Origin of the sequence: Pseudomonas sp. Irchel s3f10 (assembly GCF_900187515.1) — a bacterium.
Classification (GTDB): Bacteria; Pseudomonadota; Gammaproteobacteria; order Pseudomonadales; family Pseudomonadaceae; genus Aquipseudomonas; species Aquipseudomonas tensinigenes.
In genome coordinates this window covers 114,559-171,289 of the sequence record NZ_FYDZ01000010.1, presented here as the reverse complement: position 1 = coordinate 171,289, position 56,731 = coordinate 114,559, and the positions used below count along the sequence as shown (strand labels likewise).

At 58.9% G+C, this 56,731-nt stretch carries 54 protein-coding genes, 1 tRNA gene and 1 pseudogene (2 of these 56 running past the window's edge); 33 read left to right on the top strand and 23 right to left on the bottom strand.

What is annotated here, in order from left to right:
• Together CKW17_RS20895 and CKW17_RS20890 are read left to right on the top strand one after the other, a co-directional pair.
• On the top strand, positions 1-267 hold the 3' end of the coding sequence (locus tag CKW17_RS20895; RefSeq protein ID WP_095121340.1) for a neuraminidase-like domain-containing protein. Its footprint begins 3,843 nt before the window's first position; only the last 267 of its 4,110 coding nucleotides appear in the window; its start codon lies off the left edge, out of view; its stop codon occupies positions 265-267.
• Positions 260-4,324: a hypothetical protein gene (locus CKW17_RS20890; RefSeq protein ID WP_176470103.1), complete on the top strand. Its 4,065-nt coding sequence runs from the start codon at positions 260-262 to the stop codon at positions 4,322-4,324. The genes CKW17_RS20895 and CKW17_RS20890 overlap by 8 nt, the downstream gene beginning before the upstream one ends.
• Before the next feature lie 7 nt (positions 4,325-4,331).
• Here CKW17_RS20890 and CKW17_RS20885 read toward each other — a convergent pair whose 3' ends face one another.
• Genes CKW17_RS20885 through CKW17_RS20860 form a run of 6 tightly spaced genes read right to left on the bottom strand, consistent with a single transcriptional unit; the run spans position 4,332 to position 11,051 of the window.
• Positions 4,332-5,663, bottom strand: coding sequence for a DUF58 domain-containing protein (locus CKW17_RS20885; RefSeq protein ID WP_095121339.1), 1,332 nt, complete (start codon positions 5,661-5,663; stop codon positions 4,332-4,334).
• Positions 5,660-6,661 (bottom strand): MoxR family ATPase, encoded by a 1,002-nt coding sequence (locus CKW17_RS20880; protein WP_016983118.1) that lies wholly within the window; start codon positions 6,659-6,661, stop codon positions 5,660-5,662. The genes CKW17_RS20885 and CKW17_RS20880 overlap by 4 nt, the downstream gene beginning before the upstream one ends.
• Positions 6,658-7,821 (bottom strand): DUF4350 domain-containing protein, encoded by a 1,164-nt coding sequence (locus tag CKW17_RS20875; RefSeq protein WP_095121338.1) that lies wholly within the window; start codon positions 7,819-7,821, stop codon positions 6,658-6,660. The genes CKW17_RS20880 and CKW17_RS20875 overlap by 4 nt, the downstream gene beginning before the upstream one ends.
• Entirely contained in the window at positions 7,818-9,365 is a 1,548-nt protein-coding gene (locus CKW17_RS20870; protein ID WP_095121336.1) for a DUF4129 domain-containing protein, read from the bottom strand. The genes CKW17_RS20875 and CKW17_RS20870 overlap by 4 nt, the downstream gene beginning before the upstream one ends.
• Entirely contained in the window at positions 9,352-10,329 is a 978-nt protein-coding gene (locus CKW17_RS20865) for a stage II sporulation protein M (RefSeq protein ID WP_095121395.1), read from the bottom strand. Before CKW17_RS20865 ends, CKW17_RS20870 begins: the two co-directional genes overlap by 14 nt.
• Complete coding sequence (locus CKW17_RS20860) at positions 10,326-11,051, bottom strand: RDD family protein (RefSeq protein ID WP_095121334.1); 726 nt, start codon at positions 11,049-11,051, stop codon at positions 10,326-10,328. The genes CKW17_RS20865 and CKW17_RS20860 overlap by 4 nt, the downstream gene beginning before the upstream one ends.
• Before the next feature lie 181 nt (positions 11,052-11,232).
• On the opposite strand from CKW17_RS20860, the gene sbcB reads away from it, so the two are divergent.
• Complete coding sequence (gene sbcB / locus CKW17_RS20855; RefSeq protein ID WP_095121333.1) at positions 11,233-12,663, top strand: exodeoxyribonuclease I; 1,431 nt, start codon at positions 11,233-11,235, stop codon at positions 12,661-12,663.
• Between the two features lie 100 nt (positions 12,664-12,763).
• On the opposite strand, the gene mvaT is transcribed toward sbcB, so the two are convergent.
• The gene (gene mvaT, locus CKW17_RS20850) at positions 12,764-13,141 is read right to left on the bottom strand and encodes a histone-like nucleoid-structuring protein MvaT (protein WP_016983124.1); all 378 of its coding nucleotides are present in this window, start codon (positions 13,139-13,141) and stop codon (positions 12,764-12,766) included.
• Positions 13,142-13,478: 337 nt separating this feature from the next.
• On the opposite strand from mvaT, the gene purU reads away from it, so the two are divergent.
• Both purU and CKW17_RS30420 read left to right on the top strand, forming a co-directional pair.
• Positions 13,479-14,327, top strand: coding sequence for a formyltetrahydrofolate deformylase (purU, locus tag CKW17_RS20845; RefSeq protein ID WP_007912774.1), 849 nt, complete (start codon positions 13,479-13,481; stop codon positions 14,325-14,327).
• 85 nt (positions 14,328-14,412) lie between these two features.
• The gene (locus CKW17_RS30420; protein WP_176470102.1) at positions 14,413-14,589 is read left to right on the top strand and encodes a hypothetical protein; all 177 of its coding nucleotides are present in this window, start codon (positions 14,413-14,415) and stop codon (positions 14,587-14,589) included.
• A gap of 72 nt (positions 14,590-14,661) precedes the next feature.
• Here the strand turns inward: CKW17_RS30420 and CKW17_RS20840 are convergent, their stop codons facing one another.
• The 5 genes and pseudogenes from CKW17_RS20840 to CKW17_RS30860 form a co-directional block, all read right to left on the bottom strand.
• Positions 14,662-15,657 (bottom strand): lysylphosphatidylglycerol synthase transmembrane domain-containing protein, encoded by a 996-nt coding sequence (locus CKW17_RS20840; RefSeq protein WP_095121331.1) that lies wholly within the window; start codon positions 15,655-15,657, stop codon positions 14,662-14,664.
• Positions 15,654-16,430, bottom strand: a complete 777-nt coding sequence (locus tag CKW17_RS20835; protein ID WP_095121330.1) for a DUF2334 domain-containing protein — start codon at positions 16,428-16,430, stop codon at positions 15,654-15,656. The genes CKW17_RS20840 and CKW17_RS20835 overlap by 4 nt, the downstream gene beginning before the upstream one ends.
• Entirely contained in the window at positions 16,423-17,535 is a 1,113-nt protein-coding gene (locus CKW17_RS20830) for a glycosyltransferase family 1 protein (protein ID WP_095121393.1), read from the bottom strand. The genes CKW17_RS20835 and CKW17_RS20830 overlap by 8 nt, the downstream gene beginning before the upstream one ends.
• 269 nt (positions 17,536-17,804) lie before the next feature.
• On the bottom strand, positions 17,805-18,569 hold the full coding sequence (locus CKW17_RS30865; protein ID WP_371850964.1) for a methyl-accepting chemotaxis protein: 765 nt from the start codon (positions 18,567-18,569) through the stop codon (positions 17,805-17,807).
• Between the two features lie 93 nt (positions 18,570-18,662).
• Positions 18,663-19,694 (bottom strand): annotated as a pseudogene (locus CKW17_RS30860) (cache domain-containing protein); the annotation flags it as partial.
• A 189-nt stretch (positions 19,695-19,883) separates the two neighbouring features.
• Here CKW17_RS30860 and CKW17_RS20820 point away from each other — a divergent pair.
• A complete protein-coding gene (locus CKW17_RS20820) occupies positions 19,884-21,371 on the top strand; it encodes a helicase HerA-like domain-containing protein (protein WP_095121392.1) in 1,488 nt (495 codons plus the stop codon).
• A gap of 90 nt (positions 21,372-21,461) precedes the next feature.
• On the opposite strand, the gene CKW17_RS20815 is transcribed toward CKW17_RS20820, so the two are convergent.
• Positions 21,462-21,917, bottom strand: coding sequence for a DUF721 domain-containing protein (locus tag CKW17_RS20815; protein WP_038366691.1), 456 nt, complete (start codon positions 21,915-21,917; stop codon positions 21,462-21,464).
• A 308-nt stretch (positions 21,918-22,225) separates the two neighbouring features.
• Here CKW17_RS20815 and secA point away from each other — a divergent pair, with 308 nt between their 5' ends.
• The 4 genes from secA (at position 22,226) to CKW17_RS20795 (ending at position 28,039) form a co-directional block, all read left to right on the top strand.
• The gene (secA, locus tag CKW17_RS20810) at positions 22,226-24,961 is read left to right on the top strand and encodes a preprotein translocase subunit SecA (protein ID WP_095121328.1); all 2,736 of its coding nucleotides are present in this window, start codon (positions 22,226-22,228) and stop codon (positions 24,959-24,961) included.
• Positions 24,962-25,083: 122 nt separating this feature from the next.
• Positions 25,084-26,301 carry a bifunctional glutamate N-acetyltransferase/amino-acid acetyltransferase ArgJ gene (argJ, locus tag CKW17_RS20805; protein WP_038366685.1) on the top strand — a complete coding sequence of 406 codons (1,218 nt, stop codon included), beginning with the start codon at positions 25,084-25,086 and terminating at the stop codon, positions 26,299-26,301.
• Positions 26,302-26,462: 161 nt separating this feature from the next.
• Positions 26,463-27,095: a glutathione S-transferase family protein gene (locus CKW17_RS20800; RefSeq protein ID WP_095121327.1), complete on the top strand. Its 633-nt coding sequence runs from the start codon at positions 26,463-26,465 to the stop codon at positions 27,093-27,095.
• Positions 27,092-28,039, top strand: coding sequence for a Nudix family hydrolase (locus CKW17_RS20795; protein ID WP_095121325.1), 948 nt, complete (start codon positions 27,092-27,094; stop codon positions 28,037-28,039). The genes CKW17_RS20800 and CKW17_RS20795 overlap by 4 nt, the downstream gene beginning before the upstream one ends.
• A gap of 113 nt (positions 28,040-28,152) precedes the next feature.
• Here the strand turns inward: CKW17_RS20795 and CKW17_RS20790 are convergent, their stop codons facing one another.
• From CKW17_RS20790 to CKW17_RS20780, 3 genes are read right to left on the bottom strand one after another with little or no spacing between them, the layout of a single operon-like run.
• Complete coding sequence (locus tag CKW17_RS20790; protein ID WP_095121324.1) at positions 28,153-28,737, bottom strand: cob(I)yrinic acid a,c-diamide adenosyltransferase; 585 nt, start codon at positions 28,735-28,737, stop codon at positions 28,153-28,155.
• A 3-nt stretch (positions 28,738-28,740) separates the two neighbouring features.
• Positions 28,741-30,777 (bottom strand): HAMP domain-containing sensor histidine kinase, encoded by a 2,037-nt coding sequence (locus tag CKW17_RS20785; protein ID WP_095121391.1) that lies wholly within the window; start codon positions 30,775-30,777, stop codon positions 28,741-28,743.
• Between the two features lie 45 nt (positions 30,778-30,822).
• A complete protein-coding gene (locus tag CKW17_RS20780) occupies positions 30,823-31,740 on the bottom strand; it encodes a putative 2-dehydropantoate 2-reductase (protein WP_095121322.1) in 918 nt (305 codons plus the stop codon).
• Between the two features lie 140 nt (positions 31,741-31,880).
• On the opposite strand from CKW17_RS20780, the gene CKW17_RS20775 reads away from it, so the two are divergent.
• Entirely contained in the window at positions 31,881-32,366 is a 486-nt protein-coding gene (locus CKW17_RS20775; protein ID WP_007912755.1) for a YajQ family cyclic di-GMP-binding protein, read from the top strand.
• Between the two features lie 181 nt (positions 32,367-32,547).
• Positions 32,548-33,390 (top strand): mechanosensitive ion channel family protein, encoded by an 843-nt coding sequence (locus CKW17_RS20770; RefSeq protein WP_095121321.1) that lies wholly within the window; start codon positions 32,548-32,550, stop codon positions 33,388-33,390.
• A gap of 118 nt (positions 33,391-33,508) precedes the next feature.
• On the opposite strand, the gene CKW17_RS20765 is transcribed toward CKW17_RS20770, so the two are convergent.
• A complete protein-coding gene (locus CKW17_RS20765; protein ID WP_095121320.1) occupies positions 33,509-34,873 on the bottom strand; it encodes an OprD family porin in 1,365 nt (454 codons plus the stop codon).
• An 895-nt stretch (positions 34,874-35,768) separates the two neighbouring features.
• On the opposite strand from CKW17_RS20765, the gene CKW17_RS20760 reads away from it, so the two are divergent.
• Together CKW17_RS20760 and CKW17_RS20755 are read left to right on the top strand one after the other, a co-directional pair.
• Positions 35,769-36,194, top strand: coding sequence for an HIT domain-containing protein (locus tag CKW17_RS20760; protein WP_095121318.1), 426 nt, complete (start codon positions 35,769-35,771; stop codon positions 36,192-36,194).
• 3 nt (positions 36,195-36,197) lie between these two features.
• The gene (locus CKW17_RS20755) at positions 36,198-36,404 is read left to right on the top strand and encodes a SlyX family protein (RefSeq protein WP_038366649.1); all 207 of its coding nucleotides are present in this window, start codon (positions 36,198-36,200) and stop codon (positions 36,402-36,404) included.
• Between the two features lie 71 nt (positions 36,405-36,475).
• On the opposite strand, the gene CKW17_RS30670 is transcribed toward CKW17_RS20755, so the two are convergent.
• Positions 36,476-37,078 (bottom strand): cold-shock protein, encoded by a 603-nt coding sequence (locus CKW17_RS30670; RefSeq protein ID WP_008080216.1) that lies wholly within the window; start codon positions 37,076-37,078, stop codon positions 36,476-36,478.
• A 312-nt stretch (positions 37,079-37,390) separates the two neighbouring features.
• Here CKW17_RS30670 and CKW17_RS20745 point away from each other — a divergent pair, with 312 nt between their 5' ends.
• From CKW17_RS20745 to nadA, 19 genes are all read left to right on the top strand, one after another.
• Positions 37,391-37,861 (top strand): Dps family protein, encoded by a 471-nt coding sequence (locus tag CKW17_RS20745; RefSeq protein WP_095121317.1) that lies wholly within the window; start codon positions 37,391-37,393, stop codon positions 37,859-37,861.
• Positions 37,862-38,044: 183 nt separating this feature from the next.
• The gene (locus CKW17_RS20740) at positions 38,045-38,365 is read left to right on the top strand and encodes a ribbon-helix-helix domain-containing protein (protein WP_026000504.1); all 321 of its coding nucleotides are present in this window, start codon (positions 38,045-38,047) and stop codon (positions 38,363-38,365) included.
• Positions 38,366-38,506: 141 nt separating this feature from the next.
• Positions 38,507-38,728, top strand: coding sequence for an FmdB family zinc ribbon protein (locus tag CKW17_RS20735; protein ID WP_007912741.1), 222 nt, complete (start codon positions 38,507-38,509; stop codon positions 38,726-38,728).
• Between the two features lie 101 nt (positions 38,729-38,829).
• Positions 38,830-40,605, top strand: coding sequence for an aspartate--tRNA ligase (aspS, locus tag CKW17_RS20730; protein WP_095121315.1), 1,776 nt, complete (start codon positions 38,830-38,832; stop codon positions 40,603-40,605).
• Between the two features lie 128 nt (positions 40,606-40,733).
• Positions 40,734-41,480: a YebC/PmpR family DNA-binding transcriptional regulator gene (locus CKW17_RS20725; RefSeq protein ID WP_007912738.1), complete on the top strand. Its 747-nt coding sequence runs from the start codon at positions 40,734-40,736 to the stop codon at positions 41,478-41,480.
• Positions 41,481-41,636: 156 nt separating this feature from the next.
• Positions 41,637-42,164 (top strand): crossover junction endodeoxyribonuclease RuvC, encoded by a 528-nt coding sequence (gene ruvC / locus CKW17_RS20720; RefSeq protein WP_007962095.1) that lies wholly within the window; start codon positions 41,637-41,639, stop codon positions 42,162-42,164.
• A 116-nt stretch (positions 42,165-42,280) separates the two neighbouring features.
• The gene (gene ruvA / locus CKW17_RS20715) at positions 42,281-42,889 is read left to right on the top strand and encodes a Holliday junction branch migration protein RuvA (RefSeq protein ID WP_003227522.1); all 609 of its coding nucleotides are present in this window, start codon (positions 42,281-42,283) and stop codon (positions 42,887-42,889) included.
• The gene (ruvB, locus tag CKW17_RS20710) at positions 42,890-43,951 is read left to right on the top strand and encodes a Holliday junction branch migration DNA helicase RuvB (protein WP_007912736.1); all 1,062 of its coding nucleotides are present in this window, start codon (positions 42,890-42,892) and stop codon (positions 43,949-43,951) included. It abuts the gene before it with no gap.
• Between the two features lie 127 nt (positions 43,952-44,078).
• Positions 44,079-44,546, top strand: a complete 468-nt coding sequence (gene ybgC, locus CKW17_RS20705; protein WP_077574280.1) for a tol-pal system-associated acyl-CoA thioesterase — start codon at positions 44,079-44,081, stop codon at positions 44,544-44,546.
• On the top strand, positions 44,536-45,231 hold the full coding sequence (tolQ, locus tag CKW17_RS20700) for a protein TolQ (RefSeq protein WP_008080223.1): 696 nt from the start codon (positions 44,536-44,538) through the stop codon (positions 45,229-45,231). Before ybgC ends, tolQ begins: the two co-directional genes overlap by 11 nt.
• A 23-nt stretch (positions 45,232-45,254) precedes the next feature.
• Positions 45,255-45,707: a protein TolR gene (tolR, locus tag CKW17_RS20695; protein ID WP_161806672.1), complete on the top strand. Its 453-nt coding sequence runs from the start codon at positions 45,255-45,257 to the stop codon at positions 45,705-45,707.
• Positions 45,707-46,789: a cell envelope integrity protein TolA gene (gene tolA, locus CKW17_RS20690; protein ID WP_016983827.1), complete on the top strand. Its 1,083-nt coding sequence runs from the start codon at positions 45,707-45,709 to the stop codon at positions 46,787-46,789. Before tolR ends, tolA begins: the two co-directional genes overlap by 1 nt.
• A gap of 17 nt (positions 46,790-46,806) precedes the next feature.
• Complete coding sequence (gene tolB / locus CKW17_RS20685) at positions 46,807-48,087, top strand: Tol-Pal system beta propeller repeat protein TolB (RefSeq protein ID WP_016983828.1); 1,281 nt, start codon at positions 46,807-46,809, stop codon at positions 48,085-48,087.
• 52 nt (positions 48,088-48,139) lie between these two features.
• Positions 48,140-48,637: a peptidoglycan-associated lipoprotein Pal gene (gene pal, locus CKW17_RS20680; RefSeq protein ID WP_003178634.1), complete on the top strand. Its 498-nt coding sequence runs from the start codon at positions 48,140-48,142 to the stop codon at positions 48,635-48,637.
• Positions 48,638-48,643: 6 nt separating this feature from the next.
• Positions 48,644-49,477, top strand: a complete 834-nt coding sequence (gene ybgF, locus CKW17_RS20675) for a tol-pal system protein YbgF (protein WP_007912724.1) — start codon at positions 48,644-48,646, stop codon at positions 49,475-49,477.
• Positions 49,478-49,643: 166 nt separating this feature from the next.
• The gene (gene queE / locus CKW17_RS20670) at positions 49,644-50,291 is read left to right on the top strand and encodes a 7-carboxy-7-deazaguanine synthase QueE (protein ID WP_007912722.1); all 648 of its coding nucleotides are present in this window, start codon (positions 49,644-49,646) and stop codon (positions 50,289-50,291) included.
• A gap of 1 nt (position 50,292) precedes the next feature.
• A complete protein-coding gene (gene queC, locus CKW17_RS20665) occupies positions 50,293-50,985 on the top strand; it encodes a 7-cyano-7-deazaguanine synthase QueC (protein ID WP_095121314.1) in 693 nt (230 codons plus the stop codon).
• Between the two features lie 62 nt (positions 50,986-51,047).
• Positions 51,048-51,123 (top strand) — tRNA-Lys (locus CKW17_RS20660).
• 271 nt (positions 51,124-51,394) lie between these two features.
• Positions 51,395-52,453, top strand: coding sequence for a quinolinate synthase NadA (gene nadA, locus CKW17_RS20655; protein ID WP_064119112.1), 1,059 nt, complete (start codon positions 51,395-51,397; stop codon positions 52,451-52,453).
• A gap of 136 nt (positions 52,454-52,589) precedes the next feature.
• Here the strand turns inward: nadA and CKW17_RS20650 are convergent, their stop codons facing one another.
• From CKW17_RS20650 to gcvP, 5 genes are all read right to left on the bottom strand, one after another.
• Positions 52,590-53,078, bottom strand: coding sequence for an RDD family protein (locus CKW17_RS20650; protein WP_095121313.1), 489 nt, complete (start codon positions 53,076-53,078; stop codon positions 52,590-52,592).
• A 96-nt stretch (positions 53,079-53,174) separates the two neighbouring features.
• Positions 53,175-53,387 (bottom strand): cold-shock protein, encoded by a 213-nt coding sequence (locus CKW17_RS20645; RefSeq protein WP_003227496.1) that lies wholly within the window; start codon positions 53,385-53,387, stop codon positions 53,175-53,177.
• 403 nt (positions 53,388-53,790) lie between these two features.
• The gene (gcvT, locus tag CKW17_RS20640) at positions 53,791-54,915 is read right to left on the bottom strand and encodes a glycine cleavage system aminomethyltransferase GcvT (RefSeq protein ID WP_095121311.1); all 1,125 of its coding nucleotides are present in this window, start codon (positions 54,913-54,915) and stop codon (positions 53,791-53,793) included.
• A gap of 135 nt (positions 54,916-55,050) precedes the next feature.
• Positions 55,051-56,427: an L-serine ammonia-lyase gene (locus CKW17_RS20635; protein ID WP_095121310.1), complete on the bottom strand. Its 1,377-nt coding sequence runs from the start codon at positions 56,425-56,427 to the stop codon at positions 55,051-55,053.
• Between the two features lie 180 nt (positions 56,428-56,607).
• On the bottom strand, positions 56,608-56,731 hold the 3' portion of the coding sequence (gene gcvP, locus CKW17_RS20630) for an aminomethyl-transferring glycine dehydrogenase (protein WP_095121308.1). Its footprint extends 2,729 nt past the window's final position; the window shows 124 of its 2,853 coding nt (coding positions 2,730-2,853); the start codon falls outside the window, past its right edge — the gene reads right to left on this strand; its stop codon occupies positions 56,608-56,610.

The window sequence follows — 56,731 nt, the reverse complement described above, 5'->3', positions numbered from 1 at the left end:
GGTCTGACGAACATGAAGCCCGATGAAGGACTGCTCCGTCCGTTTGAATGCACTGGCGTGATCTCCGGCTGGAGATTGAGTGTCCCGTGGTCGGGTAAACGGCTGCAGGCCGCCATGCTTGCGTCGTTGACCGACCTCATTGTGCGTATCCATTACAGCGCCAAGGCCGGAGAGCCGACCTTCGTCCAGAAAGTCGTAGACCTGGTCACCCAGGCTGAAAACGCCAGGCTGAACAAACAGGCCAAAGGAGCGAGCGATCATGCATGAGCCAGTCATCCAAGCGAATCAAAGTCTGGTGCTCAACGGTGATTTCACTCAAGAGCTCGACCACTGGACTTACAAAGGGTCAGTCGGCTTAACGAGTGAAATGTATGAAGGCGCGTTTATCAGTTTCCTGGTGGCGGGGGTCGGTGGCTCGGTTACACAGCAGGTATCAGTGCCTAAAAAGCCCGATACCGGCGCCAGTTACGAACTGACATTTTTGTGCGAGTTTCGCCCGGGGCCTGACTGGTCGGGCCAGCTCGGAACGTTGCGCATCCTCAAGGGCAACACGGAGTTGATGAGCATCGAACTCAAGCGCGAGACGCTACGCAGCCTTGAGGACGATAACGCTCCTCTGGCGGCGGCACAGCCGTTGGATTTCAATCCGATTGCCTATCGCGAATTGCTGGATCACCTGGCGTTCGACAGCGGCGACACCTTGACCTTCGAAGTCAGCGGTGTGCCGAGCAACCCTTCAGATAATCGCTCGGTTGTGCGTATCACACGCATCGACCTTCAACTGAAACTGGAGCCCTTGAAGCTTGAGGCGCTAAGTCTGGACGAGGAAACCCTGACGCCAGGCCAGATGTTGTATCTGTGCCTGGGGGCATCCCATGGCGGCGCATCGGACGACCCTCTTTTCATGCCACACAAGCTGTCTTTTACCCCTGTAGCCGGCAGCGCCTGGCTGGATACCCAGATCGCATTGACCAGCCACGGCAACCCGATGGAAGCGGTCAAGGCTGATCCTGAATGGGGTGTCGATCAGGCGCTGCTGTCGCCATGGTCGCTCGACTGCCCGGCGATCGGCGAAGAGAAAAGCTACGATTTTTCGATAAACCTGGTTAACCAGTACAGCGCCGAACCTTATGAGCTTGACGTTTCGCTGGGGCATCACCGCCTGGCCTTTCGCGAGGTACAGGAAGCGGCTTACTACCCGGTGCTTGAATATGCGCAGAGTGTCCGGCTCGGCGTGCAAGTCGTTTCGTTCTACACCGGCCAGGCACTGGATGGCCGGACAGTGACCTGGACGGCGTCCGGGCAAGGTGTACTGGGGGCCGGGATCACTGACGAGCAAGGCTGGGTTTACTTTGATTTTGCACCGAGTACTGCGGGTGATGTGGTGATCAAGGCAGCGGTCGAAAGCCCTTATTACGCCAGTGGCGAAGTGACCCACGAATTTGCGGTCAAGGTGTTGGCGACGGATCCGTGGAAGGAGTTGCGATCCGTCGTCGAGGAGATAGAAACGCAGTGGGACGTGACCGGTTATCCCAACCGGGGCGCCGCGCACCCTGTCATCGTGCGCCTGCTCGCCGACAGCCCGTTGCAGGGCACTGATCTGTCGCTGCACTGGAGCGGCGTCGGGCACGAGCAATTGGGGATCACGGTCAGGCCGCCGCTCGAGGAGCCGGTTCCGTTCGATGGGCGCGACAGCCTCTGGACGCTGACCAGCGAGGACCGGCTCGACGGTCGCTTTGATCTGTCATTGGTCTGCTCAAAGCTGTTGTTGCCATCTGTAGCCAAACCGATGTCGCTGGCGCGCAACCGGATCAAGGTGGGGGAGGTGCGTGAGGCCAACAAATATCCGATCGTCGACGAGGCCGAGAGCGTGCTGCTGCGGGTGCAAGCGGTGCATGAAGTGGCCAGAGGCGATGGTGATCCGGTCAGCAATGCGTTGGTCGAATGGGTGATTCCCGACGGTGACCCGGTCCACAGTGCCACTGGGTCGGGCGGCTGGGCCAGTTTGCTGTATACGCCGAAAACTGCCGGGGAACAGACCATCACGGCCCGGCTCAAGGCGCACCCGGAAGCGATGTCGGTCGAGCACCCCTTCACCGTCACGGCCGTTGCCACCAACCCCTGGAAAAGTCAGGTGAAAATCTGGCTCGACGATGCTGAGGTTCAACGCAATACACTTGGCGTGCTTTGCCGACGTGGACAGACTCATACCCTCAGAGTCGAACCGGTTACCGGCAGTGATTGGCTCGGGCGCAACATCAGTCTGCACTGGCGCGGCGTTGATCCTGATATCGGATTGCGGCCCGCAGACCTGGAAACGCCCAAGCCATTGACGTTGCCAGGGCCGCAATGGCAACTGGTCTCCGACAGCAGCACCAGCCTTAGCAGCCTGTTTGAGCTGGAACTGCGCCTTGAAGGCGAGACAAACGTTCGCGAGTTGGCAGGACGGCTGATGTCTGCGGATCTGACGGAGGAAGTGGCGCTGCTGCTCGATCAGGTGCCATCGGCGCTGGATGATCGCAGCTTGTATCCGTGCCTGGGGGCCGTTCACCGCTTCAACGTTTTACCTCAGGCACTGAGCCCGTTGGTGGGGCTTGAGGCATCCCTGATCTGGTCGGGCACACCGGCCGAATCACTGGGCGCGACCGTCGCCCCGCCGCTGGAGCATACGCAGACACTGAACGACGGCGGCGCGATCTGGACGCTGGACTTCACCGGCAGTGAGACGCACGGCGAGTTTGCTCTGACCCTGGCCCTGCCTCAGTTGAGTTTCGAGGCGATCGCCAAGCCGATGACACTGGCTCACAACAAAGTCAGACTCGAGGCATGGCGCGAGTCGGCGGTGGATCCGGTCATTGGCCAGGCGCCGGCGTGGATGTGGGTGCAGGTGTACTCGCATTACACCAACCGCCCCGTGGATCAGGCACCGGTGAGCTGGATCATCGATGGCAATCCTCGCGATATCCAAACCTCGACCGATGGCTGGAGCGGCTTTGACTTCAGGCCGCAGGTCGCCGGGGAAGAGTCGGTAACCGCAGCGGTACTCAGTCGTTATGACGACTACGTAGATCGTCGTCCAATGACAGTCAGATCGCTGGCCAGTGATCCCTGGGAGGGGCTGATGGTCAGTTTCGACAAGCAGTCGGAACAGCCAATGGGTCAACAAACGTTCTTTCCGCGACGCAAGGGTCAACATGAACTACACGTGCGAGCGCTGGACGGCAGTGACTTGCTGGGTCAGTACCTGACACTGGGCATGACGGAGTCCGGGCCAGCGGCACTCGGCATTCGTTTTGAAGAACCGAGGCTCGGAGAACCCAGGTATTTCAGCGAAGCCGGATTGACCTACCAATTCAGGGTAGGCGATCTCAAGGATGGAAGCTTTGGTCTGGGCTTCTCGTCCTCTGGGCTGGCGCGCCTGTCACCGGTGAACGCGTTTTCGGTGGGGCAAGGCTCGCGAACGGTTAAAATCGCCGAGCGCCAGCGGATCAACAAAACGCTGCTGTGGAAGGAGGCTGTGTTAGAGCAGATCACCGTCATCTCGGTGGTCAGCGGCAAGCCGATGGTGGGCATGACCGTGACGTGGCGCAGCCCTGATCTCGGCGTAGTGACCTCGACTACCAATTTTTATGGGGTGGCGAAAATCGATTTTGTGCCGACGACGTCCGGTGCGTTTGAGCTGACCGCGACGGTGGGAGATGAGCAGAATTCGGATTCGGTTTCGATGGGGTTTTTCCTTCACGAGCCTCGGCAGATCAGCGCGTTGGTCATTGATAAGCCTGGCTATCCCGGCCAGCAAATGACTGCGCAGGCGTCGGTGGTTTCGGCAAATACCGGGGAGCCTCTGGCGGATGTCGAGGTGATGTGGAAATACGACAATACATCGATACCGGCAACACCTACGGATGCCGATGGCAAGGCAACGTGTCGTTTTACCTTCGGAACATCAGGCGGTGCTTTATGGGCGTCGGTAAAGGGCGGTCTGGCTGGCTGGGATGTGAAAACGCTGCAGTTGACCGCCCAAGAGCCTCCAGCGGCAGTCGAGTCCGTTGTCGCTTCGCCAAATCCGGTTCCCTTGCAGACCTATGTAACCATGACTGCGTTGGTCGTGAGTAAGGGGTCTCGAGAGCCGTTGCCTAACAGAACCATCCAAGTCTCAAATAATGGAGGTCCCTTCTTCCAAACCACTACCGATCACAAGGGGCGATATCAGAGTCATTGGAGGGCGATGTCCATGACGGATAACATTTCTCTCGCCGTCAGGCTCAACAACGCTGATGGCTCCTCGGACAGTGACGCCGTATATGTCCCGGTCGTGAGTTGATCACAGTTTAAAGTGCGGCACTTCGTTTCCAGCTGAGATACCGCGTCACCAGTTCGGCCCCCAACTCCGCTGGCCGAACATCCACCACCGGAACGCCATGAGCACTCAACTGCTCATGGAGTTCTGTTCGTTCATTCAAGTAACTCACCGTCCCGCAGTAGGCCAGAGCCTCAGGTAGCGTTTGCACCGGCGTATGGCGCAGGGTATCGAGCGTCTCCTCACGCAAACTCGCTACCAGTACTCGGTGTTGCGTGCTCAAACGTTTGACGGCGCCGAGCAGTTCTTCATCGTCTTCATCGCGCAGGTTGGTGACCAGTATCACCAGCGCCCGACGCTTTTGCCGGGCCAGCAACTGACTGGCGGCGGCCTGGTAATCGGCGGGGCGCTGGGTGGTGTCGAGGTCGTAGACACTGTTGAGCAGCGCGTTCAGTTGGCCGGCGCCTTTGACGGGTGCGAGATGGCGAGGTTGATCGCAGGCAAAGGTCATCAAGCCCACGGCGTCGCCCTGGCGCAGCGCGATGTAGCTGAGCAGCAGGCAGGCATTGAGTGCGTGATCGAAGTGCGACAGTTCATCGTCCTGGCTGCGCATGCGCCGGCCGCAGTCGAGCAGAAAGAGGATCTGCTGATCGCGCTCGTCCTGATACTCGCGGGCAATCGGTGTGCGTTGACGGGCGGTGGCTTTCCAGTCGATCTGGCGCAGGCTGTCGCCTTCACGGAATTCGCGCAACTGATGGAATTCCAGACCCTGACCGCGCCGTTGGCGCTGACGCACACCGAGCTGGCTGAGCCAGTTGTCCACGGCCAGCAGTTCACCGCCGTAGAGTCGGGCGAAGTCGGGGTAGACGCGGGTCTGGTCGCTGACATCGAGCAGGCGTTTGCCTGTCCATAATCCCAAGGGACTGGGCAGGCTGACTTCGCAGTGAGCGAAGCTGAAATGGCCGCGTTGGAGCGGGCGCAATCGATAACCGAGCAGGTTGCGCCGGCCGGGTTGCAATTCAATCGACAGCGGCAGGTTTTCGAAACTCAGCCCTGCTGGCGGGTGATCGAACAGTTCAATGTGCGTCGGTTCGCTGAAGTCATGTTCGACTTCCAGGCGCACTTCTCCCCAGCGCCCGAGCGCAAGGCTGCCCGGCATTTGCCGTGTGATGTGCGGTGTTGGCAGGCGTTGCAGGCGCAGGGCATCGAGCACCGCCAGGGCCAATAGCGCCAGCAGCAACCCCCAGTTGATCGATATCAGGCTGGCAGGGATGTCGACTTCCAGCGCCCGCAATGTACCCAGAACGATGCCGATCGCCAGCAGCAAGGCCAGCCAGATCAACAGCAGGCGTGAGGGTTTCACAGACGCGGCGCCGCAATCTGGTCGAGCAGTTGCTGCAGCACCTGATCGACCTGCAGCCCTTCAATGTCCAGCTCCGGGGCAATGCGTACGCGATGGCGCAGCACAGCCAGTGCGCAGCCTTTGATGTCATCCGGGATCACGAACTCACCGCCACGCAACAACGCGCGGGCACGGGCGCAACGCACCAGTGCGATCGAGGCGCGGGGCCCAGCGCCGAGAATCAGCCCCGGCCAGGTGCGCGTGCTACGGGCCAGACGCACGGCGTAGTCGAGCACCTGATCGTCCAGCGGCAAGTCACTGGCGATGCGTTGCAGGGCTTGCACATCCTTGGCTTGCAACACCGTGCGCAGCGGTTGCACATCGAGCATGTCGGCGCGGGTTGAACGGCTGACCTGGCGCACCATGTTCAACTCCTGATCCGCGTCCGGGTAGTCCATGCGTACCTTGAGCATGAAGCGGTCGAGCTCGGCTTCCGGCAGGGGATAGGTGCCTTCCTGTTCGATCGGGTTCTGCGTGGCCAGCACCATGAACGGTTGCGCGATGGGCAGGGCGCGGCCTTCGAGTGTGACCTGCCGTTCCTGCATCGCTTCGAGCAGTGCCGCCTGGGTTTTCGCCGGGGCGCGGTTGATCTCGTCGGCCAGCAACAGGTTGGTGAACAGCGGACCCTTGCGCAGCTTGAACTGCTCGGTTTGCAGGTCGTACACGGCGTGGCCGGTGACGTCGCTGGGCATTAGATCCGGGGTGAATTGAATCCGCGCAAACTCGCCGCCGAAACAACGGGCCAACGCGCGCACCAGCAGGGTTTTGCCTAACCCCGGCACACCTTCAAGCAATACGTGGCCACCGGCGATGAGCGCCGTGAGCACGTCGTCGATCACCTGGTTCTGGCCGATCAAGGCTTTCTGCAATTCGCCGCGCACCGCTTGCGCCAATTGGCTGGCACGCTGGCGTTGCTGGGCGGCGTGGCTGGCGCTGCCGGGCTCGATCTGTTCGGTCATAGCGTGTTCCTCAAGGTTTGCAGGTGGGCGACCTGGCGGCAGAAATCGGCGCTGGAGATCCGCCGGTTCGGCACCGGGCTCAGGGCCTGGCTGATAGCGCGGGTGGGTTGCCGGGTCAGGCGCGACAATGCCAGCCATTGTTCGGCAACGTTCAATTGATCAAAGCCGGGATGGCGGCGACGGGCGCGGCGCAACACATCCTGTTGCAGTGCTTGCAGCAGTGCCTGTTGGCCGTTGTGGCGCAGCAGGAAATCGGCACTGGCGCGCAGGTGCTCCTGCAACTGCCGGCGTCCGCTCGGAGCGGGTCGCTGAAGCGGGCCGTGGCGTACCGCGACGTGCCAGAGCCACAGGCCGATCAACGCGAGCAGGGCGACGATGGCTTGCGGGAAGTAGCGCCAGAGCAAGGTCAGCAGGCCATCGTGCTCGGTGTTGTAGATCAACGTGACGTCGGTATCGGCACTCAGGTACCAGAGCAGCCAGGCGTTGTCGTATTGGCTGATGATGTTGTTCTTCCACAACTCGGCATCGGTGACCACGGTGATCGAGCCAAGGCTGTAGGGCAGTTGCATCATGTGCGTGGCCTTGGCGCTGTTGGCCCAGGCTTGCGCAAGATTCTTCGGGTCGTCGAGGTGGAAGTCGGTGTCGAAGCCGGCGTAGGCCGGTGCGTCTTCGTCTTCCAGATAGAGTTTGGTCAATTGCGGGAAGCGGTCTGGCGCCACGTCGGCGGGCAGGTCTTTCAGATCCTTGCTCAGGGATTGATGCAGTTGCACCCGATCAAGCAACAGGTCATTGCTTTGTTTGCTCTGCTCATCCCACAGCGATTCGGCGACGAACACCAGCCGTCCGCCGGCCCGCGTCCAGTTCAACACTTGCTCAACCTGACGCGGAGTCATGCGCGAGCGGTCGTTGAACAACAGCAACGTATGACGGCGAGGGTCGATTTGCGGCAGTACCGCGAGGCTTTCGGCATGGCTGACCATGAGGCCGCGCTCGCGCAAAAACAGCTCGGCCGCCAGATAAGGATTGGCTTGCGCGGCGGGCGAGGGGCCGTGATCGACTTCTTCCTGATAAGGCTTGGCCTTGAGATAGAGGAACACGCTCAGCGTCCCGATTAACAGGGCGATCAACGCCGCGACCCACCACAGTGTCCGGCGACTCAACGGGCGGCTCCGGGGCCGAACAAGGCGCGCCAGCCATCGCACAATTCCTGCTGCATGGACGCCGGTGGTACTCGATGCCCGTAGGCCATGTTCTGCCAGTGATTAGTCAGGTTGCGGCTGAAGGCGAGCAGTTCGGGGCGTTGCAATTGCTCCACGTGCGCGAGCACCTGGAGTTCGGTGTCGGCGGGTTTCAGGCTCAGATCGAAGTCGTGAAGCAGATGGCTGAGCAGCCCTCGATAGAGCAGGCCCAACGCTGCGCGGGGTTGGCTTTGCCACAGTTGTTCGGCATGGGCGGCGATGTCGTCAGGCAAGGTGTCGCGGTTCAAATCCAGACCGAAGGCTTGCTGCGGAAACGCTCGTTTCGGTTTGGAAGGCAGTCTGGGGCGGCGGCTGACAAAGGCCTGGAGAAACTCGCGATAGCGCCAGACCAGCCAGCCCAGCGCAGCAATGAGCGTGCCCCACAACAGCACTTCAATGACCTTCGCCAGCACATTCAAGTGTTGTCCGTCGAGCCAGCCCAGCAGGGTTTTCAGCCACTGCGGCGCGTCACCCGGTTTTTGCGCTTCGGCAGGTTTCGCCGGATCTTCGCCAAAGCGATAGCGGGTGACGACTTCCTTGTTCTTGAACAGCGGCTGTTCAAGCAATGCCTTGATACTGTCCCGTGAGGCCTGGCTAGTGAGTGGTTGATTCAACAAGCGCGGTGCCTGCGGACTGTCATCAGGCTCGGCCGCCCAGGTCGACGGCATATTCGGCAGCACCAGACAGACCGCCAGCAGCAATCCCAACACAGCGTTGTTCAGCCGATGACGCAAGCGGCGGAACACCAGTTCGATGTCCCACGCTTCCAGTTGTGTGCGTCGGTTCAGATAAAGGCTGAAACCGCAGGCGACGTAGATCGGCTCCCACACCACCAGCACCAGCGCGTAGAAAGCATTGGTCAGATGTTCCAGCCAGCGCCAGTCTTGATCCGCCGCGAGAATCAGTGACTGCCAGCTCCAATCCGTTTCGACCTGTTGCGGCAGCAACATGTAGAACAGCACCATCAGGCCAATCCACAACGCGGTTTCCAGATGCACGCCGATGATCGTCAGCCATTGCGCAGCGCCGGCGTTGCGTTGCAGCAGCACGTGCAGGCGTTGTTGCCGGGCACTGCCGTCGAGACCTTCGAGTTGCACCACCGGCAGCAGAAAGCTGCGGCTGAAACTCAGGCGGCGCCAGGTCAGGCTGGCCAGCAGTTGCGGTTTGAGCAGGCGCGGCCATTCGCGCAGGGCTTGCTTGAGTGTCGGCGTTTCGCCAAACAGCGCTTGCGACAGGATGTACAGCGGCAGGCGTTCGTACGCCGGTTTCAACCACCAGAAGATAAACACCGCCAGCGACGGCGAATCCCACAGCAGCAGGCTGAGCAGGGCGAACAACGGCAGAGTGACGATCGCCCAACTGGTCATCAGCAGACGCCGGTGTTGCTGGCTCATCAGCACGCCGAGGTCCATGGCCTCCCAGGTCGTGCGCGGGCGGATCACCACGGTGGCGTCACTCAGGCGCATGACGGGTCCTTCCAGCGAACGACAGATAGAGCGCGACCAACGCCCAAAGCCCGGCGCCGACCAGATATTTGGTCAGCGGCGTGACAGTGGTTTTCGACGACCAATAGGCTTCGATAAACGCAGCAATCAGCAGGAACAACATCACGCCGCAGACCAGCAACACGCTTTTGCGCGCCGCCCGTTGCAGCGCTTCACCGCGCGTCAGCCGTCCGGGTGCGATCAACGCCCAGCCGAGTTCCAGGCCAGCCGCGCCGGCGAGGGCAATGGCGGTGAGTTCAAAGGCACCGTGGGCGATGACAAATGACCAGAAGGTCTGACCGAAACCGATCTCGCTCAGATGCCCGGCCACCGCGCCGATGACCATGCCGTTGTAGAGAAGAAAGAACGCACTGCCCACACCCAGCAACAAACCGCTGGCGAAAGTCTGGAAGGCAATGCCGATGTTGTGCATCACGTAGTAACCGAACATCACCCAGTCTTCGCTGGCCGCGCGCTCGGCGGGGCGCCCGAGATGGCCGGCGACCGGGTCATACATGCCTTGCATCTCGCGCACCTGATCGGCGGGGATCAGGTTGTAGATCAGTTCGGGAAACACGTACACCAACACGCCGACGCCGATCAGACTGGCGAAGAACAGCAGGCTGGCGACCAGTACAAACGGCCATTCGGCGCGTACCAGTCTGGGAAAGTCGGCGAGGATGAAACTCAGCACATTAGCGCCGAGCCGGCTGCGGTGGCGGTACAGCTGTTGATGCCCGCGTAACACTTGTTGTTGCAATGAGTCGATGAGAAAACTGCTGTAGCCGCGCTCCTGAGCCAGCGCGAGATGCTGACAAAGCCTGCGATAGGCCTTGGGGAAACCGGCGACTTGTGAGGTGTCCTTGCCATGTTCAAGGCGTTCGAGGGCCAGCGCAAAACGCTCCCATTCGGCCTTGTGGCGACTTTCGAAAAGGCTTTGCTTCATGTCGGGCCCAACAAGCCGCGAGCGATGCCGTTGAGTTCAGCGACAGCTTTGGGCGCGGAAATATGCAGAGGCTGGGCGAGCAGCGCCGCCAGTTCATTGACCCGCGCTGACGATAATTCCCCTTGGCGCTCGGCAAAACCCAGCACGGCGCGTTGTTCCGCGAGTGTCAGGGGGACGGGCGAACGCCGTGGTTCGGCTTCAGGCAGTTGCGGGCGAGTCAGCGGGCGTTCGCTGTAGACCACCAACGTACCGGCAGCGATGTCGCCGAGGCGTTTGAAGGTCGGGTGGTGCAGGCAACTGAGGGTGCCAAGGAAGTAGCCGAAGGGCAGCAGATCGACAAAGCGCAGCAGGTTGCGCAGCAGCGAGGCCGACCAGCCAATCGGAGTGCCGTCATCGTGCACCACGCGCAGCCCCATCCATTGTTTACCCGGCGAGCGGCCCTGACGCAGCACTTCGAACAGCACCATGTACCACCAACTGATCGCAAACATCAGCAGTGAACCCAGGCCCATGCCGAGCTTGCCGAGAAACGCCAGGGCGATGAACAGCACGCCCATGATCAGGCCGCGAATACCCAGATCGATCGCGAAGGCCACGGCCCGCACCATCAACCCGGCGGGGCGCAACGGCAGATCGATGCCTTCCGGCGTTTCGACCTGATACCGCGTATCCAGCGGCGGGGCCAGCGGTGCTTTCCTTGGCGGTGCTGTAGGCTCGAGCATGGGCTACCTGATGTTCGCCTGTTCGGGGTGCAAGTGAGGTCGATGCTAGCAGCCTCACGGGGGGAAACGACATAACTATGTATTGCACCGCGTGTGGCTCGCAGTGATTGAATGACGCGAGGCTGGCCGCGAGCGCGGTTGAACGCCTAGACTTCGCCGATCTTCAGTTCAGGAACCGCCCGTGACTTCAATCTTCTGGTACGACTACGAAACCACTGGCATCAATCCCCGCTGCGACCGTCCGTTGCAGGTCGCCGGGATTCGCACCGATCATGACCTCAACGAGATCGATGAGCCGGTCAACCTCTACTGCCAGCCCAGCGAAGACATCCTGCCGCACCCGGCGGCGTGCGCCATCACGGGCATCACCCCGGGCCAGCTCGCCGAAAACGGTTTGAGCGAAGCGGATTTCATGACCCGTGTTCATGCGCAACTGGCTGCTCCCGGCACCTGCGGGGCGGGTTACAACACCTTGCGTTTCGACGACGAGATGACGCGCTACAGTTTGTATCGCAATTTCTTCGATCCTTACGCCCGCGAGTGGCAGGGCGGTAACAGTCGCTGGGATCTGATCGACGTGGTGCGCGCCGCCTACGCGCTGCGTCCCGACGGGCTGGTCTGGCCGACGGACGACGACGGGCGGGTGACGCTCAAGCTCGAACGCCTGACCGCCGCCAACCATATTGATCACGGTCATGCCCACGAAGCCCTGTCGGACGTGCGCGCGACCATCGCCCTGGCGCGGTTGATCCGTCAGAAGCAGCCAAAACTGTATGACTGGCTGTTCCAATTGCGCAGCAAGCAAAAGGTCATGGATCAGATTCGCTTGTTGCAGCCGCTGGTGCATGTTTCCGGGCGCTTCTCGGCGGCGCGCAGTTATGTTGGCGTGGTGCTGCCGCTGGCCTGGCACCCGAAAAACCGCAACGCGTTGATCGTCTGCGACCTGCACCTCGATCCGCAGGGCTTGCTCGATCTGGATGCGCAAACCCTGCGCCAGCGCTTGTACACCCGCCGTGGCGATTTGCCTGAGGGCGAGTTGCCGGTGCCGCTCAAGCTGATTCATGTCAACCGATGCCCGGTGGTGGCTCCGCTGTCGGTACTGCGTGCGCAGGATCAGCAAAGGCTGGGTCTGGACATGGCGCTTTATCAGGAACGCGCGCTGCGACTAACTGACGCACAACAAGTTTGGAAAGATAAAGTTGCTGCGATTTATGTCAGCGAAGATTTCACCCCGAGCGAGGATCCGGAACAACAGTTGTACGACGGTTTTATCGGTGACCGCGACCGGCGTCTATGTGAGCAAGTGAGGAGCGCTGACCCTTCGCAATTAGCGCAAGAGCAATGGCCTTTCGATGATGAACGTTTGCCTGAATTACTCTTTCGATATCGAGCACGTAACTTTCCCGAGACCTTGAGTTTTGAAGAGCAGGAACGCTGGCGGATATTTTGTCAGCAGCGTTTGTCCACACCTGAATGGGGTGCGCCGAATACCTTGCAATCTTTTACAGAGGCCGCAGAGCAATGGTCGCTTAGTGCGACACCGATGCAGAGAGCCGTACTCGATGAATGGCAGAATTATGTCCAGGCATTACGCAAACGTTTGAATCTTTGAAATCGAACATGATCGGCGCTAATTTTCGCGGATAAAAAAAACGCCAGCATTCGCTGGCGTTTCTTTTCGTGGCAGATTGGTCTGCGACGGGTACTGCGGCTTAGCCCAGCAGGGTAGCCCAGCCTTCAACCACATCACCGCCCCACTTGGCTTTCCACTCTTTCAGAGTTTTGTGGTTGCCACCTTTGGTTTCGATGACTTCGCCGTTGTGCGGGTTTTTGTATTGTTTAACTTTGCGCGCACGCTTGGTGCCGGTAGTTTTTACTGCGCCACCGCGTGGTGCTTTGGTTTTCGATTCTGGATCCAGCAGCGCGATGATGTCACGCAGGGATTTGGAATATTCACCCATCAGGGTGCGCAGTTTGCCTTCGAATTCCAGCTCGGCTTGCAGTTTGTCGTCTTCGGACAGGTTCTTCAAACGGGCTTGCAGCTCTTTGATAGCTTCTTCGGTGGCGCGATATTCGTTGATCAAGGACATGATTACTACCTTAGTAGAGTGCTGAATGGCAGGGGACAGTGCCGCAATAATAGTCAGGCTGTTTCATCAAGTAAACATTTAACCGGACTTTTTATTTAAATTAGTTACGAAAGAAACCGGCAATTTGAATGTTCAGTTAAATAGTGTGATGCAGTCATCACAGATATTCACAGTCAAAGGATCAAACAGGGCTCGCGCAGCGCCACGAGGGTGACGTTTGTCGCCGTCAGAAATCCGAGTGTCGAAGCAGTGCGCGCTTGGGCGCTCATCAGTACTGCAGTTTTGCCGCGCAATCGCTAGAATGGCCGCCTTTGCGAAGTTCTGGAGTTCCCCCCTCATGCGCACTTTTCGGCTGGTGATATCTTGCCCGGACCGCGTTGGCATCGTTGCCAAAGTCAGTAATTTTCTGGCAGCCCACAACGGCTGGATCACCGAAGCGAGCCACCACTCGGACAATCAGGTCGGCTGGTTCTTCATGCGTCACGAAATTCGTGCCGATTCGCTGCCTTTCGGAATTGAAGTTCTGCGCGAGAAGTTCGCGCCGATCGCCGAAGAGTTCTCGATGGACTGGCGCATCACCGACACCGAGCAGAAAAAACGTGTTGTGCTGATGGCCAGCCGCGAATCCCACTGCCTTGCTGACTTGTTGCACCGCTGGCACAGCGATGAGCTGGACTGTGAAATCTCCTGCGTGATTTCCAACCACGACGACCTGCGCAGCATGGTCGAGTGGCATGGCATTCCTTACTACCATGTCCCGGTCAATCCGCAGGACAAGCAACCGGCCTTCGACGAAGTGTCGCGTCTGGTCAAACAGCACGATGCCGAAGTGGTGGTGCTGGCGCGTTATATGCAGATTCTGCCGCCAGACATGTGCCGTGAATATGCGCACAAGGTCATCAACATTCACCACAGCTTCCTGCCGTCGTTCGTCGGCGCCAAGCCGTATCACCAGGCGTCGCTGCGTGGTGTGAAGCTGATCGGCGCGACTTGCCACTACGTGACCGAAGAGCTGGACGCCGGTCCGATCATCGAGCAGGACGTGGTCCGTGTCAGCCACAGTGACAGCATTGAAGACATGGTGCGTTTCGGCCGTGATGTCGAGAAGATGGTGCTGGCTCGTGGCCTGCGTTATCACCTCGAAGATCGCGTGCTGGTGCACGGTAACAAGACTGTGGTGTTCTGATCGAACTCACGCAGGCTTGAAAAACCAAGGGTCTGGGCGTTCAATCGCCCAGACCCTTGTTCATTTCAGCCCCGAGGAAACCTTCATGAGTGATCCACTGGACAAAGCCACTTCCAAAGCACCGGCGACTTTGGGTGAGGGTTGTTTGAGTCGATTTGATCCCGAGGACATGAGCCCGGAGGATGGCACCGAGTTTCCCGGCGCTGCCGAGTTGTGGGAACAACTCAAACCGGAGTCTGATGATGAAACAGTGGATGCCTGAAAAGATCGCAGCCTTCGGCAGCTCCTACATTGAAACCCTATCCCTGTAGGAGCTGCCGAAGGCTGCGATCTTTTAAGCTTGACGCACTTTCATGAGTTTCCTTAGCAAAGGCCGGCCCAGCATCAACAAAAACACCGGCCCTCCGATCAGCAGATAAAAGTAATACGTCACCACCCGCCAGATCAGAATCGCCGCCGCTGCGGTGGATTTCCCCACCATCGGCGCCAACAGCGCTGCCGACGTCAACTCTGCCGCCCCAGCACCGCCTGGCAACAGACTGAACTGGCCAGCGCCCAGCGAGAGCATCTGCACCAGAAAACTCCAGGCCCACTGCAAGTCCGCGCCCAACCCGCGTAGCGCCAGATACAGCACGCTGTAGCGCAGCAACCAATGCACACAGGTCAGAGCGAATACTTTGATCAATGTTTGCCAGGGCAACTTCAACGTATCGGTAAACGCCGCGAGAAAGTGCAGTAACTTGCGCGCCCAGCGACGACGGGTACCGGCCTTGACGTTCATCCTTGCCAACAGGCGACCGCTCAGGCGAATCAAGGTGCGGTGATAGCGCGCGACCAGCACACAACTGAACAATCCCCCGAACAGCGAAATCGCACTGACGGTCAGTAACCACTCGAGGCGATCACTGAGGTGCTGGAACAGCGCATAAATCAGAATCCCGCTGAGGGCGCAGAGAAAGAACAGCAAATCGCTGAGCTGATCCATGGCAAACACCGCGCTGCCCCGCGCCGGACGCACGCCTGATCGGGCCAGCAGGGCCATGATCGTCAGCGGTCCGCCACTGCCGCCGGGTGTCGCGCAATAGGCGAACTCGGCGGCCATCACTACTCCAAGGCTTTGCAGCGGCGTGACGCGCTCGCGCTGATCACCGAGCAACAGGCGCAGGCGCAAGGTATTGATGCCCCAGCAGAGCAGGATCATGCCGAACATGATCAGCAGCCAGTGCAACGGGAAACTCTGCAGTCGCGCCCAGGTTTCGCCGCCACCCAGCACAACCGGAATCAGCACCGCCGCGAGCAGGCCGATCAGCAAGAGAATGCCGCGACTCATGCGACACGTCCCCATTGACCGCGCTGTTGGTCGAGCCAGTGGATTTTGCTCATCGGTACGCGTCCTTCACTCAGTAGTCGTTCGAGGGTGTGCAGCCAGTAATCACGGGAATAACCGTGGTGCATGTCCACGGGATGCAAGCCTAGACGAATCACCGGCGCCTGACGCCAACGCAGTTGACGCTGCTCGTTGACAATCTTCGATAAGCCCCTTCGCCAGGCGCTGCGGGCGCTCCAGACCAGACCAGGCGCATCGAGGGGGGTGAAATCCGGCAAACGATAAAGATGCTGCGGATCACTGGTGTAGCGCAGCGGTAACTCGCGCAGGGCCTGGCGGGTGCCGTCGCTCATCAACCACGCCGGGGCAACGAAACCGTGCAGCGGCCAGTCGCGGTGCTGGAAGATTTCGATGCCGGCGCGCAGACGGGCGAGGGCGGTTTCACGGGTTAAACGATAGAACTCGCCTTCATGGGTGTAAACGCGGCGCATGAACCAGTCGCGCGGTGTCGTCGGGCCGGGCTCCTGGTCATCGTGGAAATAACCATGCAACGCCAACTCATCGCCACGGGCAACGCGCGTATCGAGCATTTGGCAAAATGCCGGGTGATCGTCGAGGGCATTGTGCCGGTGGAAGTCGGGTACGACCAGCCACGTCATCGGCACGTTGCCCAATGCGTCGACGGCCTCGACAAACGGTTGGTAGTCCGCCCACGTCGACGGTGCCACATCGTGCAGCACCAGCAAGACGGCGGGATTATTCACCGATTCAGGCATTGGCCACCCGTGGCAGCGTATGTCCGAGAACCGCGTGATAGTGGCCCAACAGACTGTCGACCACCGTGTCCCAGGCGTAGTGAGTTTCGACATGCTGGCGGGCCTGAGCGCCGAGCCTGGTACAGCCGCGACTGAACAGTTCGCGCACGGCATTGGCCATCGCCTGCGGGTTGTTCGGTGCACAAAGCAGGCCGCAGGATTCAGTGACAATCTCTTCGAATGCCCCGGCCGCCACCGCCACCACGGGAATGCCGCAGGCCATGGCTTCGAGGATCACCAGGCCGAAGGTTTCCTGATCGCCGGCATGCAGCAAGGCATCCGCACTGGCCATCAACTGCGCGACGCGTGGCGCGGGGCAGAATTCGTTGATCACGCTGACGTTGTCCGGCACGGCCGTGGGCATCGACGAACCGACCAGCAACAAGTGATAACGCGGGCCGAGGCGTTGCATGCATTTGAGCAGCACCGGCAGGTTTTTCTCTTTCGAACCGCGCCCGGCGAAAATCAACAGGCGAGTGTCCTCGGCGATGCCCAGCTCCGCACGCAGATTGCTGTCTCCTGCATCCGGATGAAAGGTCTGCAGATCCACACCCAGCGGCTGTACGAAAACATTACGTACGCCGAGGCCGGTAAGCTTGTCAGCCATGACCTGACTGGGTGCGAGCACTCGGTCGAAGTTGCCGTAAAGTTTGGTGACGTACGCCTCGATATTCGGCGTGACCCAATGGCCCATGCGATTGCTGATCAGCAGCGGCAGATCCGAGTGATAGAAGCCGATCACCGGCACATCGAGTTGCCGTCGCGCATCCAGCGCGGCCCATGCGGTCAGGTAAGGGTCACCGACTTCGATCAGATCAGGCTGCAAATCCTGCAGGACATTTCGCCAAGGGGCGAGGCGAAGGGGGAAGCGATAACCCTTGCCGAACGGCAGGGCGGGGGCGGGAACCGTATAAACACCGTCGTGTTCGCTGAAATGCGCACCGGGGATCAACAGGCTGTGGCGAGTGCCGGGTTTGACGCTCAACCGGCGGTGTTTGGCATCCAGATAAGTACGCACGCCACCGCTGGCCGGGGCGTAGAACATGGTGATGTCGGCGATATGCACGGTGATCAACCCTCCGCTGCGTGGTTCTCCCTTGGTTGACCTTTATCAAGAATAGATGTTCGGTCGGGATTGCGCGGTAGAGCTGAAGAGCACCCTCACCCTAACCCTCTCCCGGAGGGAGAGGGGACTGACCGAGGAGGATGTTGGAGGTACGCCGACTTGAGAGACCTGAGTCGAACTCGAATTTTGAACAGCATGAAGATCGGCTCCCTTTCCCCCTCGCCCCCCTGGGGGAGAGGGCTGGGGTGAGGGGGGGAAGCTCTTGATCTTCAGATCCGGAAGCTGCCAACCAACTGCTTCAGACGCGAAGCCTGCTGCTCCAGGTCCGAACACGCCCGCAACGTCGCCTGCAAGTTCTCCACGCCTTCCTGGTTCAGCGTGTTGATCTCGGTGATATCGACATTGATCGACTCAACTACCGCGGTCTGCTCCTCGGTCGCGGTCGCCACCGACTGGTTCATCCCGTCGATCTCGCCAATGCGCTGAGTCACGCTGTTCAAGCGCTCCCCGGCCAGGTTGGCAATCTCGACACTGTCCTGACTGTGGCGCTGGCTATCGCTCATGGTGCTCACCGATTCACGGGCGCCGACCTGCAGCTCCTCGATCATGGTCTGCACTTGTTGCGCCGATTCCTGGGTGCGATGCGCCAGATTGCGCACTTCATCGGCCACCACAGCAAAACCACGACCGGCCTCACCGGCACGCGCCGCTTCAATCGCCGCGTTAAGCGCGAGCAGGTTGGTTTGCTGGGAAATGCTGGTGATCACTTCAAGAATCTGGCCGATGTTCACGGTTTTGCTGTTCAGCGATTCGATGTTACTGCTCGACGCGCTGAGCATGTTCGATAGTTGATTCATCGCCTTGATGCTGCGATCCACCACTTGCTGGCCGTCTTCAGCCAGACCGCGTGCATCACTGGCCTGATTCGAGGCCTGGGCGGCATTGCGGGCGATTTCCTGCGCCGCAGCACCAAGCTGATTGATCGCTGCAGCGACACTGCTGGTGCGCGAGGCTTGCTGGTCGGAGTTGTACATCGACGAGTTCGACGCAGCGACCACGCGCAGGGCGACTTCGTTGACTTGTCCGGTCGCCGAAGACACTTCGCGGATCGAACCGTGAATACGCTCGACGAACCGGTTGAACGCGGTACCGAGGATGCCGAATTCATCGTTATTGACGATGGTCAGGCGTTTGGTCAGGTCGCCTTCACCATCGGCAATGTCTTCCATGGCGCGGGTCATTACATGCAGCGGCTGGATCAGCAGGCGGATCAGCATGCCGAGCAGGGCAATGATGATCGCCACGGCAATCACGGTCGCGATTACTGCCGAGGTGCGGAATTCGCTGAGCATCGCGAACGCCTGATCCTTGTCCACCGACAGACCGATGTACCAGTTCACCGACGGCAGGCCTTTGATCGGCGCGAAGGTGACGATGCGCGTCTTGCCGTCGACGGTGACTTCACTGAAGTCGCTGCTGATGCGCGGGGTGTCCTGCGGATAGGCTTCTTTCAGTGATTTCATCACCAAGGCCTTGTCCGGGTGCACGAGGATCTTGCCATCGGCGCTGACCAGGAACACATAACCCATGCCGTCGAAATCCCGGGCGGCGAGGGTGTCGACCAGCGATTGCAGACTCAGGTCACCGCCAACCACACCGACGCTCTGACCGGCCTTTTTCGAGGCGGTGGCGATGGAAATGATCAACTGGCCGGTGGCGGCGTCGATGTACGGTTCGGTCAGGGTCGAGGTGCTGCTGCTTTCGGCACCTTTATACCAAGGGCGCACGCGTGGATCGAAACCGTCCGGCATCTTCGCATCCGGGCGGATGGTGAAGTGGCCAGTGGCATCGCCCAGATAGGAAGCCATGAACGTCGACGTCAGGGCTTTCTGTTCCAGCAAGCTGGCGACGTTGGCAGGTTCGGGGTAGATGGCAATGTTCTGGGCGGCGTTTTCGATCAGCAGAATGCGACCGCTGAGCCAGGTCTGGATATTGCCGGCAGTGACCTCGCCCATTTCGTTGAGGTAGTTGTTCAGGTCATCGCGGATCGCATTGCGCTGTAGCCAGTCGTTGTACAGCGTAAACGAGGCAAAGGCGGCGATAACGATGAGGGCGGCGGCAAGCAAAATTTTATGGCTGAAGCGCAGATTTTTGTTCATGGCTTGGGGTTCCGCTAAGGTCTTAATGTCCAGGGCGTGCTTTTATAGAAGCGCGCAAAATGGGCAAGGGTGAAAACAAGCTGATATTTCCGTCTCTCCTTAGGGAAATGTCCGGCCTGACTTGTGGTCGGGTCTCTCACTCTTCTTTATCGGCCATGCAGAATCAAAGATTAACCATTGGGTGACAAAATGCCTGACTCCTCGCAACTCGTAATCGGCGCCGACCTCGCAGGCCAACAGATTGCTCAGGCCATGCGCCTGGCGAACCGCCACGGACTGGTCGCCGGCGCCACCGGTACCGGTAAAACCGTCACCTTGCAACGTTTGGCCGAGGCGTTCAGCGACGCCGGGGTCGCGGTGTTTGCCGCTGACATCAAGGGCGATCTGTGTGGCCTCGGTGCCGCCGGCAACCCGCAAGGCAAGGTCGCCGAGCGTATCGCCGGGATGGCGTGGCTAAACCACAAGCCGCAGGCGTATCCGGTGACCTTGTGGGATATCCACGGTGAGTCCGGTCATCCGTTGCGCACCACGTTGAGCGAAATGGGCCCGCTGCTGATTGGCAGCCTGCTGGAGCTGACCGACAGTCAGCAGTCGGCGCTCTACGCAGCCTTTAAGGTTGCCGATCGCGAGGGCCTGTTGCTGCTGGATCTGAAAGACCTGAAAGCGCTGCTCAATCACCTCAAGGACAATCCGCAGCTGTTGGGCGATGACGCCGCGCTGATGACTACTGGCTCCAGTCAGGCACTGTTGCGCCGCTTGGCGATCCTTGAGCAGCAGGGCGCTGAAGCCTTGTTCGGCGAACCGGCACTGCAACTCGAAGACATTCTGCAACCGACCGCCGATGGCCGTGGGCGTATTCACTTGCTCGACGCCAGCCGTCTGGTGCACGAGGCGCCGAAGGTCTACGCAACGTTCCTGTTGTGGCTGCTGGCTGAGCTGTTCGAGCAGTTGCCGGAGCGCGGCGATGCCGACAAACCGCTGCTGGCGCTGTTTTTCGATGAAGCGCATTTGCTCTTTGGCGATACGCCCAAGGCCTTGCAGGAACGGCTGGAGCAAGTGGTGCGTTTGATCCGTTCCAAAGGCGTTGGCGTGTACTTCGTCACGCAGTCGCCGGCGGACTTGCCGGATGACGTGCTGGCGCAACTCGGCTTACGCATTCAGCACGGTTTGCGCGCCTTTACCGCCAAAGAGCAGAAATCCCTGCGCGCGGTGGCTGACGGCTTCCGGCCGAATCCGGCGTTTGACAGTTTGTCAGTGTTGACTGAACTGGGGATTGGCGAGGCCTTGGTCGGTACGCTGACTGAAAAAGGCACGCCGGAAATGGTCCAGCGCGTACTCGTGGCGCCACCGCAATCGCGAATCGGGCCGTTGACTGAAACCGAACGCACGGTGCTGATTGCCGGCTCGCCGTTCAAGGGGCGCTATGACAAGCCGATTGATCGGGAGTCGGCGTATGAAATTCTGATGGGGCGCAAAGGGCTGGCGCCGGAGGCCGAAGTGCCAGCGGGTAAGCCAGCAGATGAAGAGCCTAGCCTGGCCGACAGGGCAGGGGAGTTCCTCGGTACGGCGGCAGGGCAGGCGTTGAAGTCGGCGATGCGCCAAGCTGCCAATAACCTCGGTAAGCAATTGGTTCGCGGCTTGATGGGCTCTTTGCTCGGAGGCAGCAAACGCCGCTAAAAGCAAAGATCGCAGCCTGCGGCAGCTCCTACAGGAGAATTGCGTTTCATCTGTAGGAGCTGCCGCAGGCTGCGATCTTTTGTTTTTTCTTCAGGTTTTGGCCTTGGCGTGCGCCGCCAGTCGCTCCAACGCCGCGCGCAAACCTGGATCAGTGATCCCGTCCGCCGTGGCCTGAATCGTCGCCGCCGCATCCGTCGACAAATCCATGGTGTGCCCGGCCGCTCCGCGTTGAACGGTCGGCGGCTGCACCTTGAACAGAATCCGCGTCAGACTGGCGAACTCGTCGAACATCTGCAATTGCCGCTGCAGGCGTTTTTGCTGGTAGCGCAGGCGTGTGGCCCAGTGGCCATCAGTGACAATCAACAGCAAACTGCCCTCACGCCACGAGGCGACATGGCAATGTTCACGGGCTGCAGGTTGCAGTTGGCTTTCGAGCAGGCGCTGCAGATGACCCAGTCGTTGGGCATGGCCGAGGATGGCTTTGAGCGGCTTGGCTTCGCGCAGGAGAACGGCGGGTGCTCTGGCCGTAAGAGGGCGAAATGCCATGATCGAACACCTGAAGTAACAGAAACGCCATGGTAGCAGAAAGGTCGAAATCACTCGCCCATTGCTTTTGCCCTCGCTTTACCCATTAAATCAACGACTAACTTCTACCTTGTATGACTTGAAGTTGAGCAAAACGCCCCTATTTTAAGTGAGCCCCGTCAAAGCGCAGTGCCAGCATCGTGGAACATCGCCACTTTCCTCACTTCCGTTTCCGGGTAGAATGCTCGTTCGCATGCGGCCATGAGGGCTGCACGGGCGACGCTCACGGGGCCGCCCTCCATCCCTTTAGTGTGGAAGATCCTGCCGATATGTTTGCGCCTTTGTTAAAGAAACTTTTTGGAAGCAAGAACGAGCGTGAAGTCAAACGCATGCTCAAGACGGTGCAGCTCGTCAATGCCTTCGAAGAGCAAATGGTGGCCCTTTCGGACGATCAATTGCGCGCCAAGACCGAAGAGTTCAAGGCCCGCATCGCCAAAGGGGAAACCCTCGACAAGCTGTTGCCAGAAGCCTTTGCGGTCGCCCGCGAAGCCGGCAAGCGCATCATGGGTATGCGCCACTTCGACGTACAGCTCGTCGGTGGCATGACCTTGCACGAAGGCAAGATCGCCGAAATGCGCACCGGTGAGGGTAAAACCCTCGTAGCGACCCTGGGTGTTTACCTCAACGCACTGTCCGGCAAGGGCGTGCACGTTGTGACGGTGAACGACTACCTGGCGCGTCGTGACGCCAACTGGATGCGCCCGCTGTATGAATTCCTCGGCCTGACCGTCGGCGTCGTGACGCCGTTCCAGCCGCCGGAAGAGAAACGTCTGGCCTACGCCGCCGACATCACCTACGGCACCAACAACGAATTCGGTTTCGACTACCTGCGCGACAATATGGCGTTCAGCATGGAAGAAAAATTCCAGCGCGAACTCAACTTTGCCGTGATCGACGAAGTCGACTCCATCCTCATCGATGAAGCGCGTACCCCGCTGATCATTTCCGGTCAGGCCGAGGACAGCTCCAAGCTGTACATGGAGATCAATAAACTGATCCCGCAGCTGGAACTGCACGTTGAAGAAGTCGAAGGCGAAGTCACCAAGGCTGGCCACTACACCGTTGACGAGAAGACCCGTCAGGTCGAACTCAACGAAGCCGGTCACCAGTTCATCGAAGACATGCTCACCCGTGTCGGCCTGCTGGCTGAAGGCGAGAGCCTGTACTCGGCGCATAACCTGGGCCTGCTGACCCACGTGTATGCCGGTCTGCGTGCGCACAAGCTGTTCAATCGCAACATCGAATACATCGTGCAGGATGGCCAGGTCGTACTGGTCGACGAACACACCGGCCGTACCATGCCCGGTCGTCGTCTGTCCGAAGGCCTGCACCAGGCCATCGAAGCCAAGGAAGGCCTGAACATCCAGGCCGAGAGCCAGACCCTGGCCTCGACCACTTTCCAGAACTACTTCCGTCTGTACACCAAGCTGTCCGGCATGACCGGTACCGCCGACACCGAAGCGTTCGAATTCCACCAGATCTATGGTCTGGAAGTGATGGTCATTCCGCCGAACAAACCGTTGGCGCGTAAAGACTTCAACGACCTGGTGTTCCTGACTGCCGAAGAGAAATACGCGGCGATCGTTACGGACATCAAGGAAAGCATGGCGGCCGGTCGTCCGGTGCTGGTGGGTACTGCCACCATCGAAACCTCCGAGCACATGTCCGCACTGCTCGTGAAGGAAGGCATCGAACACAAGGTTCTCAACGCCAAGTTCCACGAAAAAGAAGCCGAGATCATCGCGCAGGCCGGTCGTCCGGGTGCCCTGACCATCGCCACCAACATGGCCGGTCGTGGTACCGACATCCTGTTGGGCGGTAACTGGGAAGTTGAAGTCGCATCGCTGGAAAACCCGACCCCTGAGCAAATTGCCCAGATCAAGGCCGACTGGCAGAAGCGTCACCAGCAAGTGCTCGAATCGGGCGGCTTGCAAGTGATCGCGTCCGAGCGTCACGAATCCCGTCGTATCGACAACCAGCTGCGTGGCCGTGCCGGTCGTCAGGGTGATGCCGGTTCGAGCCGCTTCTACCTGTCGCTGGAAGACAGCCTGATGCGTATCTTCGCTTCTGATCGAGTGAAGAACTTCATGAAAGCCCTGGGCATGCAGCCGGGCGAAGCGATCGAGCACCGCATGGTGACCAACGCGATCGAGAAGGCGCAGCGCAAGGTTGAAGGCCGCAACTTCGACATTCGCAAGCAACTGCTCGAGTTCGACGACGTCAACAACGAACAGCGTAAAGTGATCTATCACATGCGTAACACGTTGCTGGCCGCTGACAACATCGGCGAAACCATCGCCGACTTCCGTCAGGACGTGCTCAACGCCACCGTCAGCGCGCACATTCCGCCGCAATCGCTGCCAGAGCAGTGGGACGTGGCCGGTCTGGAAGCCTCGCTGCAGAGCGACTTCGGTGTGGCGTTGCCGATCCAGCAATGGCTCGATGAAGACGATCACCTGTACGAAGAAACCCTGCGCGAGAAGCTCATGACCGAGCTGATGGCGGCGTACAACGAGAAAGAAGATCAGGCCGGTGCCGAGGCACTGCGCTCCTTCGAGAAGCAAATCGTTCTGCGCGTACTGGACGATCTGTGGAAAGACCATCTGTCGACCATGGATCACCTGCGTCACGGCATCCACCTGCGTGGCTACGCCCAGAAGAACCCGAAGCAGGAATACAAGCGCGAGTCGTTCACGCTGTTCTCCGAGCTGCTCGATTCGATCAAGCGCGACTCGATCCGTGTGCTGTCGCACGTTCAGGTGCGCCGCGAAGACCCGGAAGCCGAAGAGCAACGTCTGCGTCAGGAAGCCGAAGCACTGGCCGCCCGCATGCAGTTCGAACACGCTGAAGCGCCAGGTCTGGAGCAACCGGAATTGCTCGGTGAAGAGGTCGATGTGGCCCTCGCCGCCGCCCCGGTTCGCAACGAGCAGAAGCTGGGCCGCAACGAACTGTGCTACTGCGGTTCGGGCAAGAAATTCAAGCATTGCCACGGGCAGATCCAGTAAAACCCGTTTCAATCGCTGAAATACCCGCGCCGCGACCGGCTCCTGCCGTCGCGGCGTTTTGCCATTTAAACCACCGCCGCATCGATTGGCGGTGCTGACATCATTGAGTAAGGAGCGCATTCATGGCTGTTGGTCTTGGTCCTTTGCCAACGTTGCACCCGGTTGCCGGTTTTGAACTCGGTATCGCCTCGGCCGGCATCAAGCGCCCGGGGCGTAAAGATGTCGTCGTGATGCGCTGCGCCGAAGGCTCGACCGTGGCGGGCGTGTTCACCTTGAACGCGTTTTGCGCGGCACCGGTGATTCTGGCGAAAAAACGCGTGCAGAACGCCGTGCGTTATTTGCTGACCAACACCGGCAATGCCAACGCCGGTACCGGCGAGCCGGGTCTGGCCGCTGCCGAGCGCACCACCGCCAAACTGGCTGAGCTGACCGGCGTCGATGCCAGTCAGATCCTGCCGTACTCCACGGGTGTGATCGGCGAGCCGCTGCCGGTCGAGAAGATCGAAGGTGCACTGCAAGCCGCGCTGGACGATCTGTCGGAAAACAACTGGGAAGCCGCTGCCACCGGGATCATGACCACCGATACCCTGCCGAAGGGCGCCAGCCGCCAGTTCGAGCATGACGGCGTAACCATCACCGTCACCGGTATCAGCAAAGGTGCGGGCATGATCCGCCCGAACATGGCGACCATGCTTGGCTACATCGCGACCGACGCCAAAGTCTCCCGTGACGTCCTGCACAACCTGATGCTCGACGGTGCCAACAAGTCGTTCAATCGCATCACCATCGACGGCGACACCTCGACCAACGACTGCTGCATGCTGATCGCCACCGGCAAGGCTGCACTGCCGGAAATCACCCGCGCTGAAGGCGAGTTGTTCGCCAAGTTGAAGCAAGCGGTGTTTGAAGTGTGCATGGACGTGGCCCAGGCCATCGTGCGTGACGGCGAAGGCGCGACCAAGTTTGTCACCGTGGAAGTGAATGGCGGCGGCAATCATCAGGAATGCCTCGATGTCGGCTACACCGTGGCCCACTCGCCGTTGATCAAGACCGCATTGTTCGCCTCTGACCCGAACTGGGGTCGTATTCTTGCCGCTGTCGGCCGTGCCGGCGTGCCGGATCTGGACGTGAGCAAGATCGACGTGTTCCTCGGCGACGTGTGCATCGCCAGCCGTGGCGCACGTGCGGCGACCTACACTGAAGCCCAGGGCTCGGCGGTGATGCAGCAGGAAGAGATCACAATCCGCATCGAACTGGGTCGCGGCGATTGCAGCGAAACCATCTGGACTACTGACCTGTCGCATGAATACGTGAAGATCAACGCCGAATACCGCACTTGATCTAACCTGAGACCGAGTCGATGCCATCGCGCGCAGGCTCACTCCTACAGTGGTTTTGTAAACGCCACAGATTACTTGTAGGAGTGAGCCTGCTCGCGATGGCGACCCATCAGCCACCAAAAATTCTGGCCTGATTCTCCTGACGAAAAGGCGCCACATCCATGTCCCTGCACCTGATCATCGGCGACAAACTGCTTTCCTCCTGGTCTCTGCGTGCCGCACTGGCACTCGAGCTGACCGGCGCACCCTACAGCGAAGAGCTGATCAAACTCGGCAAGCCCGACACCCGCGCGCTGCTGCTCAAGCATTCGCCGACCGCTAAAGTCCCGCTGCTGCAAACGGCGCGCGGCACCATCGCCGACTCACTGGCAATTGCCGAATACCTCGCTGAACAGTTCCCGTCCGAGCAACTCTGGCCGAGCGATATTTTCGCCCGTGCCCAGGCGCGATCCGCCTGCGCCCAAATGCACAGCGGCTTTTTCGCCATGCGCAATCACATGCCGTTCAACCTCAACCATGACGCGCCGCTGAACCCGGTGCCGCCAGAAGTGAAGGTCGACATCGAGCGCATGCTCGCGTTGTGGGCCGAGTGCCGTGCCGCCGCCACCGAAAGCGGGCCGTACCTGTTTGGTCGGGTGAGTCTGGCCGATGCCTTCTTCGCGCCGATTGCCGTGCGTCTGCGCACCTACCAAGTGCAGTTGCCGGCCGCCGACCAAGCCTATGTTGAAACCGTCTACCAATGGCCTGCCTTCAAAGCGTGGCAAAAGGCTGGACTGGAGGAGTTGAATCCGTGAAACGCGTCCACGTCGCCGCCGCCGTCATTCGTGACGACAGCGGCAAGATCCTCATCGCCCGCCGTGCCGACACCCAGCATCAGGGTGGGCTGTGGGAGTTTCCCGGCGGCAAGGTCGAGGCTGACGAGTCGGTCGAAAGCGCGCTGGCCCGTGAGCTGCACGAAGAGTTGGGCATCGTCGTTGGCGCCGCCCGACCGCTGATCAAAGTGCGTCATGACTACCCGGACAAGCAGGTTTTGCTGGATGTCTGGGAAGTGTCGGCATTCACCGGCGAACCGCACGGTGCCGAAGGCCAGCCTTTGGCTTGGGTGACCGCGAAGGAGCTGGTGAACTACGAGTTTCCGGCCGCCAACCAGCCGATCGTTGCCGCCGCGCGTTTGCCGGCTGAATACCTGATCACCCCGGAGGACCTGGAAACCCCGGCGTTGCTGCGCGGTATCCAGAAGGCGATTGCTAGCGGGATCAAATTGATTCAACTGCGTGCACCGAATGGTTACGACCCCAAGTACCGTGATCTCGCGGTGGATGCCGCTGGTCTTTGCGCGGGCAAGGCGCAGTTGATGATCAAAGGGCCATTCGAATGGCTTGGCGATTTCCCGTCTGCCGGATGGCACATCACTTCCGCACAATTGCGCAAATACGCAGCGGCGGGGCGCCCGTTGCCAGCAGAGCGCTGGCTCGCGGCTTCGTGCCACAACGCTGAAGAGTTGGCGCTGGCAGAACAGATGGGTGTGGATTTCGTCACGCTGTCGCCGGTGCAGCCGACCTTGACGCACCCGGATGCGCAGCCGTTGGGCTGGGAACAGGCTTCGACGTTGATCGAAGGCTTCAGCAAACCGGTGTTTCTGTTGGGCGGGGTTGGCCCGGCTGAGCGGGAGAAAGCCTGGAATTGCGGGGCGCAAGGAGTGGCGGGGATTCGTGCGTTCTGGCCTGACTCTGTTTAACGGCTACTGACCTCATCGCGAGCAGGCTCACTCCTACAATTGACCGCGTTACTTCAGGTAGAACGCGGTCAACTGTAGGAGTGAGCCTGCTCGCGATGGCGTCCTATAGGGCGCTACTTTTCTGCAGGCTTTGCAGCCGGTTGCCAAAGAATCTCCGCAACCCCCTGCCGCCGCGCAATCAACCGCGCCGCCACAAACAGCAAATCCGACAACCGATTGATATACGCCAGCCCCACCCCGGCCAATGGCTCCAGCGCATTCAAATGCTGACAGCGCCGCTCGGCACTCCTCGCCAGACTCCGACAAACATGTGCTTGGGCAATCAGCATCGAACCGCCCGGCAAAATGAAGTTCTCCAGCGGCCCCAATTCCTCGTTCCACACATCGATCGCTGCTTCCAGTCGTTCGATCTCCGCCGCATTCAACGCCTGATACTCCGGCATCGCCAACTCGCCACCCAGATCAAACAAGCGATGCTGACAAGGCGCCAACACCTCGATCAGTTCATTCAGCCCCGGATACGCATCGCGCTCGGCAATCAACCCGGCCAGCAACACGCCGACCTGACTGTTCAGCGTATCGACCTCACCAATCGCTTCGATGCGTGGGTGATCCTTGGGCACACGGCGGCCATCGCCAAGGCCGGTTTCGCCTTTGTCGCCGGTGCGGGTGTAGATTTTCGACAGGCGAAAGCCCATGGGTTACCTCGATAATTGATTGGTTTCGGCAGCGATGGGCAGCGGTTGCGTCAGCGGCAGGCGCAAGGTGAAACAGGTGCCCTGGCCCGGTGCTGACTGCACTTCCATCTGCCCTTTGTGATTGTTGGTGATGATGAAGTACGACACCGACAAGCCAAGCCCGGTGCCCTGGCCGATTTCCTTGGTGGTGAAGAACGGCTCGAAGGTGCGTTTGCGCACGTTCTCGCTCATGCCGATGCCGTTGTCCTCGACCTGAATTTCGGCCCACGGTGGATTGAGCTTGGTGCGCAGGATGATCCGCCCCGGCTCACTGTCGTCTTCGCGCTGGTGAATGGCTTGTGCGGCGTTTTTCAACAGGTTGAGCAGCACCTGCTCGAGTTCGTTGGCAGTGCCCGGCACCGGGCCGAGCGCCGGGTCGAACTGGCGGATGATCGCTTGCCCCTTGAAGTCGAAACCGATGGCCAGGTCGAAGTCGTTGCCGGCGATTTCCACCGCTTGATCGATCAATGCCGGCAGATCGCACGGCGCCATTTGTCGGGTGCTGCGGCGGCTGAAGCTGAGCATATGGGTGACGATTTTCGCTGCCCGAGCGCCGGCCTGCTGAATGCCATCGAGCAATTGCGGCACTTCGCGGCCCTGCAGGTATCGGTTCACCGTGTCCAGCTCAATGCCCAATTGCTCGGCGGTTTCGAGGTTCTTCGGCAGGTCGGCGGACAGGCGTCGACGAATGTTCTGCACGTTGTGCAGGATAGCCCCCAGCGGGTTATTGATTTCGTGGGCCATGCCAGCGGCGAGGCCACCGACCGAGAGCATTTTTTCCGACTGCACCATCATTTCTTCCAGCGACAGACGCTGGGTAATGTCGTCGATACGGATCACCACGCCACGCCCGGCACCGCCCATCAGAGGATAGAAGGTCAGCGCGTAATGCTTCGGTTCATCGTCCTTGAACCACGTCACTCGCTCGATTTTCGCCACGGTGTGCTGCTCTACGGTCTGCTTGAGCTGCGGCAAAAACGGCTTGAGCGGTTCGAAGGCAAGGAAAATTGGCTGGTTCAGTGCCTCGTCCAGTCGCGTGCCGGAGAGGGCGCTGGCCTCCTGATTCCATTGGGTCACGTAGAGCTGCTCGTCGAGGGCGATCAGCGCCGAGGGCATCGAGTCGATGATGCTGTTGAGGTAGTTCTGGAAGCCGGTGAGCTTCTTCTCGATCTTGCTGCGCACCTGGACTTCCAGTTCCAGTTTGCGGTTGGTGTGGCGGGTTTCCTCGGCCAGACCCTGGGCCTGATCGTAGGCAGCTTGCGAGTCATCGCGGGCACGCTTGAGTTGCTGCTCGCGGGCTTCGATGCGCGACAGCATGGTGTTGAACGCCTCGGCGAGACTGCCGATTTCGTCATGATTGCCGCGTGAGGCGCGCAGGGCGTAGTTCTCTTCGCGGGTCACCTGACGGGACAACTCCTCGAGCTGATGAATCGGCCGGGTGATCAGGCGTTTGATCTGCCGGGCAATCACCAGCCACAACAGCACGCTGAAAATCAGAATGCCGAGGCTCGCGGTCAGGGTGCCGGTATAGAAGGCCATCGGCAGTTCGCTGCTGGCCACCAGCAGCAGATGACCCGGCGCTGTGCCGGGGCGGGGCAGGGTGATCAACTGGTTGCTGCGAAATTCGGTCAGTTGCCAGGCTTCGATATGCCGATAGCGCTGCGGCAGGTTGAGTTTATCGCCGCGCTGCACTTGCGCCAGACGTTCGCCCTTGCCGTCATACAGGGCGGCGGCGCGCAGTGGTGAATAGCTGTCGAGTTCTTTGAGCAGGCGCTCGGCGCTCTGCGGTGATTGCAGGGCTTCGCTGACCAGGCTGGGGTTGGAAATCAGCCGGCCGATGGTCTGCAACGCCTGCGGCGCCATGCTTTCCTGGGAAATGTAGTAGGCGGCGCTGATAAAGGTCAGGTTGGCGACCAGCAGAACGGTGGTCAACAGAACCAGCAGGGCGGCCAGCAGTTTCTGGCCGACCGGCAGGTTTTCGAGACGCTGGCGCAATGGCATCAGGTTTTTCACAGCAGAGGAACAAGTGGCCAGCGTAGCCGCTGCTCAGTCGCTGGGCAATCCGAGGCTGTTGAGATGCGCGATCAGCCGCTGTTGCAATTGATTGAGGTGCGGCAGGTTCAATTGGTGGCGCACGGCGACTTTGCAGGCGTAGCCCAATAGATAGCTGATTTCGGTGCGGCGCTGGTTGGCCACGTCCTGGTACATCGACGAGTAATTGGCGGCCGTGGCCTGGATCACCCGTTCGACCTCCTGTTGCAGATTGTCCGCCGCAGCCGGTTGGCCGCAACGTTCCAGCAACTCGACCAGTTCGCCACACAGCGTCGCGACTTCGCAGTGATGTTCCTGCAATCCGCCGTTGCGGCAATGGTGCAGCACGGTCAACGGATTGATCGCGCAGTTGAGCGCCAGTTTGCGCCACAAGCGCGTGAGGATGTCAGTGCTCCATTCGTGGGGGATTTTCGCGGCGTCGAGATCGTCCAGCCAGATTGGCGCGACCGGATGGCCAGCGTCGCCCAGCCAGGTGAAGCCGTGGCCGGCAAACACCACACGCCAGTCGCCATCGCGAAACGCGCCTTCTGTACTGGAAGCGCTGATGCAGCGGGCCAGTGGCACACGGTTGGCGACGGCGTCCTGACTGCCGAGGCCGTTTTGCAGAAGGATCAGTTCGGCGTCCGCTGTCAGCCGTAGGGCGAGGCGGGCGACGGCGCTTTCGGCGTCGTAGGCCTTGCATGCGACCAGCAAGCGGCGGATCGGCTCGGGGCTGTCGGGTGTTTCGCCGGGAACCGCATAGGTGCTCGCCACACCGTGTTCCACCAGCGTCAAGCCGCCCGCGGCCTGATAGCTTTGCAAACGTTCGGCATCACGCACGATCAGTCTGACCGGCAGACCGGCGCGAGCCAGACGTGTGGCCCACAGTGTGCCGAGACTGCCGGCGCCGAGAATATGCCAGGGGGTGGCCATCAGTTTTTTGCTCGATTGCGTACAGGCATGTGCGGCTCGCCGTGTCGGTGGGAAAAGACCCGTTATAATGAGCCCGATTTTAACCGCAAGCCAAGCGCGCTCCATCCACATCGAGCGCGCCTTTTTATTGGAGAGATTACATGCCGTCGTTCGACGTGGTATCCGAACTGGACAAACACGAACTCACCAACGCGGTCGAGAACGCCGTGAAGGAACTCGATCGTCGTTATGACCTGAAAGGCAAAGGCAGCTTCGAGTTCAAGGAAAAAGACCTGACCGTCAGCCTGACTGCTGAAGCCGGGTTCCAGCTGGAAGCGATGATCGAAATCCTCAAGCTGGCGCTGGTCAAGCGCAAGATCGACGTACAGTGCCTTGAGGTCAAGGACGCTTATGCATCGGGCAAACTGATGAAGCAGGACGCCGTGCTCAAGGAAGGTATCGACAAGGAACTGGCGAAGAAAATCGTCGGCCACATCAAGGATGCCAAGCTCAAGGTGCAGGCCGCCATTCAAGGCGAGCAAGTGCGCGTGACCGGCAAGAAGCGTGACGACCTGCAAGAGGCCATCGCGGCACTGCGGGCCAAGGAATTCGGCATGCCCCTGCAGTTCAACAACTTCCGCGACTAAGCTCGGTCAGATGATCTGTGGGAGCGAGCCTGCTCGCGAAGGCGGTGTGTCAGTCAACTCATTGCTGAATGACACGGCGCCTTCGCGAGCAGGCTCGCTCCCACATTGTTTTGTGTACACCCGGCGGGTTTCTGCCGCTTATTTTTCGCGTGCCGAATGGCCGGAAATCAGGAGATAGAACATGGATTTGAATGCTGAGGTGGACAACCTGGTCAAGGCATCCCAGGCGTGGATCCCGATGATCATGGAATACGGCAGCCGCGTGCTGTTGGCAGTGATTACCCTGGCCATCGGCTGGTGGCTGATCAACAAGGTCACGCAAAAGCTCGGTGGTCTGCTGGCCCTGCGCAATGCCGATCTGGCGCTGCAAGGCTTTATCAGCAGCCTGGCGAACATCATTCTCAAAGTGCTGCTGATTGTCAGCGTCGCTTCGATGATCGGTGTTGAAACCACCTCGTTCGTTGCAGCCATCGGTGCGGCCGGTCTGGCCATCGGTCTGGCGTTGCAGGGCAGCCTGGCGAACTTCGCTGGCGGCGTGCTGATTCTGCTGTTTCGTCCGTTCCGTATTGGTGACTGGATCGAAGCGCAAGGCGTAGCGGGTACGGTCGACAGTATCCAGATTTTCCATACCGTGCTGCGTACCGGTGACAACAAAACCATCATCGTGCCAAACGGCAACCTGTCTAACGGCATTATCACCAACACCAACCGTCAGCCAACCCGCAAGGTTGTGTTTGATGTGGGCGTGGATTACGAAGCCGATCTGCAAAAGGCCCGTCAGGTGTTGCTGGATCTGGCCAAGGATGAGCGCGTGTTGCAGGATCCTGAGCCACAGGCCGTGATTTCGACGCTGGGTGACAGTTCGATCACTGTTTCCCTGCGGGTGTGGGTTAAAACTGCAGACTACTGGGACGTGATGTTCATGTTTAACGAACAGTCGCGTGATCGTTTAAAGACTGCCGGCATTGATATTCCTTTTCCGCAACGCGTGATTCGTGTGGTGCAGGAATCGGCGACACAATGATAGCTTGCTAATTAATTGCCTGACTTGTCGGTCAGGCAACTATTGCAAGTGCCAGGCAATAAAAAAGGCCCATCGCAAGATGGGCCTTTTTTTATGCTTCCAAACTAACCACTGACAATTACAAGATGTTCAGTGGGTACTCGGTGATCAGACGGAACTCTTTGACGTCGCCTTCGCCTTGGTCGGAGTTGGCAACGTGCCAGGCCTGACGAATGCGGAAGGACAGATCTTTCGCCGGGCCAGACTGAACAACATATTTGGCTTCGAAGTTGGTTTCGTGGTGTTCGCCGTCTTCACCGTACAGCGGTGCGCCAGTGCTGGTGCGGTATTGGCTGTTTGCAGACAGACCGGTACCGTCGATATCCCAACCTTTAACGTAGCGAACCATGAAGCTCAGGCCTGGAACGCCGTACTCGGCCATTTTCAGGTCGTAACGGGCTTGCACGGATTTCTCGCCAGGACCGTTGAAGTCAGAGTACTGGATGGAGTTGGCGAGGAAGATCGAGTCGCCACCACGGTTGTTTTTACCCACGCCGATGTAGTCGAACGGAGTGTCGCCGTTGACCTTCTGGAAGGCCAGGGTGAAGGTATGAGCCTTCAGGAACGACAATGCAGTTGCCAGGGAGAAGGTCGTGTTGCTGATGTCACCTGCCTCCTTGTCACCGGTGTCGGTGGTGCGATAGATGTTGAAGTCAGTGTTCAGCGAAGTGTCGCCACCGAACGGGGTGGTCAGGTTCACGTTCGCGTAGTACTGGTTCCAGATATCTTCCAGCTTGGCACCGTAGAGCGAGGCGCTCAGGTTTTCGGTGATGCCGTACTTGCCGCCGAAGTAGTCGATCGTGTTGGCTTCTACGCCAGAGTAGTTGGAGTACAGACCGCCGTCACGGGCGTTCTTGTCCTGGCTGGAGCCGGAGTAAAAGTGGCCGGCTTCGAGATCAAGGTCTTTCACTTCGCTGCTCTGCAACTGGAAGCCAGTGGCAGTTTGCGGAAGGATACGGGAACCGCCGACAGCGAACACCGGAGAGGTGCTTGGCTGCATGTCGCCGAATTTCAGTTCGGTTTTGGAAACACGGAACTTGATCGACGCGCCGGCTTTGCCTTGGCTGTCGTTGACGTCGCGAGCACCGTTGTTAGGGTTAACGGTGTCGCTACGGCTCATGTTGCCCGAACCGGAAGTACCGTCACCACCGTCCAGTTTCAACGCCAGGTAACCGTATGCATCAATACCAACGCCAACGGTGCCTTGGGTGTAACCAGAGGTGAAGTTACCCAGGAAGCCTTGTGTCCAGTCTTTCTGGTCAGCGCCGCCGTTCTTGTTGTCGCGGTTGAAGTAGTAGTTCTTCAACGTCTCGGTGAGTTTCGCGTCTTCAACAAAACCTTTGGCTTCAGACTGGTCACTTACAAACGGTGCGGCCGTAGCCACTTGAGTACTGGCGGCTGCAGCAACTGCCAGTGCGATCATGCTCCACTTCATCACGCGCATCGTGATTTGCTCCTTTGGTTTTAGAAGAGTACTGCCGTCCCACCTGTTTTATTATCTGGGCGGCTCTTTCTTTTTGTGTCGGCGCAAACTTATATCACGCCGACAATGTTGGCGATACTTGCTGATCCAACCTTTCAGCTTCTTTACGACGTTGTCGCAAATGGCGCGGTGGATGTCGCAAATTCACAGTACCAATGCAGCCGGACTGACAACTTTCTCGCTGTTTATGGGCCTTTTTGCATCGGTAAAAAAGAGTCCCTGGCAAAACACTTGAATCTCCATCGGGCAACCCTGCCACTGTTCTTATGGGGCTTAAGGCATTCACTTCCAGTGGTGCGCTTATAGTCCATATGGGTACGAATGCAACAAGCGTGCACAAACCGCAATTTCGCTGCGGTTATTTTTCTGAACACCCGCCTGCGTTTGTGAAAACCTCGTGAAAGCTGGGCTTCAAGCCTGATTTTTTCATTGCTTGACGCCATTCCTACTATGGTGTTGCCACGCCGAGAAGCGAGCGTGACATCCAAAAACGTTACCGGTTCACCCCATCAGTGAGTATTTGGCGGATGCCCGACGCAGTGAGCGTAGACGCACTGTGCGGTTTTGGTGCAAAAAAATTTACAGCTGTTCTGAATTCATACAGCTTGCATGGGCAATGAAGCTGAACGCCTCTGCTGTTTTCGGTCATTTTGTCTGGCTGAGTGTCGATGTTGGTTCCGTGCTGGTGCGTCGCGCTCGCAAATGTCACATCTCGGGGCGTTGGCAGAGCGACGGCGTGAATCGTCGTCGTGAAGGCTGACGCATTCGCAGGTATGCTGCCGTCCTGTCGCTTGGTGCGCTGTCCCCATGGAACGCCGCTAAGCTGAATAAAGAAGATCAGCCGGGAGTGCGCTCAGTGTTTGCTTTAGATTCACGACTTCAACAGGACACACTGACCATCGGTGATTTCCCTCTCTGCCGACTGCTGCTGTCCAATGATGCAGGTTACCCTTGGTTCATCCTGGTGCCTCGTCGCGACGATATCAGTGAGTTGTTTCAGTTGGATGTCGCCGATCAACAGCAGTTGTGGCAGGAAACCACCGCGCTGGCTGAGCTGCTCAAGGATCTGTTTGATGCCGACAAAATGAACGTCGCGACCCTGGGTAACGTTGTCAGCCAGTTGCACATGCATGTGATTGTGCGCAAACGCGACGACGCAGCCTGGCCGGCGCCGGTCTGGGGCAAGCACCCGGCCAAGCCTTACAGTGCCGAGCAGGTCGCTGCCATTCGCGAACGGTTGCGACTGGTCCTGACCGAGCATTTCACCTTTGTGGAGGGCTGAGTCATGAGTCTGGAAGAGCGCGTTACCGATCTGGAAAGCCGCCTGGCGTTTCAGGATGACACCATTCAGGCGTTGAATGACGTACTGGTGGCCCAGCAGCGCGTGGTCGAGCGCCTGCAATTGCAGATGGCAGCCCTGCTCAAGCGCCAGGAAGAGATGGTCGGCCAGTTCGAGTCCTTCGAGGATGAGGCGCCACCGCCGCATTACTGAGTCAGGTACTTTTCATCAGGCGTAAAAAAACCGCGAACAGCACACTGCTCGCGGTTTTTTTATGCCTTGGATCAGCGTCGCGGCAGAGCGGCGATCACGTCCTCGGCTTGCAGGCCCTTGTCCCGGTTCATCACCGAGAATTCCACGCGCTGGCCTTCGACCAGTACGCGGTGGCCTTCGCCACGGATGGCACGGAAGTGCACGAAAATATCATCTCCGGAGTCCCGGGAGATAAAGCCGAAGCCTTTGGAGGTGTTGAACCACTTGACGGTACCGGTATCACGGTTGGTCATGTCATAGCTGGTTGGAGCGGCAGCCGGTGAAGAACGATAGAAGCTCACCGCCAGGTGCAAGACCACGGCAACCAGCGCGATCACCAGGGTGAACAGCACGGCTGGCTGGCCGGCGATGACGGGCATCGGGGCGATCAGGGTCAAGGTTTGCAGGACGACGGTCAGCACCAGAAGAGCGCTGACCAGATTTTGCAGATGCTGACGCGGGCCTTTGTTCCAGTAAGGAATTACTGGAGCGATGACCAGGTTCAGCAGGCCGAAAAAGGCCAGGTAAAGTGCATCGGGTTGTTGCAGGTAGGGAACGGCTTCGGATTTCAAGCTGGGTATGAACGACAGCAGCAATGCCGCTGCGCCCATTAGCAGGTGGACGATTTTCAACATTTTGATTGGCTCACGTTTATGACGGCTCACAAGGAAGAGCTGAAGGCGCACGGTTCGCTTCGGAACAAAATAAGAGGCGGTGGACACGTTCACGGCATCAGCCTATGCGCCACGCCCCGAAAAATGGGACATGGCGACACACTGCCTATTTAACAGCAAAGCCTGCGGCTACTCAAATCAGCCCGGCCAGCGGCATCGCCTCGGTCGATTTGTCGCAGTGTGGGCACCTGATCGGGGCTGCGGGGTGTCGACAGCCTTGCTAGAGTGGGTCTGCACCTGTTGGATGAATTCAATCGCCGTTAGGGGGTAAACATGGCAATCGATATCGGTATCAGTGAAGAAGACCGCAAGTCCATCGTCGAAGGCTTGTCGCGTCTGCTGTCGGACACCTACGTGCTGTATCTGAAAACCCACAACTTCCACTGGAACGTCACCGGCCCGATGTTTCGCACGCTGCACTTGATGTTCGAAGAGCAATACAACGAACTGGCGCTGGCCGTTGATTTGATTGCCGAGCGTATTCGCGCCTTGGGCTTTCCGGCACCGGGCGCCTACGCCACGTACGCACGCCTTTCTTCCATCAAGGAGGAGGAGGGGGTGCCGAGTGCCGAGGACATGATCAGACAACTGGTCGACGGTCAGGAAGCGGTGACTCGCACTGCGCGCGGTATATTCCCGCTGCTCGACAAGGTCAGTGATGAGCCAACGGCAGACTTGCTGACCCAGCGCATGCAGGTTCACGAGAAAACCGCGTGGATGTTGCGTGCGTTGCTCGAAGCCTGATCAGGGCCCGAGGGCACGTCTGAGGGCGTGCTCGCGGGCAGTCCGGAATCTTACCTGTATCGTTGGCTTATCCTACGGCTATGGTCAATAAGTCATCTGGATATAACTTTGCGTCTGCGCTTTTATGAAGTCACAGGATGTGGCTTTGAAAACCAGCAGAGATGACAAAGGAGTGTCAACGATATGGTAGAGGGAGACAGGCGAAGCGACAGGGTTGTCGGCTTGCCGCATGAGTTGAAATTCGATCCGTTCGTCAGCGAGTTCGACATGTCATTGGTTCAGCCGCTGTCCCGATCCGTGCGTTTGAACGGATTCGCGACATGCCTGCGACTGGAACAGGTTTACTGGAATATTCTGGGCAACATGGCCAGGAATAACAGCTGTTCGATCAGTTCGCTGTTGTCCCACGTCGACCGGGAAGTGCATCTGCGTCATGGCGGGGTTAAAAATTTCAGCGCACTGGTGCGGGTGGTCTGTGTGATGAGTGCAGGCCAGGGAAGCTGAGTCGGCGCGAAGCAGCGGTTGCAAACGAGGTTGCGGGCTGTGCAGTCTTACGGCTGCACAGCCCGCATTTAATCGATATAATCCCGCTCTTTCGCCGCAAAGCCCTGCGCGCGGTGGCAATCTGATCGCCGAGACACCCCCATGCCGATGTACGATTATCAATGTGCTTCCTGTGGTCATCAGTTGGAAGCCATTCAAAAGATCAGCGAGGCCCCGCTGGTCGACTGCCCTGCCTGTCAGGCGCCAGAGCTCAAGAAACAACTGTCGATGCCAGGCTTTCGCCTCAGCGGCGGCGGTTGGTACGAAACCGATTTCAAGACCGGCGCCAAGAAGAACCTGGCCGGTGGCGACAAATCTGACTAGGGTTCAACCCCGGGTTGAACGACACGCGTGAGTTCCGCATTGCTTGAAAAGCAACGGGAGCTCCACCGAATTTTTCGAATTACGAGAAGCGAACCACGACCATGATGCGCAGCCACTATTGCGGCCAACTGAACGAAAGCCTGGAAGGCCAGGAAATTACCCTTTGCGGATGGGTTCACCGTCGTCGCGACCACGGCGGGGTGATTTTCCTCGATATCCGTGATCGTGACGGTCTGGCCCAGGTGGTTTTCGATCCGGATCGCGCCGAGAGCTTCGCCGCTGCCGATCGCGTGCGCAGCGAGTACGTGGTGAAGATCACCGGCAAGGTGCGTCTGCGTCCGGCCGGTGCCACCAACGCCAACATGGCGTCGGGCATGATCGAAGTGCTGGGTTACGAACTGGAAGTGCTGAACGAGTCGGAAACCCCGCCGTTCCCGCTGAACGAGTTCTCCGACGTTGGTGAAGAAACCCGTCTGCGTTATCGCTTCCTCGACCTGCGTCGTCCGGAAATGGCCGAGAAGCTGCGCCTGCGTTCGCGCATGACCACCAGCATCCGTCGTTTCCTCGACGAAAACGGCTTCCTCGACGTTGAAACGCCGATCCTGACCCGTGCGACTCCTGAAGGTGCGCGTGACTATCTGGTGCCAAGCCGTACCCACGCCGGTTCGTTCTTCGCCCTGCCGCAATCGCCACAGCTGTTCAAGCAACTGCTGATGGTTGCCGGTTTCGACCGTTACTACCAGATCGCCAAGTGCTTCCGCGACGAAGACCTGCGCGCTGACCGCCAGCCAGAATTCACCCAGATCGACATCGAGACCAGCTTCCTCGATGAAAAAGAGATCATGGGCCTGACCGAAGAAATGATCCGCAACCTGTTCAAGGAAGTGCTGGGTCTGGAATTCGGCGACTTCCCGCACATGACTTTCGAAGAAGCCATGCGTCGTTACGGTTCCGACAAGCCAGACCTGCGTAACCCGCTGGAACTGGTCGACGTTGCCGATCAACTGAAAGAAGTCGATTTCAAAGTGTTCAGCGGCCCGGCCAATGATCCGAAATGCCGTATCGCTGCTCTGCGCGTTCCAGGCGGGGCGAGCATGCCGCGCAAGCAGATCGACGATTACACCAAGTTCGTCGGCATCTACGGTGCCAAGGGTCTGGCGTACATCAAGGTCAACGAGCGTGCTGCCGGCGTTGACGGTCTGCAATCGCCGATCGTGAAAAACATCCCGCTGGAAAACCTCAACGCCATCCTCGATCGCGTGGGTGCTGTTGACGGCGACATCGTGTTCTTCGGCGCCGACAAGGCCAAGATCGTCAGCGAAGCCTTGGGCGCACTGCGCATCAAGCTCGGTCACGACCTCAAGCTGCTGACCTGCGAGTGGGCGCCAATGTGGGTCGTCGACTTCCCGATGTTCGAAGAAAACGACGACGGCAGCTTCTCCGCGCTGCACCACCCGTTCACCGCGCCGAAGTGCTCTCCTGAAGAGCTGGAAGCCAATCCGGCCGGCGCTCTGTCCCGCGCGTACGACATGGTGCTGAACGGCACCGAACTGGGTGGCGGTTCGATCCGTATCCACCGTAAGGAAATGCAGCAAGCGGTCTTCCGTCTGCTGGGTATCAATGAAGCGGAACAGGAAGAGAAGTTCGGTTTCCTGCTCGACGCGCTTAAGTACGGTGCACCGCCGCACGGTGGTCTGGCCTTCGGTCTGGACCGTCTGGTGATGCTGATGACCGGTGCCCAGTCGATCCGTGAAGTGATCGCCTTCCCGAAAACCCAGAGTGCTGCTGACGTGATGACGCAGGCGCCGGGTGTGGTGGATGCCAAGGCATTGCGCGAGCTGCACATTCGTTTGCGCGAAACGCCAAAGGCTGAGTAAGACGGGCCTGAAGGCGCATCTTCGGATGCGCCTTTTTTCTTTCTATAGAGAGCAGGTCGAGATTTTTTGTTTGCTGGCCGCTGCGTGAGCAGGGCGGGCAACGTTTCAAAGAGAATTCGGAGCGAGTTATGGCAGGTCATTCCAAGTGGGCGAACATCAAGCACCGCAAAGAACGTCAGGATGCCAAGAGGGGCAAGATCTTCACCAAGTGGATCCGCGAACTGACCGTTGCGGCCCGTCAGGGCGGCGGTGATCCGGGCTCCAACCCGCGTCTGCGTCTGGCGCTGGACAAGGCCCTGAGCGCGAACATGAGCCGCGACATCATCGACCGTGCCGTCGCGCGTGGCGCCGGTGCCACCGAAGCGGACAACGTTGAAGAGCTGACCTATGAAGGTTACGGCCCGGGCGGGGTGGCGGTGATGGTCGAGTGCATGACCGACAACCGTAACCGTACCGCAGCCGCTGTGCGTCATGCGTTCAGCAAATGTGGTGGCAACCTCGGTACCGACGGTTCGGTGGCTTACTTGTTCGAGCGCAAAGGCCAGATCAGCTTCGCGCCGGGCGTCGATGAAGACGCACTGACCGAAGCGGCGCTGGAAGCCGATGCCGATGACGTGGTCAGCCACGAAGACGGTTCGATTGATGTGTTCACCTCGTTCACCAGTTTTTATGCGGTGCGAAACGCGCTGGAAGCCGCCGGGTTCAAGGGCGATGATGCGGAAATCGTCATGCAGCCAACCACCAGCGCCGAGCTGGATCTGGAAGGTGCGGAAAAGGTGCTCAAGCTGATCGACATGCTTGAGGATCTGGATGACGTGCAGAACGTCTATTCCAACGCGGACATTCCGGAAGACGTGGCCGCTCAGCTCGGTTGATGCAAATAGAAAGGTCGCAGTTTTTGCTGGCTCTACACTTCACCTGTAGGAGCTGCCGAAGGCTGCGATCTTTCTGTTTTTGAAAGATCAAAAGATCGCAGCCTTCGGCAGCTCCTACATGTACCCTCAGCTTTCGCATCAATTTCTGCAGGCGTTATGACTTTAATTCTTGGTATCGACCCCGGTTCGCGCATTACCGGTTACGGCATTGTTCGAGATACCGGGCGTGGTGGCTGCATTTATGTGGCTTCGGGCTGCATCCGTACCGGTGCGGGCGAGCTGCACGAGCGTCTGCAAATCGTCTATCGCGGTGTACGCGAGATTATCCAGACCTACGGTCCGGTGACCATGGGCATCGAAAAGGTGTTCATGGCGAAAAACGCCGATTCGGCGTTGAAGCTTGGGCAGGCTCGTGGCGCTGCGATTGTTGCCGGCGCTGAAGAATGCCTGGAAATCGCCGAGTACACGGCCACTCAGGTCAAACAGGCAGTGGTCGGCACCGGCGCCGCCAATAAAGAACAAGTGCAGATGATGGTCATGCACATGCTCAAACTGACCAGCAAACCGCAAATCGATGCCTCGGACGCCCTGGCCATTGCCATTTGTCATGCGCATACGCGCTCCAGTCTGCTGCCGCACGGCTTGGGAACGGCACGCAGTCGTGGCGGGCGCCTGCGTCTCTGATAGCATCAGCATCAATTTTCTTGAAAGCAGGATTTCCTGCGCCTGAGTCGTCGGCGCGAAATTCGCCTTTCGATAGTCGCCAGCCCACGGCTGGCCAACGCTCAAGGATCTGAAACGTGATTGGACGCTTGCGCGGCACCCTGGCTGAGAAACAGCCGCCGCACCTGATTCTGGATGTAAACGGCCTCGGGTATGAGCTGGAAGTGCCCATGACCACCCTTTATCGTCTGCCGTCGGTCGGTGAACCACTGACCCTGCACACCCATTTGGTCGTACGCGAAGACGCGCAGTTACTCTATGGTTTTGCCGGTAAGCGTGAGCGAGACTTTTTTCGCGAGTTGATCCGTCTCAATGGTGTCGGGCCAAAACTGGCGCTGGCTTTGATGTCGAGCCTGGAAGTCGACGAACTGATCCGCTGTGTGCAGTCTCAGGACACCTCGGCGTTGACCAAAGTACCGGGTGTCGGCAAGAAAACCGCCGAGCGCTTGCTGGTCGAGCTGAAAGACCGCTTCAAGGCCTGGGAAACCTCGCCGGCCATGTTCGCGCTGGTACCGAATCAGCCGGACGGCCCCGCACCGGTCAATACCGCCGAAAACGATGCGGTCAGCGCGCTGATTTCCCTGGGTTACAAACCGCAGGAAGCGAGCAAGGCGATTACCGCCATCAAGGACAAGAATTTGAGCAGTGAAGACCTGATCCGCCGCGCCCTGAAGGGAATGATTTAAGTGATTGAAGCTGATCGTCTGATCACCGCCGCGCACAGCCCGCGCGAGCGCGAAGAAGTCCAGGATCGGGCCATTCGCCCGGTCAGTCTGGCCGACTATATTGGCCAGCCGACCGTGCGCGAGCAGATGGAACTGTTCATCCAGGCCGCCCGTGGCCGTAGCGAATCCCTCGACCACACGCTGATCTTCGGCCCGCCGGGTCTGGGTAAAACCACCTTGGCCAACATCATCGCCCAGGAAATGGGCGTATCGATCAAGAGCACATCCGGTCCGGTACTGGAGCGTCCGGGAGATCTGGCGGCGCTGCTGACCAATCTTGAACCGCATGACGTGTTGTTCATCGACGAAATCCATCGCTTGTCGCCGATCGTTGAAGAAGTGCTGTACCCGGCGATGGAAGATTTCCAACTCGACATCATGATCGGTGAAGGGCCGGCCGCGCGTTCGATCAAACTCGACCTGCCGCCGTTTACTCTGGTGGGCGCAACCACTCGCGCCGGTATGCTGACCAACCCGTTGCGTGACCGCTTCGGTATCGTCCAGCGTCTTGAGTTCTACAGCACGGCCGATCTGGCGACGATTGTCAGTCGTTCGGCGGCGATTCTCGGTCTGCCGCTGGATCCGGAAGGTTCTTTCGAGATCGCTCGTCGCGCCCGTGGCACGCCGCGAATCGCCAACCGTTTGCTGCGCCGGGTGCGTGACTTCGCCGAAGTTCGCGCCAAGGGTCACATCACCAAAGCGGTGGCGGATCTGGCGCTGAACCTGCTGGATGTCGACGAACACGGTTTTGATCATCAGGACCGGCGTCTGCTGCTGACCATGATCGAGAAGTTCGATGGCGGCCCGGTCGGTATCGACAGCCTCGCCGCTGCGATCAGTGAAGAACGTCACACCATTGAGGATGTGCTGGAACCGTATCTGATTCAGCAGGGTTACATCATGCGCACACCACGGGGCAGGGTGGTGACGCGCCACGCGTACCTGCACTTCGGTTTAAACATCCCGTCACGAATGGGTGAAATGCCCGTGGCAGACGAGTTTCTCGATGCCGTGGACGATTGATACACATTTTTTGTCGATTTATTCAGGGTTTGTACGGTCATAGGACGGTACTTTTGCGGTAAAGCTCTGAAACCATGAAAAACAGTTGCCTGGCCGGATTGGCAACCTGAGGAGTAAGCACTAGAGTATGCGCGCGCAAAACGGGCTTGAGCCGTTCGCACATCGTTGTCGCGTTTATTACGAGGACACCGATGCGGGCGGCATCGTGTATTACGTTAATTACCTCAAGTTTATGGAACGGGCTCGAACCGAGCGGCTTCGCGAGCTGGGCTTTGCTCAATCGCAGCTGGCAGGGGAGGACCTGTTGTTTGTCGTGCACTCCAGCGAAGCGCGCTATCACGCGCCGGCGCGACTGGACGACGAACTGCTGGTAAGCGCTGATGTAATCGAATTGAACCGTGCCAGCTTGCGCTTTAAACAGCAGGTCAGGCGGGCGACGGATAATGTGCTGCTCTGTGAAGGGCAGTTTTTGGTGGCCTGTGTGCGCACTAACAGTTTGAAACCCCGGGCCCTTCCCGAAGACTTGCGTGCGGCCTTCGCCGACGCGGTCGGCCCGGGTACACACTCAAAGCAGGAGATAAAGCGTGGAAGCTAACGTCGTCGACCATTCCTCCATGTGGAGCCTGGTCAGCAATGCCAGCATCGTGGTGCAGTTGGTAATGTTGACCCTGGTGGCCGCATCGGTGACCTCATGGATCATGATCTTTCAGCGCAGCAATCTGCTGCGCGCCGGTCGACGCGCCCTGGAGAGCTTCGAAGAGCGCTTCTGGTCGGGTATCGATCTGTCCAAGCTGTACCGTCAGGCGGGTAGCAACCCTGATCCGGATTCGGGTGTGGAGCAGATCTTCCGTGCCGGTTTCAAGGAATTCTCCCGTCTGCGTCAGCAGCCAGGTGTTGATCCTGAAGCGGTGATGGAAGGTGTGGCCCGTGCCATGCGCGTTGCCATCTCCCGTGAGGAAGAGAAGCTGGAGCAAAGCTTGCCGTTCCTCGCCACCGTCGGTTCGGTCAGCCCGTACATCGGTCTGTTCGGTACGGTGTGGGGCATCATGAACTCCTTCCGCGGTCTGGCCAGCGCCCAGCAAGCAACCCTGGCCACTGTGGCCCCGGGTATTGCCGAAGCCCTGATCGCCACCGCGATCGGTCTGTTCGCGGCGATTCCTGCGGTTATTGCTTACAACCGTTTCGCCGCTCGCAGCGAAACCTTGCTGGGCCGCTACTACACCTTCGCCGATGAATTCCAGGCGATCCTGCACCGCAAAGTGCACACCAGCGAAGAATAAGCAGGTAATTTCCAATGGCTTTAATCGCTCGAGCTCGCAAAAAGCGCAAGCCGGTCGCCGAGATGAACGTGGTGCCTTACATCGACGTGATGTTGGTACTGCTGGTCATCTTCATGGTGACCGCGCCGATGCTCAATCAGGGCGTGAAAGTTGATCTGCCCAAGGTTTCCAGCGAAGCCTTGCCGCAGGACAACAACACTCAGGTCCTGACCATTTCGATCAAGGCTGACAAGACCTACTACTGGAACCTTGGCAGCGAAGTCGATACCGAGAAGCAACAGGACAGGGCCATGACCCTGCCGCAAATGACCGACGCGGTGACCAAGATCATTCGTGCTGGCACTGAAGGCGGCAAGCGTACCCAGGTCTTCATCCGCGGTGACAAGACCGTCGACTACGGTTCCGTCATGGGCGCCATGGGCGGGTTGCAGAAAGCCGGGGTCGGTAATGTTGGTTTGATTACCGAGGCCCCCTGATGCAGCAACAGCGAGAGCCGTCCGCCTCGGAAAGCTACTTCTGGCCTAGTGTTCTGGCAATTGTCCTGCACGTGCTGGTGTTCGGCATGCTGTTCGTCAGTTTTGCCTTTACACCAGAGCTGCCGCCGGCCAAACCGATTGTCCAGGCGACCCTCTACCAGCTGAAATCGAAAAGTCAGGCAACCACCCAGACCAATCAGAAGATTGCGGGTGAGGCGAAGAAATCCGCCGCGCGCCAGACCGAAGTCGAGCAGATGGAGCAGAAGAAGGTCGAGCAGGAAGAGATCAAGGCCGCTGCGGAACAAAAGAAAGAAGAAGCGGCTCAAAAAGCCGAGGAAGCCAAGAAGGCCGACGAGTCGAAGAAAGCAGACGAGGCGAAAAAGGCTGACGAAGCCAAAAAAGCCGACGAAGCCAAGAAGACCGCCGAAGCCAAGAAGGCTGAAGAGAAACAATTGGCTGATATAGCCAAGAAGAAATCTGAAGAAGAAGCGAAAAAGGCTGCTGAAGAAGAGGCCAAGAAAGCCGCTGCTGAAGAAGCCAAGAAGAAGATCGTCGAAGACGCGAAGAAGAAAGCCGCCGAAGACGCCAAGAAGAAAGCTGAAGCTGAAGAGGCGAAGAAGAAAATCGCCGACGAAGCGAAGAAGAAAGCTGCTGCCGATGCTGCGAAGAAGAAAGCGCAGGATGCGGCACGTAAATCGACCGAAGACAAAAAGGCTCAGGCCTTGGCCGATCTGCTTTCCGACACGCCACAGCGTCAGCAGGCCTTGGCCGATGAGCAGGGTGACGAAGTCGCGGGCAGTTTCGATGACCTGATTCGTGCGCGAGCGGCAGAAGGTTGGGCTCGTCCTCCTTCGGCACGCAAAGGCATGACGGTCGTGCTGCAAATCGGCATGTTGCCGGACGGTACGGTGACTTCGGTCAGCGTGGCCAAGTCCAGTGGCGACGGTCCGTTTGATGCTTCGGCAGTCGCGGCAGTGAAGAATATTGGACGTTTGACAGAAATGCAGGGAATGAAGCCGAGCGATTTCGCTCCGTATCGTTCATTCAAGATGACATTCACACCTGAGGATCTAGCCTTGTGAGAAACCTTCTTCGAGGAATGCTGGTCGTGATCTGCTGCATGGCAGGGATCGCGATGGCAGATGAAAAGAACATTCTGGTTACCAGCGGCAGCGATCGGGCTACCCCGATCGCCGTTGTACCGTTCGGCATGCAGGGCGGTGCCGTGCTGCCGGACGACATGGCAGAAATCATTGGTAACGATTTGCGTAACTCGGGCTACTACTCGCCGATTCCAAAGCAAAACATGATCAGCCAGCCAAGCCAGCCGAGCGAAATCATCTTCCGTGACTGGAAGGCGGTGGGTGCTCAATACATGATGGTTGGCAGCATTGCCCCAGCCGGCGGTCGCCTGCAGGTGCAGTGGGCACTGTTCAACGTGGCCACCGAGCAGAAAGTGGCAGACGGCAGTGTTTCCGGCACCACCGAGCAATTGCGCGACATGGCGCACTTCATCTCCGACCAGTCGTTCCAGAAACTGACCGGTATCGAAGGTGCGTTCTCGACGCGTCTGCTGTACGTGACAGCCGAACGTTTCTCCGAGAAGAACACGCGTTACACCCTGCAACGTTCTGACTATGACGGTGCCCGCGCCGTGACTCTGCTGCAATCGCGCGAGCCGATCCTGTCGCCGCGCTTCGCACCGGATGGCAAACGCATCGCCTACGTGTCGTTCGAGCAGAAGCGTCCGCGCATCTTCATGCAGAACATCGACACCGGTCGCCGTGAGCAGATCACCAACTTCGAAGGTCTGAACGGCGCGCCAGCCTGGTCGCCGAACGGCGATCGCCTGGCGTTCGTACTGTCGAAAGACGGTAACCCGGACATTTACGTGATGAACCTGGCTTCGCGCCAGATCACCCGTGTGACCGCAGGTCCTGGCATCAACACCGAACCGTACTGGGGCAAGGATGGTTCGACCATCTACTTCACCTCGGACCGCGGCGGCAAGCCTCAGATCTATAAAACCAGCGCCAGCGGCGGTGGTGCCGAGCGTGTGACGTTTGTAGGTAACTACAACGCCAACCCGAAACTTTCGGCAGATGAAAAGACTTTGGTGATGATCCATCGTCAGGATGGCTTCACCAATTTCAAGGTGGCAGCTCAGGATCTGCAGCGAGGGAGTGTAAAGATCCTCACTGATAGCACTCTGGACGAGTCACCTACTGTTGCGCCCAACGGCACCATGGTAATCTACGCCACCCGCCAACAGGGCCGGGGAGTCTTGATGCTCGTGTCCATTAATGGACGCGTTAGGCTCCCGCTTCCTACCGCTCAAGGCGAAGTCAGAGAACCGTCCTGGTCCCCTTACCTGAAGTGAGCGGGCGCTACACGTTTTACTTAACACACTGGGGTTCATTAGGAGTTTCACGATGGAAATGCTGAAGTTTGGTAAATTTGCTGCGCTGGCTCTGGCCATGGCTGTAGCTGTAGGTTGCTCGTCCAAAGGCGGCGACAACGCCGGTGAAGGCGCTGTTGATCCAAACGCTGGTTACGGCGCAAACACTGGTGCCGTTGACGGTTCCCTGAGCGAAGAAGCTGCTCTGCGCGCAATCACCACCTTCTACTTCGAATACGACAGCTCGGACCTGAAGCCAGAAGCCATGCGCGCTCTGGACGTTCACGCCAAAGACCTGAAAGCAAACGGCGCTCGCGTTGTTCTGGAAGGCAACACCGACGAACGTGGTACTCGTGAGTACAACATGGCACTGGGCGAGCGTCGTGCGAAAGCCGTTCAGCGCTACCTGGTACTGCAAGGTGTTTCCCCAGCTCAGCTGGAACTGGTTTCCTACGGCGAAGAGCGTCCAGTTGCTACCGGCAACGACGAGCAGTCCTGGGCTCAAAACCGTCGCGTCGAACTGCGTAAGTAATTCGATATGCGAACGTGCCGTCGTGCTGTAACTGTTCTGGCTCTCAGCCTCGCGCCGCTTGCGGCGTGGGCTGCGGTTCCTGTGGTCGATGACAACTCCGGTTATAACAATAGCGGGAGCAGTTATCCGCCTGCAGGTTACGGTACGAACGGCGCCTATGCCGGGGGAGCGGCTTCGGCCCCTGCCTCGGCACAAGGCATGCTGTTCAACCAACTGCAACAAATGCAGGATCAGATATCGCGCCAGCAAGGTGTGATTGAAGAACTGCAGAATCAGGTTGCGCGCATGAAGCAGGAATCCCTGGAGCGATACCAGGATCTTGATCGGCGCATAGGATCCGGCGTTGCACCTGCCGCGACTCCTGAGAATTCTTCTGCCGGTGGCGATGCAAGTGCTGCTGCCGGTGCTGCCGCTGGCGCCGGGGCTGCTGCCCAGGCACCTGCTGCAAGCAGCGAACCGGGTGATCCGGCCAAGGAAAAGCTGTATTACGATGCCGCTTTCGACCTGATCAAAGCCAAGGATTTCGACAAGGCCAGCCAGGCTTTTGCCGCTTTCCTGCGCAAATACCCGAACAGCCAATACGCGGGCAACGCCCAGTACTGGTTGGGCGAAGTCAATCTGGCCAAAGGCGATCTGCAAGGTGCAGGTCAGGCTTTCGCCAAGGTTTCGCAGCTGTATCCCAAGCACGCCAAAGTGCCGGACTCGCTGTACAAGCTGGCTGACGTAGAACGCCGCCTCGGTCATACCGACAAGGTCAAAGGCATTCTGCAGCAGGTGGTGGCCCAATACCCGGGCACGTCCGCCGCTCAGTTGGCTCAACGCGATCTGCAACGCATGTAAGCACGCTTGACCCGTTTGGAAGAAACCCGCGCTTGTCGCGGGTTTTTTCGTTAGAATTCACGCCCTTTTTCTGAAACACGCTTCTTGCGGTCTACGCGTTGGCGGGATTGCCTGAAGTGCCTGACGGAGGCGGACAGCCTGTTTAGCTGTTACGCCCGTGGCGACTATGCAAGACACATTGAGAATCACCGAAGTTTTCTACTCGTTGCAGGGGGAAACGCGGACTGCCGGGCTGCCCACTGTTTTTGTGCGCCTGACCGGTTGCCCTTTGCGTTGCCAATACTGCGACAGCGCCTATGCCTTCAGCGGCGGCACCGTCCGTACCCTCGACGATATCCTCGAGCAAGTGGCCGGATTTCGTCCGCGCTACGTCTGTGTCACCGGTGGTGAACCGCTGGCGCAGCCGAACGCCATTCCTTTGCTCAAACAGCTGTGTGATGCCGGTTACGAGGTCTCGCTGGAAACCAGTGGCGCCCTCGACGTCTCGGCTGTCGATCCGCGCGTCAGTCGCGTTGTCGACCTGAAGACGCCGGATTCGAAAGAAGCCCATCGCAACCGTTACGAGAACATCGAACTGCTGACGCCCAACGATCAGGTGAAGTTTGTTATCTGCTCGCGGGACGACTATGACTGGGCCGTCTCCAAACTGATTCAGTACGGCCTTGATCGGCGTGCCGGCGAAGTGCTGTTTTCCCCAAGTCACCATGACCTCAATGCGCGGGATCTGGCGGACTGGGTGGTGGCGGACAACCTGCCGGTGCGCTTGCAATTGCAGTTGCATAAATATCTGTGGAACGACGAGCCGGGGCGCTGAGATGACTGAACAACTGAAGACTAATGAAAAGCGCGCCGTCATCCTGCTGTCCGGCGGCCTCGATTCGGCGACCGTCGTGGCCATGGCACGCGCCGAAGGCTACCGCTGCTACACCATGAGCTTCGACTACGGCCAGCGTTCGCACGCCGAACTGCACGCCGCTGCCCGCGTCGCCCGCGACTTGGGCGTGGTCGAGCACAAGGTGATTGGCCTCAACCTCAATGGTATGGGCGGCTCGGCACTGACCGACACCAGCATCGACATCCCCGAAGAGTTGGGCGAAGGCATTCCGGTGACGTACGTGCCGGCGCGTAACACGGTGTTCCTGTCGCTGGCGTTGGGCTGGGCAGAAGTACTGGGTGCACGCGACATCTTTATTGGTGTCAACGCCGTGGACTATTCCGGTTACCCGGATTGCCGCCCCGAGTTCATCGAGTCGTTCGAGCGCATGGCCAATCTGGCGACCAAGGCTGGCGTTGAAGGCAACGGTTTCCGCATCCAGGCGCCGTTGCAGAACCTGAGCAAGGCACAGATCGTTCAGGCGGGCGTTAAGCTCGGCGTTGATTATGGCCTCACCGTTTCCTGCTATCAGGCCGACGATGACGGCCGCGCGTGCGGTAAATGCGACAGCTGCCGCCTGCGCGCAGAAGGCTTTGCGGCCGCTGGTGTGGACGACCCAACACCTTATTTTTGATTATTTTCAAAAAGGTGTTGAATAGTCCTTAAAAATCAGTATTATACGCGCCACCACACAGCGGGTCGTTAGCTCAGTTGGTAGAGCAGTTGGCTTTTAACCAATTGGTCGTAGGTTCGAATCCCACACGACCCACCATATTTGGCGGTTTAGAAAATCCGGAAGGCCCACGAAAGTGAGGATTTCCGGGTTTTTTTTTGCCTGTAATTTCGCTCCGCGTTATTTCACTACCCGCAGCGCTGACGCAGGTCAGAATCATCTTTTGTATCAACGGGATATTCTGTAGCCTTGCGCAGCTTCAATGCTGTCCGTGCCTGATAATATTCACTCTCCCGGCGGTACCCTCAAGCGGTCCGGAGCCGGGTGTATACTCGACTTTCGCGCGAAAGCGCCTGCAGGTCTTGCGAACATGACGCAGATTTCCGAACGCCTTCTGGTTCAAGCTCACCTCGATGCCAAACAGCCCAAACCGCTGACCGCTGAGGAAGAGGCTTATTACCGTTCCGCCATTGCCGCCGAGCTCAAGGCTCAGGACGCGGTGCTGGTGGCCCACTTTTATTGCGACCCGGTGATTCAGGCTCTGGCCGAAGAAACCGGTGGCTGTGTCTCTGACTCTCTGGAAATGGCCCGCTTCGGCAACGCTCATCCGGCCAAAACCGTGGTGGTCGCCGGCGTGAAGTTCATGGGCGAGACCGCGAAGATCCTCAACCCGGAAAAACGCGTGCTGATGCCGACTCTGGAGGCGACCTGCTCGCTGGACCTGGGTTGCCCGGTCGACGAGTTCTCGGCGTTCTGCGATCAGCACCCGGAGCGCACGGTGGTGGTCTATGCCAACACTTCCGCTGCTGTGAAAGCGCGGGCTGACTGGGTGGTGACATCGAGTTGCGCGCTGGAAATCGTCGAAAGCCTGATGGACAACGGCGAGACCATCATCTGGGGTCCGGACAAGCACCTCGGCACGTACATTCAGCGCAAGACCGGCGCCGACATGCTGCTGTGGGACGGTGCCTGCATCGTTCACGAAGAGTTCAAGTCCAAGCAGCTCGAAGACATGAAAGCGTTGTACCCGGACGCTGCGATCCTCGTGCACCCGGAGTCGCCAACGTCGGTGATCGAACTGGCGGACGCCGTGGGTTCCACCAGCCAGTTGATCGCTGCCGCGCAATCGCTGCCGAACAAGACCCTGATCGTTGCGACCGACCGTGGCATCTTCTACAAGATGCAGCAGTTGTGCCCGGACAAGGTCTTTATCGAAGCGCCAACCGCCGGTAACGGCGCGGCGTGCCGCAGTTGCGCACATTGCCCGTGGATGGCCATGAACACCCTTGAGCGCACGCTGAAGAGCTTGAAGGAGGGGGCGAACGAGATCTTTGTCGATCCGGCGTTGATTCCGCAGGCTATTCGGCCGTTGAAGCGGATGCTGGATTTCACCCAGGCGGCGCGGATGAAGCTGGCCGGTAACGCCTAAGCTCTTTCAGACACACCCCAGAACCTGTGGGAGCGAGCCTGCTCGCGAAGGCGGTGAATCAGCAGACATAAATGTTGGCTGACACTAAGCCTTCGCGAGCAGGCTCGCTCCCACAGTGGTTTTTGGTGTCTGGTAGTTATTTGGTCTTCTTCGGGATTCGTACCACGCGGGTATCGGAGTAGATGTCATGCCACGTGCGCTTCTGCTTGTCGTAAAGCGACCAGAAAAATCCCAGCCCTACGCACAGCCACGAAGCGATCGACACCATAAACCGCAACAGAGCCTGCCACAGGCTGATCGCCGTGCCATCGGCGTTCTGTACGCGAATGCCCCACACCTGCATGCCCAGTGTCTGCCCGCCATGGGTCCAGAACTTGGCAAAGAACGCAAACAGCACCAATACCAGCACTGTCGAGTAGAGCGGATCACCGTCCAGTTGCCCGGCATCGGTCATCACCCGCAGACGCTCTTCGCCGATGATCGCTGCCTGGATCATTTTGTAAACGAAGCCGGTAACGATCAGCAATGCGGTGCACAGCAAAAAGTCATAGAACATCGCGGCCAGACGGCGACCTAGACCAACGGGAGGGAAATCCCCTTGGGGCGTGAGCAGGTTTTTCGACATGGCAGCCTCTGGACGCAAAATGAAGCGCCATTTTACGGATTCGCGCGCACAAAAAAGCCCCTGATATCAATATCAGGGGCTTTTTCGTAACAGAAATCAGGCTTCTGCTTGTACTTCGTCAGCCTGCATGCCTTTCTGGCCTTGCACAGCAACGAAGGTCACTTTCTGGCCTTCTTTCAGGCTTTTGAAGCCGTTGCCCTGAATGGCGCGGAAATGCACGAACAGATCCGGACCGCTTTCTGGAGTGATAAAACCAAAACCTTTCTCGTCGTTAAACCACTTGACGGTACCGCTCTGACGTGTGGACATTTCTTATTTCCTTTGACGCAAAAATTGATGACAGTCTCTTTCTCATGAAAGAGTACTGGGGCTGGTTGCAGGAGAGTAAGAAGACGTCGAACGGGATGTAGCTAACTTGTAGGCTACTGCCCAGGTCACGATTCCAAGCTGACCCATGCAAACACAGTGGAGAAACTCTACGCCAACTACGGGAGAAAAAACAAGCCCTGCGAAGCCCCCGGTTTTACTGAGCCTGAGCAAGTTAATCCTTTCACTAGTGCAGCCTTAGACGATTCGCTTGTTCAATTGTTTTCGAACGTTATAAGCAAAGTTCATATTCGAATCGATTGTTAGAAAATGCACTTTTTTGTGGCGATTGCGTGACACATTAGTGCACGCATTACGCAATCGCGTTACTTATAGAAACAGTCAATCAACCGCGATAGTAGCGTTGTGGAACAAATGGCATTTTGCTTACAAGCATTGGCACCTTTTTCCCACGCACGATGGCCCAAACCGGTGTGTCGAGGGTGACATAAGCGCTGTCGAGGTAACCCATCGCCAACGGCCCACCCAAGGTCGGACCGAAACCGCCGCTGCACACGCTGCCGATGATTTCGCCGGCTTCGTTGACGATTTCTGCGCCTTCACGCACTGGCGTACGTTCTTGCGGCAGCAGGCCGACGCGTTTGCGCGCGACGCCATTCTGTTGCTGGGCGAAAACGTTCTCCGCGCCCGGGAAACCGCCGGCCCGCGCGCCATCAGCGCGACGTGGCTTGGAGATCGCCCATAACAGGCTGGCCTCGATTGGCGTGGTCTCGGTGTTCATGTCGTGGCCGTAGAGGCACAGGCCGGCTTCCAGGCGCAGCGAATCGCGGGCACCGAGGCCGATGGCCTGGACTTCCGGTTCAGCGAGTAGGGCGCGCGCAAGTTTTTCCGCATCAGCGGCCGGAACGGAGATTTCGAAACCGTCTTCACCGGTGTAGCCCGAACGGCTGACAAAGCATTCGACGCCCAACAGATTCTCACGGGCGAACTGCATAAAAGTCATTTTTTCAACGGAAGGCGCCAGTCGCGCCAGCACCGTAACGGCCGCCGGACCCTGCAATGCCAGCAGTGCGCGCTCCTCGAACAGCGCCGTAATGGTGCACTGAGCGCCGATGTGCTTTTGCAGGTGGGCCAGGTCCTGATCCTTGCACGCGGCGTTGACCACCAGGAACAGTTCGTCGTTGCCGAGGTTGGCAACCATCAGGTCGTCGAGAATGCCGCCGTTGTCGTTGGTGAACATCGCGTAACGCTGCATGCCCACCGGCAGATCGATGATGTCTACCGGCACCAGGGTTTCCAGGGCTTTGGCGGCATTGGCACCGGTCAGGCGGATCTGACCCATGTGCGAGACGTCGAACAGCCCGGCCTGTTCACGGGTGTGCTGGTGTTCTTTCATCACGCCGAGCGGGTATTGCACCGGCATGTCGTAGCCGGCGAACGGCACCATGCGGGCGCCGAGTTCGATGTGCAGAGCGTGCAGCGGGGTTTTCGACAGTTGTTCGGTGGACATGCGTGGCTCCTTGAAAATTTGAGTTTGGGGGTATGGGGCTAGATCAAGATCAAAAGCCCCTCACCCCAGCCCTCTCCCGGAGGGAGAGGGAGTTAGGTACGTTTATCTCCCGGAGGGAGAGGGCTGGGGGTGAGGTCAGCATTCGATGATGTTGACCGCCAGACCGCCACGGGCGGTCTCTTTGTATTTGCTTTTCATGTCGGCGCCGGTCTGGCGCATGGTGCGGATGACTTTGTCGAGTGAGACGAAATGCTGGCCGTCGCCGCGCATGGCCATGCGCACCGCGTTGATGGCTTTCACCGAGCCCATCGCGTTGCGCTCGATGCACGGCACCTGCACCAACCCGCCAATTGGGTCGCAGGTCAGGCCGAGGTTGTGTTCCATGCCGATTTCCGCCGCGTTTTCGACTTGCTGAACACTGCCGCCGAGCACTTCACACAACGCGCCGGCCGCCATTGAGCAGGCCACGCCGACTTCACCCTGACAACCAACTTCAGCGCCGGAGATCGAGGCGTTTTCCTTGTAGAGAATGCCGATGGCCGCCGCGGTCAGCAGAAAGCGCACGACGCCGTCGTCATTCGCGCCGGGGATGAAGCGCATGTAGTAATGCAGTACCGCCGGAATGATCCCCGCTGCACCGTTAGTGGGTGCGGTGACTACGCGGCCACCATTGGCGTTTTCTTCGTTGACCGCCAGTGCGTAGAGATTGACCCAATCAAGCACTGACAAAGGATCACGCAACGCCGATTCCGGGTTCTTGCACAGTTGTCGATGCAACGCCGCCGCTCGGCGTTTGACCTTCAAACCGCCCGGCAGGATGCCTTCGTTACGACAACCGGCGGCGACGCAGTCCTGCATCACTTGCCAGATTTTCAGCAGGCCGGCACGGGTCTCCGCTTCGGGGCGCCAAGCGCTTTCATTAGTCAGCATCACCTGACTGATCGACAGACCGTAGGTGGCGCAATGACCGAGCAAGTCCTTGGCACTTTTGAACGGGAAGGTCAGCGGCGTGGCGTCTTCGACGATGCGATCGGCTCCGGCCGCGTCTTCATCGACGACAAAACCACCACCCACCGAGTAGTACTCGCGGCTGCGGATCTGAATCCCCGCCGCATCAAAGGCGCGGAAGATCATGCCGTTGGGGTGATAGGCCAGCGGCTTGCGGATCATCGCCAAGTGTTCTTTCTCGTTGAACGCAATGCTGTGTTCACCGAGCAGATTCAGTCGGCCGTTGCCGCGAATTTCTTGCAGGCGCGCGGCGACGGTTTCGGTATCGACGGTGTCCGGGTGTTCGCCTTCGAGGCCGAGCAGCACGGCTTTGTCGCTGCCGTGACCTTTACCGGTGGCGCCGAGGGAGCCGTAGAGTTCAACGCGAACGCTGGCGGTGGTGGTCAGCAGGTGTTCACGTTGCAGGCCTTCGGCGAAACGGGCAGCTGCACGCATCGGGCCGACGGTGTGGGAACTGGAGGGGCCGATGCCAATCTTGAACAGGTCGAACACGCTTAACGACATGAGGGGGGCTCCTGCGGAGCAGTGGTGAGCTTCAAGTTGCAAGCTACAAGTAAAAGCGGATCGGGTTTTTCCTTGCGGCTTCTATAAGGCCGCAGTGCGTGCAGCAAGATACAAACCGCAAGTAAAAAGCAGATCAGCCCTTACTTGCAGCTTGTAGCTCAAAGCTCGCAGCTGCTTTCCTTAAGCGTAGCTTTCGATCGACGGGCAGGCGCACACTAGGTTGCGATCGCCGAAGACGTTGTCGACACGACCGACCGGCGGCCAGTATTTGCCTTCAATCAACGACGCAACCGGATAAACGGCC

Excerpts from the sequence above, each read along its gene's own strand:
- CKW17_RS20890 (WP_176470103.1), top strand. The coding sequence starts at position 260 with ATGCATGAGCCAGTCATCCAAGCGAATCAAAGTCTGGTGCTCAACGGT.
- CKW17_RS20880 (WP_016983118.1), bottom strand. The coding sequence starts at position 6,661 with ATGACCGAACAGATCGAGCCCGGCAGCGCCAGCCACGCCGCCCAGCAA.
- CKW17_RS20870 (WP_095121336.1), bottom strand. The coding sequence starts at position 9,365 with ATGCGCCTGAGTGACGCCACCGTGGTGATCCGCCCGCGCACGACCTGG.
- CKW17_RS20865 (WP_095121395.1), bottom strand. The coding sequence starts at position 10,329 with ATGAAGCAAAGCCTTTTCGAAAGTCGCCACAAGGCCGAATGGGAGCGT.
- CKW17_RS20860 (WP_095121334.1), bottom strand. The coding sequence starts at position 11,051 with ATGCTCGAGCCTACAGCACCGCCAAGGAAAGCACCGCTGGCCCCGCCG.
- mvaT (WP_016983124.1), bottom strand. The coding sequence starts at position 13,141 with ATGTCCTTGATCAACGAATATCGCGCCACCGAAGAAGCTATCAAAGAG.
- purU (WP_007912774.1), top strand. The coding sequence starts at position 13,479 with ATGCGCACTTTTCGGCTGGTGATATCTTGCCCGGACCGCGTTGGCATC.
- CKW17_RS30420 (WP_176470102.1), top strand. The coding sequence starts at position 14,413 with ATGAGTGATCCACTGGACAAAGCCACTTCCAAAGCACCGGCGACTTTG.
- CKW17_RS20840 (WP_095121331.1), bottom strand. The coding sequence starts at position 15,657 with ATGAGTCGCGGCATTCTCTTGCTGATCGGCCTGCTCGCGGCGGTGCTG.
- CKW17_RS20835 (WP_095121330.1), bottom strand. The coding sequence starts at position 16,430 with ATGCCTGAATCGGTGAATAATCCCGCCGTCTTGCTGGTGCTGCACGAT.
- CKW17_RS30865 (WP_371850964.1), bottom strand. The coding sequence starts at position 18,569 with ATGTACAACTCCGACCAGCAAGCCTCGCGCACCAGCAGTGTCGCTGCA.
- CKW17_RS20820 (WP_095121392.1), top strand. The coding sequence starts at position 19,884 with ATGCCTGACTCCTCGCAACTCGTAATCGGCGCCGACCTCGCAGGCCAA.
- CKW17_RS20815 (WP_038366691.1), bottom strand. The coding sequence starts at position 21,917 with ATGGCATTTCGCCCTCTTACGGCCAGAGCACCCGCCGTTCTCCTGCGC.
- secA (WP_095121328.1), top strand. The coding sequence starts at position 22,226 with ATGTTTGCGCCTTTGTTAAAGAAACTTTTTGGAAGCAAGAACGAGCGT.
- argJ (WP_038366685.1), top strand. The coding sequence starts at position 25,084 with ATGGCTGTTGGTCTTGGTCCTTTGCCAACGTTGCACCCGGTTGCCGGT.
- CKW17_RS20800 (WP_095121327.1), top strand. The coding sequence starts at position 26,463 with ATGTCCCTGCACCTGATCATCGGCGACAAACTGCTTTCCTCCTGGTCT.
- CKW17_RS20790 (WP_095121324.1), bottom strand. The coding sequence starts at position 28,737 with ATGGGCTTTCGCCTGTCGAAAATCTACACCCGCACCGGCGACAAAGGC.
- CKW17_RS20785 (WP_095121391.1), bottom strand. The coding sequence starts at position 30,777 with ATGCCATTGCGCCAGCGTCTCGAAAACCTGCCGGTCGGCCAGAAACTG.
- CKW17_RS20780 (WP_095121322.1), bottom strand. The coding sequence starts at position 31,740 with ATGGCCACCCCCTGGCATATTCTCGGCGCCGGCAGTCTCGGCACACTG.
- CKW17_RS20775 (WP_007912755.1), top strand. The coding sequence starts at position 31,881 with ATGCCGTCGTTCGACGTGGTATCCGAACTGGACAAACACGAACTCACC.
- CKW17_RS20770 (WP_095121321.1), top strand. The coding sequence starts at position 32,548 with ATGGATTTGAATGCTGAGGTGGACAACCTGGTCAAGGCATCCCAGGCG.
- CKW17_RS20765 (WP_095121320.1), bottom strand. The coding sequence starts at position 34,873 with ATGCGCGTGATGAAGTGGAGCATGATCGCACTGGCAGTTGCTGCAGCC.
- CKW17_RS20755 (WP_038366649.1), top strand. The coding sequence starts at position 36,198 with ATGAGTCTGGAAGAGCGCGTTACCGATCTGGAAAGCCGCCTGGCGTTT.
- CKW17_RS30670 (WP_008080216.1), bottom strand. The coding sequence starts at position 37,078 with ATGTTGAAAATCGTCCACCTGCTAATGGGCGCAGCGGCATTGCTGCTG.
- CKW17_RS20745 (WP_095121317.1), top strand. The coding sequence starts at position 37,391 with ATGGCAATCGATATCGGTATCAGTGAAGAAGACCGCAAGTCCATCGTC.
- CKW17_RS20740 (WP_026000504.1), top strand. The coding sequence starts at position 38,045 with ATGGTAGAGGGAGACAGGCGAAGCGACAGGGTTGTCGGCTTGCCGCAT.
- CKW17_RS20735 (WP_007912741.1), top strand. The coding sequence starts at position 38,507 with ATGCCGATGTACGATTATCAATGTGCTTCCTGTGGTCATCAGTTGGAA.
- aspS (WP_095121315.1), top strand. The coding sequence starts at position 38,830 with ATGATGCGCAGCCACTATTGCGGCCAACTGAACGAAAGCCTGGAAGGC.
- CKW17_RS20725 (WP_007912738.1), top strand. The coding sequence starts at position 40,734 with ATGGCAGGTCATTCCAAGTGGGCGAACATCAAGCACCGCAAAGAACGT.
- ruvC (WP_007962095.1), top strand. The coding sequence starts at position 41,637 with ATGACTTTAATTCTTGGTATCGACCCCGGTTCGCGCATTACCGGTTAC.
- ybgC (WP_077574280.1), top strand. The coding sequence starts at position 44,079 with ATGCGCGCGCAAAACGGGCTTGAGCCGTTCGCACATCGTTGTCGCGTT.
- tolA (WP_016983827.1), top strand. The coding sequence starts at position 45,707 with ATGCAGCAACAGCGAGAGCCGTCCGCCTCGGAAAGCTACTTCTGGCCT.
- tolB (WP_016983828.1), top strand. The coding sequence starts at position 46,807 with ATGCTGGTCGTGATCTGCTGCATGGCAGGGATCGCGATGGCAGATGAA.
- pal (WP_003178634.1), top strand. The coding sequence starts at position 48,140 with ATGGAAATGCTGAAGTTTGGTAAATTTGCTGCGCTGGCTCTGGCCATG.
- ybgF (WP_007912724.1), top strand. The coding sequence starts at position 48,644 with ATGCGAACGTGCCGTCGTGCTGTAACTGTTCTGGCTCTCAGCCTCGCG.
- queE (WP_007912722.1), top strand. The coding sequence starts at position 49,644 with ATGCAAGACACATTGAGAATCACCGAAGTTTTCTACTCGTTGCAGGGG.
- queC (WP_095121314.1), top strand. The coding sequence starts at position 50,293 with ATGACTGAACAACTGAAGACTAATGAAAAGCGCGCCGTCATCCTGCTG.
- nadA (WP_064119112.1), top strand. The coding sequence starts at position 51,395 with ATGACGCAGATTTCCGAACGCCTTCTGGTTCAAGCTCACCTCGATGCC.
- CKW17_RS20650 (WP_095121313.1), bottom strand. The coding sequence starts at position 53,078 with ATGTCGAAAAACCTGCTCACGCCCCAAGGGGATTTCCCTCCCGTTGGT.
- CKW17_RS20645 (WP_003227496.1), bottom strand. The coding sequence starts at position 53,387 with ATGTCCACACGTCAGAGCGGTACCGTCAAGTGGTTTAACGACGAGAAA.
- gcvT (WP_095121311.1), bottom strand. The coding sequence starts at position 54,915 with ATGTCCACCGAACAACTGTCGAAAACCCCGCTGCACGCTCTGCACATC.
- CKW17_RS20635 (WP_095121310.1), bottom strand. The coding sequence starts at position 56,427 with ATGTCGTTAAGCGTGTTCGACCTGTTCAAGATTGGCATCGGCCCCTCC.